51 protein-coding genes (2 of these 51 running past the window's edge) are annotated in these 57,453 nt (G+C 56.5%); 22 read left to right on the forward strand and 29 right to left on the reverse strand.

Annotated elements, in window-relative coordinates:
* On the forward strand, positions 1–892 hold the 3' portion of the coding sequence (locus J0X19_RS13865) for an alpha/beta fold hydrolase (RefSeq protein ID WP_206984967.1). The gene continues 83 nt to the left of window position 1, outside the view; 892 of the gene's 975 nt are visible here — the last part of the coding sequence; its start codon lies beyond the left edge, outside the window; the stop codon is at positions 890–892.
* Positions 893–976: 84 nt separating this feature from the next.
* Here J0X19_RS13865 and J0X19_RS13870 read toward each other — a convergent pair whose 3' ends face one another.
* From J0X19_RS13870 to J0X19_RS13925, 12 genes are all read right to left on the reverse strand, one after another.
* Positions 977–2,380, reverse strand: coding sequence for an APC family permease (locus J0X19_RS13870; protein ID WP_206984968.1), 1,404 nt, complete (start codon positions 2,378–2,380; stop codon positions 977–979).
* 258 nt (positions 2,381–2,638) lie between these two features.
* Positions 2,639–3,415: an MBL fold metallo-hydrolase gene (locus J0X19_RS13875; protein ID WP_206984969.1), complete on the reverse strand. Its 777-nt coding sequence runs from the start codon at positions 3,413–3,415 to the stop codon at positions 2,639–2,641.
* A 335-nt stretch (positions 3,416–3,750) separates the two neighbouring features.
* Positions 3,751–4,650: a hypothetical protein gene (locus J0X19_RS13880; protein WP_206984970.1), complete on the reverse strand. Its 900-nt coding sequence runs from the start codon at positions 4,648–4,650 to the stop codon at positions 3,751–3,753.
* 62 nt (positions 4,651–4,712) lie between these two features.
* Positions 4,713–8,204: a methylmalonyl-CoA mutase family protein gene (locus J0X19_RS13885; protein WP_206984971.1), complete on the reverse strand. Its 3,492-nt coding sequence runs from the start codon at positions 8,202–8,204 to the stop codon at positions 4,713–4,715.
* Between the two features lie 76 nt (positions 8,205–8,280).
* On the reverse strand, positions 8,281–8,637 hold the full coding sequence (locus J0X19_RS13890; RefSeq protein WP_394369117.1) for an SMI1/KNR4 family protein: 357 nt from the start codon (positions 8,635–8,637) through the stop codon (positions 8,281–8,283).
* Positions 8,622–8,894, reverse strand: coding sequence for a hypothetical protein (locus J0X19_RS13895; RefSeq protein WP_206984973.1), 273 nt, complete (start codon positions 8,892–8,894; stop codon positions 8,622–8,624). The genes J0X19_RS13890 and J0X19_RS13895 overlap by 16 nt, the downstream gene beginning before the upstream one ends.
* A 76-nt stretch (positions 8,895–8,970) precedes the next feature.
* Positions 8,971–9,489 (reverse strand): hypothetical protein, encoded by a 519-nt coding sequence (locus J0X19_RS13900; RefSeq protein ID WP_206984974.1) that lies wholly within the window; start codon positions 9,487–9,489, stop codon positions 8,971–8,973.
* A 45-nt stretch (positions 9,490–9,534) separates the two neighbouring features.
* Positions 9,535–10,137, reverse strand: coding sequence for a Uma2 family endonuclease (locus J0X19_RS13905; protein WP_242582613.1), 603 nt, complete (start codon positions 10,135–10,137; stop codon positions 9,535–9,537).
* A 101-nt stretch (positions 10,138–10,238) separates the two neighbouring features.
* On the reverse strand, positions 10,239–10,643 hold the full coding sequence (locus J0X19_RS13910) for a hypothetical protein (RefSeq protein ID WP_317194777.1): 405 nt from the start codon (positions 10,641–10,643) through the stop codon (positions 10,239–10,241).
* A gap of 78 nt (positions 10,644–10,721) precedes the next feature.
* A complete protein-coding gene (locus J0X19_RS13915) occupies positions 10,722–12,572 on the reverse strand; it encodes a glycoside hydrolase family 15 protein (RefSeq protein WP_206984975.1) in 1,851 nt (616 codons plus the stop codon).
* Between the two features lie 156 nt (positions 12,573–12,728).
* Entirely contained in the window at positions 12,729–13,961 is a 1,233-nt protein-coding gene (fdhA, locus tag J0X19_RS13920; RefSeq protein WP_206984976.1) for a formaldehyde dehydrogenase, glutathione-independent, read from the reverse strand.
* Positions 13,962–14,015: 54 nt separating this feature from the next.
* Positions 14,016–14,423, reverse strand: coding sequence for a GlcG/HbpS family heme-binding protein (locus tag J0X19_RS13925; protein WP_206984977.1), 408 nt, complete (start codon positions 14,421–14,423; stop codon positions 14,016–14,018).
* Between the two features lie 621 nt (positions 14,424–15,044).
* On the opposite strand from J0X19_RS13925, the gene J0X19_RS13930 reads away from it, so the two are divergent.
* The 8 genes from J0X19_RS13930 to J0X19_RS13965 all read left to right on the forward strand — a co-directional run bounded on the left by J0X19_RS13930 (position 15,045) and on the right by J0X19_RS13965 (position 26,959).
* Complete coding sequence (locus J0X19_RS13930; protein WP_206984978.1) at positions 15,045–19,298, forward strand: T9SS type A sorting domain-containing protein; 4,254 nt, start codon at positions 15,045–15,047, stop codon at positions 19,296–19,298.
* A gap of 515 nt (positions 19,299–19,813) precedes the next feature.
* A complete protein-coding gene (lepA, locus tag J0X19_RS13935) occupies positions 19,814–21,601 on the forward strand; it encodes a translation elongation factor 4 (RefSeq protein ID WP_206984979.1) in 1,788 nt (595 codons plus the stop codon).
* A gap of 113 nt (positions 21,602–21,714) precedes the next feature.
* Complete coding sequence (locus tag J0X19_RS13940) at positions 21,715–21,906, forward strand: hypothetical protein (RefSeq protein ID WP_206984980.1); 192 nt, start codon at positions 21,715–21,717, stop codon at positions 21,904–21,906.
* A gap of 11 nt (positions 21,907–21,917) precedes the next feature.
* Positions 21,918–22,829 carry a bifunctional 5,10-methylenetetrahydrofolate dehydrogenase/5,10-methenyltetrahydrofolate cyclohydrolase gene (locus J0X19_RS13945; protein ID WP_206984981.1) on the forward strand — a complete coding sequence of 304 codons (912 nt, stop codon included), beginning with the start codon at positions 21,918–21,920 and terminating at the stop codon, positions 22,827–22,829.
* Positions 22,830–23,041: 212 nt separating this feature from the next.
* Positions 23,042–23,623, forward strand: a complete 582-nt coding sequence (locus J0X19_RS13950) for a 7-carboxy-7-deazaguanine synthase QueE (RefSeq protein WP_206984982.1) — start codon at positions 23,042–23,044, stop codon at positions 23,621–23,623.
* Positions 23,624–23,634: 11 nt separating this feature from the next.
* Entirely contained in the window at positions 23,635–25,575 is a 1,941-nt protein-coding gene (locus J0X19_RS13955) for an OmpA family protein (RefSeq protein ID WP_206984983.1), read from the forward strand.
* Between the two features lie 267 nt (positions 25,576–25,842).
* Positions 25,843–26,202, forward strand: a complete 360-nt coding sequence (locus tag J0X19_RS13960; protein ID WP_206984984.1) for a hypothetical protein — start codon at positions 25,843–25,845, stop codon at positions 26,200–26,202.
* A 394-nt stretch (positions 26,203–26,596) separates the two neighbouring features.
* Positions 26,597–26,959 (forward strand): hypothetical protein, encoded by a 363-nt coding sequence (locus J0X19_RS13965; RefSeq protein WP_206984985.1) that lies wholly within the window; start codon positions 26,597–26,599, stop codon positions 26,957–26,959.
* A gap of 78 nt (positions 26,960–27,037) precedes the next feature.
* Here J0X19_RS13965 and J0X19_RS13970 read toward each other — a convergent pair whose 3' ends face one another.
* From J0X19_RS13970 to J0X19_RS13990, 5 genes are all read right to left on the reverse strand, one after another.
* Positions 27,038–28,327: a citrate synthase gene (locus J0X19_RS13970; RefSeq protein WP_206984986.1), complete on the reverse strand. Its 1,290-nt coding sequence runs from the start codon at positions 28,325–28,327 to the stop codon at positions 27,038–27,040.
* 275 nt (positions 28,328–28,602) lie between these two features.
* Complete coding sequence (mnmE, locus tag J0X19_RS13975) at positions 28,603–29,991, reverse strand: tRNA uridine-5-carboxymethylaminomethyl(34) synthesis GTPase MnmE (RefSeq protein WP_206984987.1); 1,389 nt, start codon at positions 29,989–29,991, stop codon at positions 28,603–28,605.
* A gap of 90 nt (positions 29,992–30,081) precedes the next feature.
* Positions 30,082–30,741 (reverse strand): metal-dependent transcriptional regulator, encoded by a 660-nt coding sequence (locus tag J0X19_RS13980; protein ID WP_206984988.1) that lies wholly within the window; start codon positions 30,739–30,741, stop codon positions 30,082–30,084.
* Positions 30,742–30,853: 112 nt separating this feature from the next.
* Positions 30,854–31,864 carry a 3-oxoacyl-ACP synthase III family protein gene (locus tag J0X19_RS13985; RefSeq protein ID WP_206984989.1) on the reverse strand — a complete coding sequence of 337 codons (1,011 nt, stop codon included), beginning with the start codon at positions 31,862–31,864 and terminating at the stop codon, positions 30,854–30,856.
* Between the two features lie 101 nt (positions 31,865–31,965).
* Positions 31,966–33,162 carry a glycosyltransferase family protein gene (locus tag J0X19_RS13990; RefSeq protein WP_206984990.1) on the reverse strand — a complete coding sequence of 399 codons (1,197 nt, stop codon included), beginning with the start codon at positions 33,160–33,162 and terminating at the stop codon, positions 31,966–31,968.
* A gap of 138 nt (positions 33,163–33,300) precedes the next feature.
* Between J0X19_RS13990 and J0X19_RS13995 the strand changes: the two genes are divergently transcribed.
* Both J0X19_RS13995 and J0X19_RS14000 read left to right on the forward strand, forming a co-directional pair.
* Positions 33,301–34,125 (forward strand): 2,3,4,5-tetrahydropyridine-2,6-dicarboxylate N-succinyltransferase, encoded by an 825-nt coding sequence (locus tag J0X19_RS13995; RefSeq protein WP_206984991.1) that lies wholly within the window; start codon positions 33,301–33,303, stop codon positions 34,123–34,125.
* Between the two features lie 109 nt (positions 34,126–34,234).
* On the forward strand, positions 34,235–35,035 hold the full coding sequence (locus tag J0X19_RS14000) for a hypothetical protein (protein WP_206984992.1): 801 nt from the start codon (positions 34,235–34,237) through the stop codon (positions 35,033–35,035).
* A gap of 115 nt (positions 35,036–35,150) precedes the next feature.
* Here the strand turns inward: J0X19_RS14000 and msrA are convergent, their stop codons facing one another.
* Positions 35,151–35,690 (reverse strand): peptide-methionine (S)-S-oxide reductase MsrA, encoded by a 540-nt coding sequence (gene msrA / locus J0X19_RS14005; RefSeq protein ID WP_206984993.1) that lies wholly within the window; start codon positions 35,688–35,690, stop codon positions 35,151–35,153.
* Between the two features lie 286 nt (positions 35,691–35,976).
* Positions 35,977–36,867, reverse strand: a complete 891-nt coding sequence (locus J0X19_RS14010) for a 3-hydroxyacyl-CoA dehydrogenase family protein (protein ID WP_206984994.1) — start codon at positions 36,865–36,867, stop codon at positions 35,977–35,979.
* 347 nt (positions 36,868–37,214) lie between these two features.
* Here J0X19_RS14010 and J0X19_RS14015 point away from each other — a divergent pair, with 347 nt between their 5' ends.
* Positions 37,215–37,385: a lmo0937 family membrane protein gene (locus tag J0X19_RS14015; RefSeq protein ID WP_206984995.1), complete on the forward strand. Its 171-nt coding sequence runs from the start codon at positions 37,215–37,217 to the stop codon at positions 37,383–37,385.
* A 93-nt stretch (positions 37,386–37,478) separates the two neighbouring features.
* On the opposite strand, the gene J0X19_RS14020 is transcribed toward J0X19_RS14015, so the two are convergent.
* Both J0X19_RS14020 and J0X19_RS14025 read right to left on the reverse strand, forming a co-directional pair.
* Positions 37,479–38,297 (reverse strand): hypothetical protein, encoded by an 819-nt coding sequence (locus J0X19_RS14020; RefSeq protein WP_206984996.1) that lies wholly within the window; start codon positions 38,295–38,297, stop codon positions 37,479–37,481.
* Between the two features lie 17 nt (positions 38,298–38,314).
* Positions 38,315–39,937 (reverse strand): ABC-F family ATP-binding cassette domain-containing protein, encoded by a 1,623-nt coding sequence (locus tag J0X19_RS14025; RefSeq protein ID WP_206984997.1) that lies wholly within the window; start codon positions 39,935–39,937, stop codon positions 38,315–38,317.
* Between the two features lie 301 nt (positions 39,938–40,238).
* Between J0X19_RS14025 and J0X19_RS14030 the strand changes: the two genes are divergently transcribed.
* Positions 40,239–40,709, forward strand: coding sequence for a hypothetical protein (locus J0X19_RS14030; protein WP_206984998.1), 471 nt, complete (start codon positions 40,239–40,241; stop codon positions 40,707–40,709).
* A gap of 228 nt (positions 40,710–40,937) precedes the next feature.
* Entirely contained in the window at positions 40,938–41,342 is a 405-nt protein-coding gene (locus tag J0X19_RS14035) for a hypothetical protein (RefSeq protein WP_206984999.1), read from the forward strand.
* 141 nt (positions 41,343–41,483) lie between these two features.
* Here J0X19_RS14035 and J0X19_RS14040 read toward each other — a convergent pair whose 3' ends face one another.
* Positions 41,484–41,792 carry a hypothetical protein gene (locus tag J0X19_RS14040; protein ID WP_206985000.1) on the reverse strand — a complete coding sequence of 103 codons (309 nt, stop codon included), beginning with the start codon at positions 41,790–41,792 and terminating at the stop codon, positions 41,484–41,486.
* A 358-nt stretch (positions 41,793–42,150) separates the two neighbouring features.
* On the opposite strand from J0X19_RS14040, the gene J0X19_RS14045 reads away from it, so the two are divergent.
* Positions 42,151–42,810, forward strand: coding sequence for a murein L,D-transpeptidase catalytic domain family protein (locus J0X19_RS14045; protein WP_206985001.1), 660 nt, complete (start codon positions 42,151–42,153; stop codon positions 42,808–42,810).
* A gap of 99 nt (positions 42,811–42,909) precedes the next feature.
* Here the strand turns inward: J0X19_RS14045 and J0X19_RS14050 are convergent, their stop codons facing one another.
* Positions 42,910–43,104, reverse strand: a complete 195-nt coding sequence (locus J0X19_RS14050; protein ID WP_022823058.1) for a hypothetical protein — start codon at positions 43,102–43,104, stop codon at positions 42,910–42,912.
* Between the two features lie 177 nt (positions 43,105–43,281).
* Here J0X19_RS14050 and J0X19_RS14055 point away from each other — a divergent pair, with 177 nt between their 5' ends.
* Entirely contained in the window at positions 43,282–44,091 is an 810-nt protein-coding gene (locus J0X19_RS14055; RefSeq protein ID WP_206985002.1) for a M48 family metallopeptidase, read from the forward strand.
* 42 nt (positions 44,092–44,133) lie between these two features.
* Positions 44,134–45,051 carry a diacylglycerol/lipid kinase family protein gene (locus tag J0X19_RS14060; protein WP_206985003.1) on the forward strand — a complete coding sequence of 306 codons (918 nt, stop codon included), beginning with the start codon at positions 44,134–44,136 and terminating at the stop codon, positions 45,049–45,051.
* A gap of 8 nt (positions 45,052–45,059) precedes the next feature.
* Here the strand turns inward: J0X19_RS14060 and J0X19_RS14065 are convergent, their stop codons facing one another.
* From J0X19_RS14065 to J0X19_RS14090, 6 genes are all read right to left on the reverse strand, one after another.
* Positions 45,060–46,304: a metallophosphoesterase gene (locus J0X19_RS14065; RefSeq protein ID WP_206985004.1), complete on the reverse strand. Its 1,245-nt coding sequence runs from the start codon at positions 46,302–46,304 to the stop codon at positions 45,060–45,062.
* A gap of 68 nt (positions 46,305–46,372) precedes the next feature.
* Positions 46,373–47,005 carry an LON peptidase substrate-binding domain-containing protein gene (locus J0X19_RS14070; RefSeq protein ID WP_206985005.1) on the reverse strand — a complete coding sequence of 211 codons (633 nt, stop codon included), beginning with the start codon at positions 47,003–47,005 and terminating at the stop codon, positions 46,373–46,375.
* A 175-nt stretch (positions 47,006–47,180) separates the two neighbouring features.
* Positions 47,181–48,317: an NAD(P)/FAD-dependent oxidoreductase gene (locus J0X19_RS14075; RefSeq protein ID WP_206985006.1), complete on the reverse strand. Its 1,137-nt coding sequence runs from the start codon at positions 48,315–48,317 to the stop codon at positions 47,181–47,183.
* A gap of 93 nt (positions 48,318–48,410) precedes the next feature.
* Positions 48,411–50,213, reverse strand: coding sequence for a TauD/TfdA family dioxygenase (locus tag J0X19_RS14080; protein ID WP_206985007.1), 1,803 nt, complete (start codon positions 50,211–50,213; stop codon positions 48,411–48,413).
* Between the two features lie 99 nt (positions 50,214–50,312).
* On the reverse strand, positions 50,313–51,926 hold the full coding sequence (locus J0X19_RS14085) for an L-tyrosine/L-tryptophan isonitrile synthase family protein (protein WP_257573355.1): 1,614 nt from the start codon (positions 51,924–51,926) through the stop codon (positions 50,313–50,315).
* A gap of 93 nt (positions 51,927–52,019) precedes the next feature.
* Positions 52,020–53,036: a LacI family DNA-binding transcriptional regulator gene (locus J0X19_RS14090; RefSeq protein WP_206985009.1), complete on the reverse strand. Its 1,017-nt coding sequence runs from the start codon at positions 53,034–53,036 to the stop codon at positions 52,020–52,022.
* Positions 53,037–53,335: 299 nt separating this feature from the next.
* On the opposite strand from J0X19_RS14090, the gene J0X19_RS14095 reads away from it, so the two are divergent.
* The 5 genes from J0X19_RS14095 to J0X19_RS14115 form a co-directional block, all read left to right on the forward strand.
* Positions 53,336–54,238: an aldo/keto reductase gene (locus J0X19_RS14095; RefSeq protein ID WP_206985010.1), complete on the forward strand. Its 903-nt coding sequence runs from the start codon at positions 53,336–53,338 to the stop codon at positions 54,236–54,238.
* 47 nt (positions 54,239–54,285) lie between these two features.
* Entirely contained in the window at positions 54,286–55,113 is an 828-nt protein-coding gene (locus tag J0X19_RS14100) for an amidohydrolase family protein (RefSeq protein ID WP_206985011.1), read from the forward strand.
* Positions 55,114–55,268: 155 nt separating this feature from the next.
* Positions 55,269–56,279: a zinc-binding alcohol dehydrogenase family protein gene (locus J0X19_RS14105; protein ID WP_206985012.1), complete on the forward strand. Its 1,011-nt coding sequence runs from the start codon at positions 55,269–55,271 to the stop codon at positions 56,277–56,279.
* 146 nt (positions 56,280–56,425) lie between these two features.
* Positions 56,426–57,169, forward strand: coding sequence for a monofunctional biosynthetic peptidoglycan transglycosylase (gene mtgA / locus J0X19_RS14110; protein WP_317194779.1), 744 nt, complete (start codon positions 56,426–56,428; stop codon positions 57,167–57,169).
* Positions 57,170–57,313: 144 nt separating this feature from the next.
* Positions 57,314–57,453, forward strand: partial view of a YybH family protein gene (locus J0X19_RS14115; protein ID WP_206985013.1) — the 5' portion only. 313 nt of this gene lie beyond the right edge of the window; the window shows 140 of its 453 coding nt (coding positions 1–140); it begins with the start codon at positions 57,314–57,316; its stop codon lies off the right edge, out of view.

A 57,453-nucleotide genomic window follows, 5' to 3' on the forward strand; every position in this document is an offset into this window, starting at 1 on the left:
CTCGGATCAGGAACTGGTCAAGAAGCTGCCCGGCTTTACCAACCATTACGTTTCCGTCAATGGCATCCGGCTGCACTACGTGGAGGGCGGCAGCGGCCAACCCCTGATTTGCCTGCCGGGCTGGCCCCAAACCTGGTACTCCTTCCACCCGGTAGCCACCCAGCTGGCCCAGCGCTACCGCGTCATCCTCCTCGACATCCGGGGCATGGGCAGCACCGAGAAGCCCGCAACCGGCTACGACAAAAAGACCATGGCCCAGGACGTGTACGCCCTGACGCAGCTACTCAACCTGCCCAAGGTAACGCTGATGGGCCACGACATCGGGGGCATGGTGGCCATGAGCTTCGCCTTCAACTACCCCGAGGCCACTGCCAAGCTTATTTTGCTGGACGGCAGCCACCCCAGTGAAGGTATGCGCCACATGGCCATGCTGCCCGCGCCGGGCACCTTCGAGGCCAAGATGGATGGCAACAACCCCTATATGTGGTGGATGGCGTTCAACCAGATTAAAGAACTACCCGAGCAGCTGCTGGCCGGCCGTTTCCGCTACCTGCTCGACTGGCTTTTCAAGTACGTGATGATTGACGAGCGTCACATGACGGAATTTGACCGGGAAGTGTACGCCGCCGCTTACAATCAGCCGGAAAGCATTCGGGCAGCCACGGCCTGGTACCAGGCTTTCAACCAGGATATGGCGGACGCCAGCACTTACCCCCGCCTGACCATGCCCGTGCTCGGCATTGCCAGCTACGTGGCCTACAACCACATGAACATGGGCCTGCCCTACGTGGCCGAAAACGTGCAAGTCGTCGGCCTGCTCGACAGTGGCCACTATATGTTTGAAGAGAAGCCGGACTTGGTGCTGGAGGCCGTTTTCAACTTTATGCAATAGCCCACACACATCTGCTGGTTCTATTGGCCTACCTGGTGCGAGTTGCGTTACGCCACACCCGCGCCAGGTAGGCCTACTGGTTGGCTATGAGTGGGCTTGTTGCCGACGGAAGTACAGGAAAAACGGGAGTCCGGTCAGAATCAAGGCCAAGCCCAAAAGGGACTGAATGGGTTGCGTAACCACGGTATGGCCGGTGAACGTGAAGGCAAACAGCAGCAGCACGAGTTGCACGAACGGGTAACCGGGTACCGGGCCGGGGATGCGGCCTTGGCGCTTCATCTTCACGACGGCCACGGCCAGCAAGCCGTAGAACAGGAAGGTGGCGAAAATAACCAGGTCAGTCAGTTGCTCGAAGCTGCCAGAGACAATCAGCAAGCTACTCCAGGCCAGCGTGTAGAACAGCGCCCGATGTGGCGTGCGGTAGCGCGGGTGTACCACCGCGGCCGATTTGAAGAAGAACCCTTCCTGGGCCATGCGGAAATGTACGCGGGTGTGTGAGAGCAGCACCGAGTTGAGCGTGCCGAATACGCTCACTGAAATCAACACTGTAACGCCCGTTTTGCCCCACTTGCCCAGCAAAGCCTCCGCCACCACGGCCGCCCCAATTTCGTTTGGGCCCACGGCCGCCAGCTCGGCCAGGGGTAACGTGCGTAGGTACACGTAGTTGACCAGCACGTACAGCACAACAGCCACACCCACCCCGCCGATAATAGCCCGGGGGACGTTGCGGCGCGGATTCTTGATTTCGCCCGTAACAAAGGAGAGGTCCACCCAACCATCGTAGGCCCAGAACACGCTGAGCAGCGCGCCAAAAAAAGCACTGCCCAACGACACGTCCCGCACCGGTACCACCGCCGCCGGGCCACCCGATTCCGGCGAAGCCAGAAACAAGCCCGCAACAACCAGCAAGAGAATACCTCCGATTTTGGCTGCCGTAAACACATTGCTGAGGTGGCCGCTGCCACTTACCCCGCGGTAATTCACCCAAGTAAGAACCGCCGCCGTGCCAATGGCCAGCAGCTTGATACCGGAGTCGGCGAAAGGGTACACCAGCTGGCCGATGGAGAAGTGCGCCCAAGCCTCGGCCGGGTTGGGCAGCGGTAGCAGGGCATTCATCGATTGGGCGAAGATGAACGCCAGCGCCGCTACCGAAGCCGAGCCGATGATGGCAAAATCCGTCCACCCGAACAGGAACGAGGCAAAATGGCCAAACGACAGCCGCAGGTACTCATACACGCCGCCTGATTCTTCGGTGAGCGAGGCCATGCCCGACAGGTTCAGGGCGCCGCAGATGGTTATCAGGCCCGCCACCACCCAGGCGGCCAGTATCCACTCCGCACTCAAGCCACTTTGCGCCAGCGGCACAATTTTCTTGAACACGCCGGAGCCAATCACAATGCCCGCCACCAGCATCGTCCCGCTCATCACCCCAAAGGCCCGAACCAGCGTGATGGGAGCAGCAACGGGTGATTTTTCTGGAATCTTCATTCCTCAAGGTAGCGGGTTTTGGTGCTGGGGTAGGGCATGGCTGATTGAATGATAATGGCGACTCAACCAAAAACAGCCGCGCCGCCCGGATAGCTCCAGGCGGCGCGGGTTCTGCTTGCCGCCTGGCAGCAGGGAAAGGAGCCCCCACCTGATAGATGGCCACGAGTTACGGCAGCGCCTAAACGCACGCCAAGTTGGGGGCCAGAACGTCCTGTGGAGCCCGGTGCCTGGCAGGACGTTCTACGTTATGGGGGCGACTTACTGAGCCGCCGGATACCAGTTGCGCAGCCGCACGTCAATTTTCTTGTTGGCCGTGTTCATGGTTTTCTTGAAGCCGTCCACGTCGCTCAGGCCGTTCTGGCCCCGGTAGTGATACGGATACACAATGCCGGGCTTAAAGGCCAACACGCCCTGCGCGGCCTGCTGCACGTCCATGGTGTAGGGCAGGTTCATGCACACGAAAGCCACGTCGATGCCCTTGAGGGCGCGCATCTCGGCAATGTCTTCGGTGTCGCCGGACACATACACCTTTTTGCCGCCCAGGTTCAGCACGTAGCCATTGCCCCGGCCTTTGGTGTGCGGCGCGTCGGGCGCTTCGGGCAGGTTGTACATTGGAATAGCGGCTACACTCATGCCCAGTGTATCGAGCCGCTGCCCATTGCGCAGGATGCGGACCTGGGCTTTGTACTCGGCGGGCAGCTTATCGGCCACGGCCTGGGGCACTACCATCAGGGCCTTGCCCACGGAAAGCCCCGCCAGCGTCTTCGGGTCCAGGTGGTCGCCGTGAATGTCGGTGATAAGGATAACATCGGGGGCAGCCAGGCCAGCGTAGGCGGCGGCCCCGCCGTAGGGGTCCACGTAAATAGTCTTGCCGTTCCAGGTAAAGACCACGCTGCCGTGGGTGATGGGCTGCACCGTGAGCGGGCCTTTCTTGGTGGCAATCTGGTCGGCCGCCGCCCGCGGCGCGGGGGCGGTTTGGGCAGGCGCCTGCGTGGCAACCGACGCCAGGGCCGCGAGGATAAGGGTGGATTTCATCGGTTTTCTGCTTGTTGGGTAAAAGGTACGAAGGGGGTGTTACGCAACTCGGCTTTCGACGTCTAGGCGGGCCGCAAGCGCATCAAGAAGTTTCAGATTGCTAACTAACCCACGGCGGGGGCGAAAGTTCGGCTAGCCACGCTTGCAAAGGGTAGCCGCCGTGTTGCTGGCGTGTAACACATGGGTGAAGCATGAAAAACGCCGCCCGGATTTCTCCAAGCGGCGCGGTGCCGGCTTGCCGCTGGTGCGGCGGAGGAGGCGCCGGCTTCTGTGGTTAGTTATGGGCTATAGCTCTACATAACTTCGCGCCCGCCGAAGGCGTTTTGTGAAAATAGTTACGAAAATATCCATTCTTCAGTATTTCCGCCTATCATGAATAACCATCCATTTTTGTGGGTAAAAGAAATTCCGTGTTTATCAATAGTACATTCAAAGCTTGCTGGCTTTATTTTTAACGCTATTTTTTTCCTTGATTTATCTATACTATAAGCAGTATCAGGTGTTGATACTTCTAGTTTAATCTTATGATCTGTCTTTTCTATTGTATCTGTTACAAATAATTCAAGATACTCACCCTTAAATTCATGCGCTATGCCGTTGTAATCGTAAGCATATCCATTATTTGAGAAATCACGAAGTATTTGTGTGGGGAGTTCCGAGAAAATTTCCCCCTTTATATCATCTCCCTCTTGGATTGAGAAAATTAACGAGCTTGGCTCTATCGTTTTTGTTTGAAAAATGTTGTCTCTAGGAATATTATATGCTATTTTAGTAATGTTCGATACTTTGCTATGCTTGTGAAGATTTTCGATAAGAGTGAGCTTGTTACTAGCAACTAAAGTAGAATCGATTATTTCTTGCATATAGGAATGTGCAGCTTCTGAATAGACTCTTAACCAGTCTAATATTTCAAGTGCAGTTTGCATTGAAACTAATGGAGAGACTAGTTGTTTCGGTTGGTTTATTTGCTCTTCCCATTTGACAAGCATTACTAACATGCCTACCGCTGTAGTTTCTCTTTTGGAAAAGACAAACCAGTTAATAGCTCCTACGACTTTTTGTATTTCTTGATAGGTAGGAACGTGGTTCTGCTTGTCCCACAACCGCAAAGTATCGTTAAGGAATACAGAATTATGAATGCTTTCAATTAGTTTTAAAGCTTTTCGTTCCCCAAATTCTCTAGCATATTCATCGAAAATCTTCTTAGTAAAGAGTCGAATATTACTCAAAGCCATAAAACACGGGAGAGTTTTTGTGCTGGATATTTCTTATCCAGCACAAAAAAAATAATTTAAAACTACATATTCCGGCGATACTGCCCGCCGACTTCAAACAGCGCATTTGTAATCTGGCCGAGCGAGCAGAACTTCACGGTTTCGATGAGTTCCTCGAAGAGGTTGCCGTTGGCAATGGCTACTTGTTGCAGCTGCTTTAGGCGCTGCTCGGCGGTGCCTTCGTTGCGGGCGTGCAGGTTCTGGAGCATCGTAATCTGATACTGCTTTTCCTCCTCCGTGGCGCGGATTACCTCGGCCGGGATGACCGTGGGCGACCCTTTCGAGGAAAGGAAGGTGTTCACGCCGATGATGGGGTATTCGCCGGTGTGCTTCAGCATCTCGTAGTGCATGCTTTCCTCCTGAATCTTGCCGCGCTGGTACATGGTTTCCATGGCCCCGAGCACGCCGCCGCGCTCCGTAATGCGGTTGAACTCCATCAGCACGGCTTCTTCCACCAGGTCGGTTAGCTCTTCGATGATGAAAGAGCCTTGCAGCGGGTTTTCGTTTTTGGCCAAACCCAGCTCCCGGTTGATGATGAGCTGGATGGCCATAGCCCGGCGCACCGATTCCTCGGTGGGCGTGGTGATGGCCTCATCGTAGGCGTTGGTGTGCAGCGAGTTGCAGTTGTCGTAGATGGCGTAGAGGGCCTGCAACGTAGTGCGGATGTCGTTGAAGTCGATTTCCTGCGCGTGCAGGCTCCGGCCGCTGGTCTGGATGTGGTACTTCAACATCTGCGAGCGGGCGTTGGCACCGTACTTCAGCTTCATGGCCTTGGCCCAGATGCGGCGCGCCACGCGGCCAATTACGGCGTACTCCGGGTCGATGCCGTTGGAGAAGAAGAACGACAGGTTGGGCGCGAAGTCGTTCACGTCCATGCCGCGGCTCACGTAGTACTCCACGAAGGTGAAGCCGTTGCTGAGGGTGAGGGCCAGCTGCGTGAGCGGGTTGGCGCCGGCCTCGGCAATGTGGTAGCCGGAAATCGACACCGAATAGAAGTTGCGGACCTTCTCCTTGATGAAGTATTCCTGCACGTCGCCCATCAGGCGCAACGCAAACTCGGTGCTGAAAATACAGGTGTTCTGAGCCTGGTCTTCCTTTAGAATGTCGGCCTGCACGGTGCCGCGCACCTGGCTGAGCGTGCGCGCCTTGATGGTGGCGTACACGTCGGCGGGCAACACCTGGTCACCCGTCACGCCGAGCAGCAGCAGGCCGAGGCCATCGTTGCCGGCCGGTAGCTCGCCCTGGTAGCTTGGGCGCGTGCTGCCTTTTTCCTTATAAATAACCTCGATTTTCTGGTTGACTTCCGCTTCCAGCCCGTTTTCCTTGATATACAGCTCGCACTGCTGATCAATGGCGGCATTCATGAAAAACGCGGCCAGCGTGGCGGCGGGGCCATTTATCGTCATCGACACCGAGGTGCTCGGGTTGGCGAGGTTGAAGCCGGAGTACAGCTTCTTGGCGTCGTCGAGGCAGGCAATGCTCACCCCGGCGTTACCGATTTTGCCGTAGATATCGGGCCGGTGGTCGGGGTCCTCGCCGTAGAGCGTCACCGAGTCGAAGGCGGTGCTCAGGCGCTTGGCCGGCAAGCCCGCCGATACGTAGTGGAAGCGGCGGTTGGTGCGCTCGGGGCCACCTTCGCCGGCAAACATACGGGTTGGGTCTTCGCCTTCGCGCTTAAACGGGAACACGCCGGCGGTGTACGGGAATTCGCCGGGCACGTTTTCTTGCAGCTGCCAGCGCAGTAAGTCGCCCCACGCGGTATAGCGGGGGAGGCTTACCTTCGGAATCTGCTGGCCCGAGAGGCTGGTGGTGTGCGTCTGGATGCGGATTTCCTTGTCGCGCACCTTGAACACAAACTCCGGCGCTTTGTAGGCGGCTACCTTTTGCGGCCAGGTCTCCAGAAGTTTCCAGTTCTGTCTGTCCAGCCGAAGCTTGACCTCTTCGAAGGTGCTCTCCAGGCCGGCCACGAGTGCTGCGGGTCCGACTCCGTGGCCGCCGTCCCCAGCGCCAGTTCCTCCACTGGTGGCGTTTGCTCCGAGGCTTTCAACGGCTCCGATGGCTTCCCGGAGTCCAAAGAGCTGCTGGGCCACTGCCGATTGTTTATCAACCCACTGGTCATATTGATGGATGGTTTCGGTTATTTCGGAAAGGTACCGCGTGCGGTGCGGCGGAATGATGTAAATCTTCTCGGAGTCCGTGGTGCTGGTTTCCAGCTGCGAGGCGAACGGCACGCCGGTTTTCTGTTCTACGGTAGCCAGCAGCGCCCGGTACAGCCGGTTCATGCCGGGGTCGTTGAACTGCGAGGCGATGGTGCCAAACACCGGCATATCGTCCAGCGGCTTGTCCCAGAGGCCGTGGTTGCGCTGGTACTGCTTGCGCACGTCGCGCAGCGCGTCCAGGGCCCCGCGCTTGTCGAACTTGTTGAGGGCAATAACGTCGGCAAAATCGAGCATGTCGATTTTTTCCAGCTGGGTGGCCGCGCCGTACTCGGGCGTCATCACGTAGAGGCTGGCGTCGGAATGCTCGATGATTTCGGTGTCGGACTGGCCGATGCCGGACGTTTCCAGGATAATCAGGTCGAAGTCGGCGGCGCGCACCACGTCCACAGCATCCTGCACGTACTTGCTCAAGGCCAGATTGCTCTGGCGAGTGGCCAAGCTGCGCATGTACACCCGCGGCGAGTTGATGGCGTTCATCCGGATACGGTCGCCGAGCAGGGCCCCGCCGGTTTTGCGCTTGCTCGGGTCAACCGATATAATGGCAATGGTCTTCTCGGGGAAATCCAGCAGGAAGCGCCGCACCAACTCATCTACCAACGACGATTTGCCCGCGCCGCCCGTGCCCGTAATGCCCAGGATAGGAGCGGTGTGAGTTGCCGGTTGTGAGTTGCCAGTTGCCTGCTCGTTCTGGCTGCCGTTAGAAACTGACAACTCAGAACTGACAACTGGCAACTGAACCCGAATCCGCTCGAACTCCTGCGGGAAGTTCTCGGCGGCCGAAATCAGGCGGCCGATGCTGCGGGCGTCTTTCTCTTTTACGTGGCCGGCTTCGCCGTTCAGGTTCTGGCCGGTTGGGAAGTCAGCGCGTTCCAGCAAGTCGTTGATCATGCCCTGCAAGCCCATGGCGCGGCCATCGTCGGGGGAGTAGATGCGGGTGATGCCGTGCTGCTGCAGCTCCTCGATTTCGGAAGGCAGAATCACGCCGCCGCCCCCGCCGAAAATCTTGACGTGCCCCGCGCCGCGCTCCTGCAACAGGTCGTACATGTACTTGAAGTACTCGTTGTGGCCGCCCTGGTAGGAAGTAATGGCAATGGCCTGCGCATCTTCCTGGATGGCACAATCCACGATTTCCTGCACCGAGCGATTGTGGCCCAGGTGAATAACTTCGGCGCCGCTGCTCTGGATAATGCGGCGCATGATGTTGATGGCGGCGTCGTGCCCATCAAAGAGGGCCGCCGCCGTCACGATACGAACGTGGTTCTGGGGCTTATACGGAGCTACGGGAGCTGCTTGCATAGCAGGTGGGAATTGGGTGGAAATTGGGGTAGCAAAGGTACGAAAAAAGCCCCGGCGGGGTGGCGCGGGGCCTTTCTCACCAAGGGTCTTGTAAATAGACTAATAAGTCTTCGAGGGTACTTCCTATATAAGTGGCATTATCTGGAATATCACCAATGAACGGAATCGTGTATATGTTGCCTGTTTCTGTTTCGATGGCGCAGGCCTCACCAATTCCATAAGTTCCTATCAGGAAGAAACCAGGATAGTTTTCATCGGCATCATAGTCTTGGTTTATTCCTGCAACTTCAGGCAGTGGCCATAAGTGTAAATATTTGCCTTCTTCGAAATCGAAGATTTTCTCATGAGTTTGACTCATGAGAACTATATACCATGTAGGTAATTGAAAATTCAAGTCTTCCACGTTATATATAGAAGCTATTCGTTCAACCATTTAGATTCGTCAATAAATTCCTTTCCATCAGTGGTAATGAAATCATGCCATAGAATTTCAATTGCCTCAAAAGGAATATCTACTGCGGCAAAAGTTGCAAAGTCGATTTTCTTCAGAGCATCATGACGAAATATTTCAATTAATAAAACACGCCCCGACGCAGTAATTTCAACTAGCTCCCAGCCTAGACCGTTCCGTGTTGACACGTCGCTGGCATGATGGATTTCAAAGTGCCTGTTAGCTACCAGAAATGGCATTGCGAGCAAGGTAAAATCGGTATTTCTCCAGTTGGTATAGAACCTTGGATATCAATCATGAAGAAGCCGAAAGCCACTACGATTTCCGAGCCTGAATGTGTGCCGGAATGTAGGTGTGGAGCGGAACGCCTAACTGTTCGGCCAAGTCTTTTGCAAATGCTATTGCCTCCTGCATCTCAGATAAAGGCAATGTTTTAATGATCATTCCAGTGCTGGAGTGAGCAATGGATAGCATAACGATAACTTCCTCAGTGCGCTGGGAAGCATCATTCCATACACCCCAGCTACGGCGCGACGAAGGCGTGGTATTAGGTTGGATAGAGGAAAAATACTTCAGTGTAATACCCACGACAGGGGCGAGTGGCTTCCATTGGCCTACGGAAAAGCCCAGTGCAGTATAATAGGTGCGCTGCATCCCCTGCGCTAAGTCTATTTCGAGGCCAGACTGCACGAGCCACGCTGCACCAATGCACGCAAACGCAATACCAGCGGATAGCAACGGCCCGCAGCCCAATAAAAATAAGATAACAAAAGTGGCAATCGGTAACGTGAAGGTTAAGCTCGCTACGGGAGCTTCTGTAACGCGAATTAACAATTGGTAAGTAGGATGATGGTAGTGAAAAAAAGACTGCGGCTGGCATTACCGCAACTCCGCCAGCCGCAGCCGGAACCCCGGCAGTACCGCTTCGCCGGATAGCTCGTTTTCGAAGCCCTGCACCACTTCGGGTTCGGGCTGGCCGGGGCGGTAGAGGTAGGCAGTTTCGGTTTCGGGGACGATGAGCCAGGCCAGTTGGGCGCCGTTGCGCAGCCAGTCGAGCATTTTGGCTTGTAGGGTTTTCGTGGAGTCGGAAGCGGATTTCAACTCCACCACAAACTCTGGGCAAACCGGCGCAAACTTGTCCTGCTGCTCGGTGGTCAGGGCATTCCACTTGGGCGCCGACACCCAAGAGGCGTCGGGCGACAATACGGATGTATCGGGGAGGGTGAAGCCAGTGTTGGAGTCGAAAGCTTCGCCAAGTTCTCGATTCTGCTCCCACCACTTACCTAATTGAAAATTGAGACGAAAATTACGTTTGCCGGAACGGCTACCGGTGGGGGACATAATCAGGATTTCGTGTTGCGCACTGCGTTCAATTCGTAGCTCAGGATGTTGTTGGCAAAACTCGAAAAACTCGTCGTCCGACATACCTGCCAGTAAGGGGCCGCGGAGCGTAATGACATCTTCGGTGATAGTGGGGCGCATAAGTAAAGGGCATTAGCTGCTTGAAGATACGCATAAACGAAACAGCCGGACCGCTTGAAAGCAGCCCGGCTGTAGAAGTAGAATCTGAAGGCGTTGGCAGTCTACTTAGCCGCCTTTTCTTCCAGTTCCTGCAAGAGTTGGTTGGCGGCCTTTTCGATGTCGGAGTAGCCTTGCTGGGCGGCGCGCTCCTTGGCGGCTAGCAGGCCGTCGCGGTGTACGGTTTCAAAGTCGCCGTAGGGGAAGTGGTAGCGGCCTTTGGTGTCTTCGCCCTTGCTCATATCAAGGCCCAGGTGCCACTGGCCGTACTCGGCTATTTCGTGCTGGTTGAGAAACTGGTTTTCGGCGTTGGGTTTGGGGTTGTGCTGGCCCCAATGGCCTTCGTCGTTCTTCAGTTTTCCTTCCTCGATGAGGCGTTTAGCGAATTGTACGGCGGCAGGATTCAGTTCAATGCTCATGACGTGGGAGGCGTTAGGGGTGAACAGATAAATGCCGGCCAAAGCGGCCACGCGGCGCTAGCAGCTTACGCGGTTCCTGGCTTTCCGTTAAGGCTGAGCTAGTGAAGCCACGTGCCGGCTAAGCGGTAGCTACACAAACTGGTGGCCACCGTTTTGCCCCGCCTGCCGGGAGTCCAGGTCGCGGTTGAGCTGGAAGGCGGCGCTAATGAGGGCCAGGTGGGTGAAGGCCTGCGGATAGTTGCCGACTTGCTGGCCTTGCGGCCCGATTTGCTCGGAGTACAACCCCAGCGGACTGGCAAAGCCCAGCAGCTTCTCGAACAGCAGGCGGGCTTTGTCCAGGTCGCCGGCGCGCGAAAGGTTTTCGATGTACCAGAACGAGCACATCGTGAAAGTGCCTTCCTCGCCGCTGAGGCCGTCGGAAGCCCCACCGTCGGCGTGGTAGCGGAACATCAGCGAATCGAGCAGGAGCTCCTTCTCAATGGCCTGCATGGTGGCTTGCCAGCGGGGTTCGGCAGGCGTAAACATCCGAACCAGGGGCAGCAGGAGCACGTTGGCGTCGAGCACCTGGCTGCCTTTGTACTGCACGAAAGCCTGCTTTTCCTCGCTCCAGTACTGGTTGTAGACTTCCTCGTAAATCTCGTCGCGGACGCGTAGCCATTCCACCAGCGGTGCCGGAAACGACCGGTCGCGGGCAATCCGGATGCCCCGGTCGAGCGCCACCCAGCACATCATCTTGCCCGAAATGAAGTCCCGCTCTTCGTCGCGCACCTCCCAAATGCCGTGGTCGGGCCGTTGCCAGTTCTGGGCCACAAACTCCACCAGGCGGCATACGTGCTGCCAGAAGTCGTAGGTAATGGCCCCGCCGTACTTGTTGTAGAGGTAAATAGTATCGAGCAGTTCCCCGTAGATGTCCAGCTGAAACTGCTTGGCGGCACCATTGCCAATGCGCACCGGCTGCGAGTCGCGGTAGCCGCTGAGGTGGTGTAGCTCTATTTCGGGCAGGTCGGCGCCACCGTCTACGGCGTACATCAGCTGCAAGTCCTCGGCCTTCTCCAGGTGTTCGAGCCGCTCCATAATCCAGCGCAGAAAATCCTTGGACTCCCGCGTGAAACCCAGCCGCAGGAAAGCGTACATAGTGAAAGCGGCATCCCGAATCCAAGTGAAACGGTAGTCCCAGTTGCGGTTGCTACCTATGGCCTCGGGCAGGCCGAACGTGGCAGCGGCCACCGTAGAGCCGTGTTGCAGCGAGGTCAGCAGCTTGAGCGTAATGGCCGAGCGCAGTACGGTTTCGCGCCAGCGGCCGGTGTAGGTGCTGCTTTCCACCCACTCACGCCAGAAGCTAAGCGTATCCTGAAAGGCGGCTTCGGTGTAGTGCGCCAGGTCGCGGGCAATGAAAGTGGGGTCATCTACGGGCGTAGCCTCAATCACGAAGCTGACGGTTTCGCCCGCTTTCAGCGTCCAGCTGCCCTCGGCATCACCTTGCTGGTTAGGCTCGAAGGGCTTATTGCCGAGCAGCCGAAATTGAAAGCCGGCTTGGTCGAGGCCCCGGAACAGCAGGCTGTCATCGGCCTGTTGGGCTACCTCGTGCTCGGCCCGGCCATAGTCGAAGCGCGGGGCGCACTGCATCTCAAACGTCATGCTGCCCTTGATGATGCGCACCGTGCGTACCACCGCGCAGTTCTGCTCGTGGCGCTTGACGGGCATAAAGTCGGTTAGCTCGGCAATGCCTTCCTCGGTGAAAAAACGGGTGAGCAGCACGCCCGTATCCGGCAAGTACAGCTGCTTGCTGCGTACCTCACGGCCCGCGGGCCGCAAGTACCAGTGGCCGCCTTTTTCGGCGTCGAGCAGCGAGGCGAAGATGGTAGGGGAGTCGAAGCGGGTGAAGGAGAGGTAATCGATAGAACCGGTTTTGGCCACCAGCGCTACGGTGTGCAGATTGCCAATCAGGCCATAATCTTCTAGTGGGAGGTAGTCGGGCATGTAGTCAACAACAGGTGGAATGCAAGGAATACTTGCTAACGAATAACTGCCGCCACTTGACGAGGATACCCATAATTTTCCACTGAAAAACAAACAGTCGGACCACCCCAAGGGTAACCCGACTGTTTAGGAAAGAGCAACTACAAACAGAAGCTGCTAGTGCGTAGCTACTTCCTTGGCTTTGGTTTTGGGCTTCACATCGGGAATCAGGTTGTGCGGGTTGATGACGAATTTCTTGGCCACGCCGCTGTCAAACTCGGCATAGCCTTTGGGTGCGTCGTCGAGGCTGATGACTTCCACGTTTACGGCTTTGGCAATCTGCACTTTGTCGTACAGAATGGCTTGCATAAGCTGGCGGTTGTAGCTCATAACCGGCGTTTGGCCAGTGTGAAAGGAGTGGCTTTTGGCCCAGCCCAGGCCAAATCGAATCGAGAGGCTACCTTTCTGCGCGGCTTGGTCTTTGGCACCTGGGTCCTCGGTTACATACAGGCCCGGAATGCCAATAGAGCCTCCGGCGCGGGTGATTTCCATGAGCGAGTTGAGCACGGCCGCTGGTACTTCTTTCTTGGAATCGGTGCCGTGGCCGCTGGCCTCGAAGCCCACGCAATCCACAGCGCAGTCTATTTCCGGTACGCCCAGAATCTGGGTGATTTGCTCGGTCAGGGAAGCGTCCAGTGTCAAGTCCACGGTTTCGCAGCCGAACGAGCGGGCGTGAGCCAAGCGGGCCTTGTTCATGTCGCCGACTATTACCACGGCCGCGCCCAGCAGTTGCGCCGAGGCCGCGGCGGCCAGCCCTACCGGCCCGGCCCCGGCAATGTACACGGTAGTACCTGGTCCTACGCCCGCCTTCACCGCCCCGTGGAAACCCGTCGGGAAAATGTCGCTTAGCATGGTCAGGTCCCGGATTTTCTCCATGGCTTGGTCCTTGTTCGGGAACCGCAGCAGGTTGAAATCAGCGTAAGGCACCATGACGTATTCGGCCTGCCCGCCAATCCAGCCGCCCATGTCCACGTAGCCGTAGGCCCCGCCGGCGCGGCCCTCGTTCACATTCAGGCAGATGCCGGTTTTCATTTCTTTGCAGGTGCGGCAGCGGCCACACGCCACATTGAACGGCACTGATACCAAGTCGCCCTTTTTCAGAAACTCTACGTCGGTGCCGGCCTCAATCACCTCGCCGGTTATTTCGTGGCCCAGAATCAGGCCGGCCGGTGCAGTGGTGCGGCCTCGTACCATGTGCTGGTCGGAGCCGCAAATGTTGGTGGATACTACTTTCAGAATCACACCGTGCGTGATTTTCTTGCCTTTCGGGTTTTTCAACTCGGGAAAAGCTATGTCCTGTACCTCAACCTTGCCGGGTTCTAGGTATACTACGCCTCTGTTATCAGCCATTGGAATGGGGCTAGATGCTGGGATAAGAAAAGTTGGGTTGGCCGGGTAGAACCCTTATTGCCCTGCCAGGGCCTGTACGCCCGCTTCGGCCACTGCGTGGTCGTTCTCCACCGTGTCGCCGGATACGCCAATAGCGCCAAAAACCTGGCCTTCACTGTTTTTGAGCGGGATGCCACCCGGAAACGTAATGAGGCCACCGTTGGAATGCTCAATGCCGAAAAGGGAGCCGCCGGGCTGCGAGAGGCCCCCAATAGCGCCCGTGGGCATATCGAAGAAGCGGGCCGTTTTGGCCTTCTTAATGGAAATGTCGAGTGAGCCAAGCCAGGCATCATCCATTCGGATGAAGGCCACCAGATTCGCGCCGGCGTCAACCACGGCAATATTCATTTTCACGCCCATTTCCAGGGCTTTTTCGTGCGCGGCCGCCACGGCCTGTTGTGCTTGCTTGAGGGTGATGCCCATAGTAATTGGAAAGGTTGGTGGAAGAAACTTGTGCTACCAACAACGGAATTCCAGGTGCGGAGGGCAAGTGCCAAACCAGAATTGCGACGATTCATACCCAGGATTGCGACAATAGTGTGGCTCAACTCCGGATTTGCTAGCAAGGTTAGCCGGCCCCAGCACGGTTGAAAGGCGCTTTTCAGTTAGTAACAGGAGTAGACTCCTTTACAGCCTTTCGCCTACGCTTAAATGATAAGTAACCATTACTGGCCAGCGTGGCACACAACCAAGATAGAGTTGCTCTACGCTCGTATTTATGATAAATTAATATAACTATATCGTTTTTAATCATAAATAATATAATAAATTATTAGCTGATTTATTCAAAAAGTATATATTGCTATTGTTTTCTATTTAGTGTGGTAAAGTGCTGAATAGTAGATAGTAAAAGTCATTGTAAGGATTGCAAAGTGTTAAGGCATAAGTGGTATAATTATAAAAGTAGAATCTATCTGTCTGTGCTGGATTTATATCTTAATTAATACTGCTGTCTGGTAACACAATAGCAGTTTTTCGTTGGGCCAGTAATGTGCTGTAGATGAGCTGCTTTTCTCCCATTTGTACATCAACATTTAGTAGCATATGAGACTACCTTTTACTCGAACAATCAGCCAAGCTAGTCTACGCAACGTGCTGGTAAGGTCGGCGGGAATGCTGGCCGTATATGGCGGTTTGCTGGGCACCAGGTCGGCCCAGGCCCAGGATTATTTTATCAAAGATGATTTCCGAACGAACAGTCTGACTACGTTTCGGATTGGGGGGAATGCCTCGCTAACGAATACCAGTTCTACCGGCGACACCGGCTACCTCCGGCTAACGTCCAACGTTAGCAACCAGCGGGGGTTTGCTATTTCCAAACAAGCCTTCAACCCCGCCAACGGCTTCAGTATCTCGTTCGAGTACTTTTCCTACGGCGGCACTACCACCGATAGCCAGCTGGCCAAGGCTGATGGTATCAACCTGTTTCTCATCGACGGGAGTATTGTAGCCGATGCGACCAGCTTCGTACCTGGTGGCTACGGCGGGTCGTTGGGCTATGCCCAGCTTGTGGCGGGCTCAACCAATATTGCGGGTGCTACCGGCGGGTTCGTCGGCATCGGGCTCGATGAGTTTGGTGGCTATTCCGTAGCAAATGAAGGAAAAAGCGGCGGCACAGCCGGGCGGGTAATTTCCGGGGTGGCTATTCGAGGAGCCGGCAATGCCACTACTAATGCCAGCGCCTACCCTTATATAATTGGGGCCCGCACCGCTACCTACACGGTAAGCGGCACCACCCGGACGCTGACCTCGGGCTATGGTATCGACGTGGCTACTGCCCGCGCCCAAAGCACTTCGCCCGACTACCGGCGGGTGTTCGTGGACGTGTTTCCGGTTAGCAAAGGCTCTACCACCTACAAGGTTACGGTGCGCATTCAGAACGGACCTACTACTGTGTCCACCGTCATTGATAACTACACTTTCACCTCGGCTACGCAGGTGATGCCGTCGAGCCTGCGGATTGGGTTTGCGGCTTCTACGGGCGGCAGTACCAACTTTCACGAGGTGCGCGACCTACAGATTGTGCGACCACCCGTGGCCAACAACGACCTGGTAGGAACTGCCTACAATGCGCCGGTCAGCTTCAGCCCCCTCACCAACGACGAAGCCTCGGGAAGCTCGCTTGACGTGGCAACCCTGGACCTCGACCCCGGTACCGTAGCCGTTGATAACACTCTGACGGTTCCGCAGGGTACGTTCTCCATTGGTAGCAACGGCGTGGTTACGTTCACTCCGTCGGGCTCTTTTTCCGGAACGTTCACGGTACCCTACACCGTGCAAAGCATCCTGAAATCTATTTCCAACCAGGGTACTATCACCGTAGTAGTTTCCGGCGCCGACGTGGCCACGGTCCTCAATGGCCCGGCAGTAGCCAACATCGGCTCGACGCTGACCTATACTACCACCACCTCTAACGTGGGCGTGGAAACTGGCTCCAACATCGTACCGAAGCTGACGCTGAACGGCGATATTACGGTGGCTGCGTCGCCGAACTACACGTTCAGCTCCACCGGGACGGGCGCGGCCAAGGTTACTACCGTTACCTTCCCCACCATTGCCTCCCTGTCGCCAAGCAGTGCCCCGGTTGACAACTCCGTGAACTTCGTTCTGAACTCGGGCAACGTGACGGGCAGTGCGTTCTTCACCACCACCGTACCGGACCCCGACGCCGGCAACAACACCGCTACCCTCACCACTACGGGCTACAACCCCACAGCTACCGCCACTGGCTGTGGCGGGCCCGGCACCGATGGACCAGGTCCGGTAGGGGTGGCTGTTACCGACGGCACCATCATCAATACGTATTTTCAAGGGCAGAGCTCCGTGGCCGCCGGCGCGAAAACCATCACGCTGACCGGGCCGGGTACCGGGTACAGCAAGCCCCTCATGCCCGGTGACCTGGTGCTGATTATGCAGATGCAGGGAGCCGACATTACCACGCCCAACACCACTGCTTACGGTACGGTCAGCAACGTAACCGCCGGCACGTATGAGTACGCAGTAGTGGCTCCGAATACCAACGTGACCTACGCCAGCGGCGGCACCCTGGTGCTGACCAAAGCGCTGGTAAATGGCTACGTAGGGGCAGCAGCCACCGCTACGGCCGGTCCGCGGCGGTTTCAGGTTATTCGGGTTCCGCAGTACTCCACCTTCGATGCCACGCAGGTGGTAACCACCGGCGCGGCCTGGAATGGCACAACGGGCGGAGTACTGGTACTCGATGTGGTGGGTGCCACCACCTTTGGAGCTACTAACACCACGCGCTTCACCATGACCGGCAAAGGCTTCCGCGGCGGCGGCGGGGTCCGGTACACCGGTAATGTCTCCTATAGCAGCACAGACTACCGGAACGTAGCAGCGGCTAAGGAGGGGGTTGGTGCCCACGGAGCCAAGGGCGAAGGCATTGCGGGTACTCCGCGCTACGTATTTCAGGATGCAACTACCTCGCTTGATTTAGGTACGGACGCGTATCCGGGAGGCAGTGTTGGCCGGGGCGCACCCGGTAATGCCGGCGGCGGCGGCACCGATGCCACGGTCCTCACCAACGCCGGAAACACGGGCGGCGGTGGCGGCTCCAACGCAATAAATGCTGATAACGGGGGCAAAGGCGGTAGCTACAACACAACGGCAACCGGTGGCGGCGGGGCTGTTGCGCCAGGTCTGTCGTCAGCTACCCGGCTGTTTATGGGCGGCGGCGGCGGCGCGGGCAGCACGGGGATTGTTGGTACTGAAGGCAGCGGCAGCGGGGGCAACGGCGGCGGTATTGTTATCCTACGCACCGGCACGGTATCCGGCACGGGTACTATTAGTGCCAATGGCGGCAATGCAGTAAGTGCCGCCGCTCCCGCTACCAGTAACGCGGCCGGTGGCGGCGGCGGCGGCGGCGCGGTGCTCATCGCCAGCACGGGCTCCATGGCCAGCCTGACCCTCACCGTTAATGGTGGCGCGGGTGGTAGCACGGCTTCGAATAGCACCCTTATTTCCTATGGTGCGGGTGGTGGTGGCAGCGGGGGAGTAAGCTACAACAATGCAACCTCTGCGGCGCTGGACCCATCTGCTACTGCTGCTACTGGTGCCAATGGCACTGCCAAAGCTGGTACTGCTGGTGCCGCTGCCAATGGTGCGGCGGCCGGTAATGCTGGTCCCGTGTCTACCCGGGATGCGGCCCAAAACGGTGGTATTTCGTCTATTGGCTGCCGCCCCATTCTGGCTGCTACGCTGCGAGCCAATACCCCGCAGGTGGTACGCAGCAGCGCTATGCAGGCCACCTACACGCTGACCGTGGCAAACAGCGGCGGGGCTGCCTCCGGCCTTAAGGCGCTGGTGGCGCTGGCCAACGCCACCAACCCCGGTGGTGGGGCTGGCTCGCTCTTCAAATACAACAGCACGGTATCGGCTACCCTCACCCTCACCGATAATACGGTGGTAAACCTGAGCACTACACCCGGCGCCCTGAACTATTATAAGGGCCCCGGTGCCGAAGACACCAACCCCAGCTTCAGCGACATTGACCTGCCCGCCGGCGCTATCCTGACCATCAAGTTCCTGGTGGATCTGAATGCTGCGGTTGAAGGCAACGTAGCTTACCAGTCGGACGCGCAGATTACCTACCTCGACCCCACGCGCACGGTGGCGGCTACCACTGTTTCGCCGGGTGGCACTTACACGGGTACCGGGTCGGTGCCCGGCAGCAACTACCTTGGGGCCACCTCCACGGCCGAAGACGTGTCGGTGGCGCGGCCCCTGCCGGTTGAGCTGAAGCACTTCAGTGCCCTGGCTATCCGGCAGGATGCCAGCCTGACCTGGACCACCGCCTCGGAGCGCAACAGCGACCGGTTCTACGTGGAGCGTTCCTTGGATGGCGCCCATTTCGAAGTGGTTGGCTCACGCAAAGCGCAGGGATACAGCTCCACCGACTATACTTATCAGTACCTGGACGCCAACGCGGCTCTGCAAGCCGTTGCCTCAGTGGTGTACTACCGCCTGCATCAGGTAGATGCTGATGGAACCAGCTCCTACAGCCCCGTGCGGATGGTGCGGTTCCAGAAGAGCCTGCAAGCGGCCATCAGCCTGTACCCCAACCCCGCCCAGGCCCGGCTGACGCTCAACCTGCGCGCCGTACCGGCCGGCGAATACCAGGTCAGCATCCTCGACATGGCCGGCCGGGTCATCAGCCGGTTCCCGCTGGCTGGTCAGCAAGACCACGAGCTGCCGGTCCGCAGCCTGTTGCCGGGTTCCTACATCGTGCAGGTAAAAGGCGGGGGCACAACCACTACGCTGCGTCTGCTGCGCGAATAATGATGTAGCCCCCAGCAAAGAAAGGCCCGGCCCACGCCGGGCCTTTCTTGTTCAGGCAGATACGCGCGGCGGACCGGGGTGGCTACCGTTGCAGTCAACTGCGCCAGCCGGGAGGCGTTGGCGGCGTTTGGCGGCTGGCCGACACGCTTTGCCGTGGGGCCCGAGTGCCGTCGGGTGGGGACTGAGCCGGCCAATAGCAGGTGTGCGGCCCGATATTCTATTTTTGCGCCCGCAAACTCGTACCTTTGGCTCGTTGCGCTTTTCCGCGCCGGCAGGCTGGGCGTTGCTTTTACTCTCAACTGGCCGCGTGGCGGAGCTTCTCAGCGCTGCCCAACGCTGGCACCTTCAGGCCTGTGTGCTCCGGCGCCAAGCTTCGGGCAGGCAGCGGAGAGAGGCCGGCAAACGGCAAAAGCGTTACGGCAGACAGAAAAGTCCACTAAAAAAGAACAGGAACGGCCCGGGTAGCTACAGCGAAAACGCTCTGAATTGCCCTCGAATCGTATTATAAGACACTAGTGAAGAACATCCGCAATTTCTGCATCATTGCTCACATCGACCACGGCAAAAGCACTTTGGCCGACCGTCTGTTGGAGTTCACCAGCACCGTTGCCAAGCGCGACATGCAGGCCCAGCTGCTCGACAACATGGACCTGGAGCGGGAGCGGGGCATCACCATCAAGAGCCACGCCATTCAGATGCAGTTTCCTTACAAAGGGGAGATATACACGCTGAACCTGATTGATACGCCCGGCCACGTCGATTTCAGCTACGAGGTGTCGCGCAGTATTGCGGCTTGCGAAGGTGCCTTGTTGATTGTAGACGCGTCGCAGGGTATTGAAGCCCAGACGATTTCCAATTTGTATCTGGCTATTGGGGCCGATTTGGAAATTATTCCGGTGCTCAACAAAATTGACTTACCCCATGCCATGCCCGAGGAAGTGTCCGACGAAATCGTGGACCTCATCGGCTGCGACATAGAGGATATCATCCATGCTTCCGGCAAAACCGGCATCGGCATTGAGAACATCCTGAACGCCATTGTGGAGCGGATACCGGCCCCTAAAGGCGACCCGCAGGCCCCACTGCAAGCCCTGATTTTCGACTCCGTATTCAACTCCTACCGGGGGATTGAGGTGCTGTTCCGCATCAAAAACGGCACCATGCGCAAGGGCGACAAGCTCCGGTTTATGGCTACCGGCAAAGAATACGGCGCCGATGAAATCGGTATCCTGGGCCTGAACCAGGAGCCCCGCCCCGAAATTTCGGCTGGTAACGTGGGCTACCTCATTTCGGGCATTAAAGAGGCGCGCGAAGTGAAAGTGGGGGATACCATTACGCACGTAGCAAACCCCACCGCTGAAGCTATTCAGGGTTTTGCCGACGTGAAGCCGATGGTGTTTGCTGGTATCTACCCCGTGGATACCACTGAGTACGAGGAGTTGCGCTCCTGTATGGAAAAGCTTCAGCTCAACGATGCCTCGCTGGTGTGGGAGCCCGAAACCTCCGTGGCGCTGGGCTTCGGCTTCCGGTGCGGCTTCCTGGGTATGCTGCACATGGAAATCGTGCAGGAGCGCCTGGAGCGGGAATTCAACATGACGGTAATTACCACCGTACCCTCGGTACAGTTCCACGCTACCGGCACCAAAGACCAGGCCCTGACCATCAACGCGCCGTCGGAAATGCCGGAGCCGAACATGATCAAGCTGATTGAGGAGCCTTACATCAAAGCGCAGATCATCACGGCTGCCGACTATGTAGGGCCCATCATCACGCTGTGCATGGAGAAGCGCGGCATCATCAAAGGCCAAAGCTACCTGACTTCCGAGCGGGTGGAAATGAGCTTCGAGCTGCCGCTGTCGGAAATCGTGTTCGACTTCTTCGACAAGCTTAAAACCATCAGCCGCGGCTACGCCTCTCTGGACTATGAGCTGATCGGCTTCCGCGAGTCGGATATGGTGAAGCTGGACATTCAGCTTAACGGTGAAAAGGTGGACGCCTTATCGGCCATTGTGCACCGTTCCAAGAGCTACGAATGGGGCCGCCGCCTCTGCGAAAAGCTCCGGGAGCTGCTGCCCCGCCAAATGTTCGAAATTGCCATTCAGGCCAGTATCGGGCAGAAGATTATTGCCCGTGAAACCGTGAAGGCCCTGCGCAAAAACGTAATTGCCAAGTGCTACGGCGGCGACATTAGCCGGAAGCGCAAGCTGCTTGAAAAGCAGAAAGAAGGCAAAAAGCGGATGCGCCAGGTCGGTTCCGTAGAGATACCTCAAGAAGCCTTCCTGGCTGTACTCAAGATTGATTAATACCTGAAACGCGGCTTCTATAGAGCCGCGTTTTTTGTGCCCGATAGATTTCTCTTTTCTTTTTCACCTCATACACTTCTTGACACGGTGTGCTATGATATTCCATCCCTCCAATGTCTGCCAGCCTCACCCAGAATTGTACGAGCGAAGCTCAACTAGAGAAGATTATCAAAGGCCAGGAGCGCAAGTTCCGGTGGCGGGATGATTGGCCCGCCATGGAAAAAGCCCTGATGGAAGCCGGTACCGCCGCCATCCGTCTGCATGAAGAAAAGAAAAACGAAACTCCGGTGAATCTTCCCGAATAACCCTACTGCCCATGACCACGGCCCCCGACGCCACCACGTACCGCCTCATCGACGGCAAGCAAACTGCCGAAACCATCAAAGCGGAAATAGCCGCTGAAGTAGCCGCCATGAAAGCCGCCGGCGCCAAGGTGCCGCACCTGGCAGCCATCCTCGTCGGGCACGACGGCGGCTCTGAAACCTACGTGCGCAACAAGGTATTGGCTTGTGAGCGGGTTGGGTTTGAAAGCACCCTGCTCCGCTACGAAGACGACATTACCGAAGCCGAGCTGCTGGCCAAAGTGGAAGAGTTGAACCAGGATGCCAGCATTGACGGATTCATTGTGCAGTTGCCGCTGCCTCGTCATATTTCCTCAGAGAAGGTGCTGGAAGCAGTCCGCCCCGAGAAAGACGTAGACGGTTTCCACCCGATGAACCTCGGACGAATGGTGGCCGGCTTGCCCGCGCTGTTGCCTGCTACCCCTTCGGGTATCGTGGAGCTGTTGCGCCGTTACGAGCTGCCTACCGACGGTAAACACTGCGTAGTAATTGGGCGCAGCAACATTGTGGGTACGCCGGTTAGTATTCTGCTGGCTAAGAACTTAGAGCCTGGTAACTGCACAGTTACTTTATGCCATTCCCGCACGCAGGACCTTGCCAGCATCACCCGCACCGCCGACATTCTGGTAGCCGCCCTGGGCCGGCCGGAGTTCGTGACGGCCGATATGGTGAAGCCAGGCGCCGTAGTAATTGACGTTGGTACCACCCGCGTGGAGGATGCCAACCGCAAAACGGGCTGGGCCCTGAAAGGCGACGTGAAATTCAATGAAGTGGCGCCTCTGGCCTCTTACATCACGCCGGTACCCGGTGGCGTTGGGCCCATGACTATTGCCATGTTGCTACTCAACACCTTAAAAGCGTGCAAAGGCGAGGTTTATTCGCGCTAGAATCCAATATATAGCGCCCCGAGCTTTTGAAATTCAGGGCGTTGTACTACTTTTAGAGTCAGGTTGCTGGAACGAAAACCGAATGTGCACACGTTCGGAATAACGGCCAACTACCTGGCTCTACTTGTTTGAATATCGTTTTGCTGCACGAACTTCCTCTTGTATTGGGCCCCTCAACTGCCTCGGCGGCCCCACTACTTGCACTGCCCGTTATGGAGCAGTTTTATACCATCCAGGGTGAAGGCTATAATACCGGCCGTGCGGCCTATTTCGTCCGCCTTGGCGGTTGTGATGTGGGCTGCGTGTGGTGCGACGTGAAAGAGTCGTGGGATATGGATGCCCATCCGCGCTTAGCCCTTGATGCCATTGTTGCCGCTGCTACAGCGCACACCGGCCGCAATGTGGTAGTTACGGGCGGGGAGCCACTGATGCACAACCTGGGCCCATTAACGCAGGCACTGCACGAAGCCGGCTGCCAGAACTGGATTGAAACCAGCGGAGCGTATCCGCTCAGTGGCGAGTGGGACTGGATTTGCGTATCGCCCAAGAAATTTAAAGCGCCGCTGCCTTCCGTGTTGGCCGCCGCCCACGAGCTGAAGATTGTGGTGTTCAATAAGTCGGACTTCAAGTGGGCCGAAGAACATGCCGCGCTGGTAGGGCCTGAGTGCCGGCTTTATTTGCAGCCCGAGTGGAGCAAGTCGGCGCAAATGATGCCGCTTATTGTTGATTATGTAAAGGCAAATCCGCGTTGGCAGGTATCCCTCCAAACGCACAAATTTCTTGATATCCCTTAGGCTTCTGCTTTATGCGCCGATTGTTATCAGTGCCGTTGCTGCTGGCCTGCACCTTGCTGCCGCTGGGAGCTACGGCGCAAGCTTCGCTAAACACCACCAATACCAAAGCCCGTAGTCTCTGGGACAAGGCGCAGTCTCAGGCCAAGGAGCGCGACTTCAATAAGGCCATCGAAACGCTGACGGTGCTCAACCAGAAGTTTCCTTCGTTGGGAGAGCCGCACATTATGCGTGGGTCGTTGCTGAAAGCTATGGGCGAGAACCGCTCGGCCTTCGAGGCGTACCGCGACGGATTGGCCAAGCTGCCCATGGACCCCAACCGGGCCACCGACTATTTCACACTGGGTGAGCTGGCCATGAGCTTTGGGGAGTACCAAACCGCCGCCGATAGCTACAAACGCCTGCTAAAAGCGGGCCCCAAGGGCCAGCGCAACGCCGCTCGGGCCCAGCGTCAGCTACTGAACTGCGAATTTGCCCTGAAGGCTATGGCTGCTCCCGTAGGGGTGCAGCCCCAGCGGCTGGGGGCTCCGCTCAACACGTTCCGGTTTCAATATTTCCCGGCTCTTACCGCCGACAACCGTTTCCTGCTGTTTACGGGCCGGCCGACTGCGGAGAGTGGCGAAGACCTCTTTATTTCCAAGGCCAATAAAGACGGCTCTATTGGCGACCCGGCTTCCATCTCGCCGTTCATCAATACGCCTTACAACGAAGGAGCCGGCACTATTTCCGGCGACGGAAAAACCCTGGTATTTGCTTCCTGCGACCGGCCTAATTCGGTAGGTAACTGCGACTTGTATATCTCGCGCCGTACTGGCAACAACTGGAGCAAGCCGCTGAATTTGGGGCGCACAGTCAACTCGCCCGAATGGGACTCGCAGCCTACACTTTCGGCGGACGGGCGCACGCTGTATTTCACCTCAACCCGCCGGGGCGGGCAGGGCCAGGAGGATATCTACGTAACCACGCTTGGCGCAGATGGTAACTGGAGCCCGGCCCGTAACGTGGGGCAGCCTGTGAATACCCCCGGCAAGGATATGGCGCCCTTCATTCATGCCAGCGGAACCACCCTCTACTACGTCACGGATGGGCTGGTAGGCATGGGCGGCTTGGACGTGTTTCGGTGTGAGCAACAAGCGGCTGGCCGTTGGAGCGAGCCCCAAAACCTAGGATATCCGCTTAATACACACGAAAATGAGGCCTCGCTCTTCATCTCTTCTGATAACCGCCGCGGCTTTTGTTCGCGCTCCAGAGCTGCCGAGCCTGGGGTCCGGACTGAGCGAGAGCGACCAGTGGAATTGTTCACGTTTGAAGTACCCCAGCCCGTTCGGTCACGTGAAACCAGCACGTATACGCAAGGGCGGGTATTTGATGCGGCTACGAAAAAGCCCATCAAGGCCGACGTGCAGCTTTACGACCTGAATACCGACGAGCTAACACAGTTCGTAACCTCGGATGCCGAAAATGGCGATTATACAGTGGTATTGAACGAAGGCCGGCAGTACGCCATGTACGCCGCTGCCGATAAGTACCTGATGAAGAGCCTTAGCTTCGACTACTCAGACAAACACGCCTTCGATCCGCTTACACTCGATATTTATCTGGAACCGGTGCGCTCGGGCCGGAGTATCGTGCTCAACAACCTGTTCTTCGATACCAACCAATACGAGTTGAAGCCGAAGTCACGGACGGAGCTAAACCGGCTGGTTGGGTTCATGAAGCAGTACCCGGATGTGCAAGTGGAAGTTAGCGGCCACACCGATGACGTGGGTTCCGATGAGGATAACTTGGCCTTATCGCAGAACCGGGCGAAGGCTGTGTACACGTACCTGATTAGCCAAGGAGTGAAAGCCGAGCGCCTACGCTTTAAGGGATATGGCGAAAGCAAGGCGTTGGTTGCAAACGACTCAGAGCTACACCGCCAACAAAACCGGCGAATAGAATTACGAATTCTTTAGCACTACTTGCCTTCAGATAGCCTCGCAATAGCAATTGCGGGGCTTTTTTTATTTGTAGTATTCCTTTTCTATTGAACTATTAAAGGTTTGGTAATGAGTTAGTCATTCCGCCGCAGTGAAACCTTTGAATTAGAATAGTTATAAATTTTCATTTTATTTTTAAATATTCCTGTATATTTGGACATTCCAAAGCGGGTAGGACAATGCTTGTCGAAAGCTGTCAGGAACACTCAAATCATACTCCAACCATCACTCAAATTTTGTTCAATGAAAAAACCTCTTCTATTAGCTGGCTTAGTGTTTATGCTAGGCGCTACCGCGTATGCCGCGACCGATAAAGACGCCTCCATAAAGAATAGGGCAACTGCCTTGGCTCGTATTCAGGTAGAGAAGGCCCACTTAGACGAAGGGCAATACGTGCAAGTAAAAAACCTTAATATCCGTATGCTCACCGAAATGGAAGACATCAAGGCCCGTTTCGCGGCGGAACCTGCCATTCTCGATGAGCGCCTCGCAGTAGCTCAGGCGCGTTACGAATTGGAGCTAACAGCCCTGATGCGCCCAGCGCAATTGGCCTTATTTAACCAAGCCCGCAACAATATGACCGCCCTGACTGCTCCGCGCTAGGAGAGCAGCCTGTAATAGTGCTTTACATACGCTGGTAAGTCATCCGTCATACCAAATCCACTGTCATAGGATACACAAACAACATGGCTGGTAGTTGCAGATGCTAGCTGTGTTGTTGGTATTCAAGATGGCCTTGGCTAGCGGCTTCAGTGGGTGCCTTAAAATTGGTACTTAGCGGTTAGGGGGCGCCCAACAAACGCATAGAGGTGTGAATTATATTGAATGAACTACAATGAATATGCTAATAGGGTAACGTTTGCGTAAATAAATTCATAAATATATTTGTCTTTATTTGATAAAATAGTATATTCAGTACAAGGTATTCACTGAGGGGTATAATAGCACTCACTGAAGCTCAGCCGTTCCGTTCTCTTCAACCTCAAATTCCCGTTTTATGAAAAACTTCTTCGCCTGTTTATCTCTGCTTGTAGTGGTTAATGCTGTTCAGCCAGTTGTGGCTGGTCCCGGTGACCAAGGAAAAGCTGAAGCGCGTGCCACCCAGCTTACCAAGCAGCTAGCCCAGAAAACTCAACTCAGCGAAGGCCAGTACGTGAGAGTGCGCCAGCTCAACCTGCGCATGATTACGGAAATGCAGGAGTTGCAAGCCAGCCTAGCCGCCGACCCAGCAACTCTTGATAAGAAGCTGGCCGAGCTACAGTCGCATTACGAGTGGGACCTGACGGCTATTATTGGGCCGCGTCAGATGGTTGCCTACAACCAGTCTAGAATCAACCAAATGGCGTTCAGTGGCCGGTAGGCGGTCTGCAGCTACAACGCACAAAAAAGCCGCTCCTTCGCAAAGGAGCGGCTTTTTTGTGCGTTGTAGTTACTTATTCTAGCGGTTCTCCATGCCTACGTAGTCACGCTCCAGTTCGCCAGTGTAAATCTGCCGTGGGCGGCCGATAGGCTCTTTGTTTTCGCGCAATTCTTTCCATTGGGCAATCCAGCCGGGAAGGCGGCCCAGCGCAAACATCACAGTGAACATTTCGGTAGGGATGCCCAGTGCTTTGTAGATGATACCCGAGTAGAAGTCTACGTTTGGGTACAGCTTGCGGTCAATGAAGTACTGGTCGGTGAGGGCTGCCTGCTCCAGCTCCTGCGCTATTTTCAGCAGCGGGCTGTCTTGCTTGCCGAGGGCTTGTAGCACCTCGTCGGCCGCTTTTTTGATGATTTTGGCGCGCGGGTCAAAGTTTTTGTACACCCGGTGGCCGAAGCCCATAAGGCGGAACGAGTCGTTCTTGTCTTTGGCTTTCGCAATGAACTTGCTGGTGTCGCCGCCGTCGGCCTCAATGGCTTCAAGCATTTCAATCACCTCTTGGTTGGCACCACCGTGCAGGGGACCCCACAGCGCGTTGATGCCTGCCGATACCGAGCCATAGAGGCTGGCATTGGCTGAACCTACAAGGCGTACAGTGCTAGTCGAGCAGTTTTGCTCATGGTCGGCGTGGAGGATGAGCAGCTTGTTTAAGGCGCTTACTACCACCGGGTTCTGCTGATATTGCTCCGTGGGGTAGCTGAACATCATGTACAGGAAGTTGGACGTGTAGTCCAACTCGTTGCGCGGATACACGTAGGGGTGGCCCACCGAGTTCTTATAACTCCAAGCCGCAATAGTAGGCAGCTTGGCAATAAGGCGCACGATATTCAGGTTCAGTTCTTCCTTGCTCAACTCAGGGGCGATGCTCTTAGGGTAAAAAGCGGTGAGCGAGCACACAATAGACGACAGAATGCCCATTGGATGGGCCGACGACGGGAAGCCGTCGAGAATTTTGCGAATGTCTTCGTGCACCAAAGAGTGCTGGGTTACCTCGTAGCTAAAGGCATCGAACTCGGCTTGGGTAGGTAGCGAACCGTAAATCAAGAGGTAAGCTACTTCCAGGAAAGTCGATTTTTCGGCCAGTTGCTCAATGGGGTAGCCCCGGTAGCGCAGAATGCCTTCTTCGCCATCGAGAAACGTAATGGCACTCTTGGTAGCGCCCGTGTTCTTATAGCCGGGGTCGTAGGTAACGTAGCCGGTCTGGTCGCGCAACTTCCCGATGTCGAATGCTTTTTCGTGTTCGGTGCCTTCAATGACGGGGAGAGTAATCGATTTCCCGTCGAGGATAATCTCAGCAGATTCTGCCATAAGAGAGAGGGGTAGAAGGGTGGTTCAGGGGCGAAAGCGAAAGAATAGCCGACATGATGATAAGCCGACTGATTCTATACTACCATATACCCCAGTGTGTTGTTTAGGTGAGAATGTATTGCAAAGAAACACAGTGACATAAATTTTGCATCACTGCCAACGGTATTTCATGGTGAGAAGCGAAAATTCGCGCCCTCGCCTAAGAAGGCGCTATGATAAGCCCTAGCGAGTGAAATGCCAATGAACGGACACATATTCTTGGGATTTCATCGGTCTTACTTGCCAATGCAGAACTGAGTGAAGATGCTGGTAAGTAGATCATCAGAAGATATTTCGCCGGTTATTTCGCCCAGTGCAGCCAGCGCCTGGCGCAGGTCGGCAGCCAGCAACTCAGTGCCGGTGCCACTGCTGATACCGGCTAATACGGCATCCAGCGCCAGCGCGGCCGACTCTAGACTGCGGGCGTGCCGGAGGTTGGTAACGATGGTGCTGCTACCGGCCCGGTCGAGGCCTTCGCCGCGTACCCGGCTGAGCAGGACCTGGCGCAACTCGTCGAGGCCATCCCCGCGGCTGGCAGCAATCAGCACCGTATTGGGTCTTGCCCGGAAGGCGGCTATTTCTTCCTCGGAAGCTACATCTAGCTTGTTGCCAATAGCCAGTACGGGGGTAGAACTCGGCAGCTGTAGATCATCAATCTGTGCTTGAAGGGCAGCAGGGGTAGTATCCGTCAAATCAAACAGATATAGGATGATGGCAGCCTGCTGTACCCGCTTCAAAGTTCGCTCAACACCAATGGATTCCACTAGGTCGGTGGTGTCGCGCAGGCCGGCGGTGTCAACGAAGCGGAAGCGGATGCCGTCGAGGCTCACTTCGTCCTCAATCAGGTCGCGGGTGGTGCCCGCCACTTCCGACACGATGGCGCGCTCCTCATTGAGCAGGGCGTTGAGCAGCGTGCTTTTGCCTGCGTTGGGCCGGCCGGCAATAACGGTGGTTACACCGTTCTTGATGACGTTGCCCAACTCGAAGGAACGTAGGAGCCGTTGCACCAGCCCGCGTACTTCCGTCAGTAAAACCAGCAAGCCTGACCGGTCGGCAAACTCCACATCTTCTTCGCCGAAATCCAGTTCCAATTCCAGCAGCGCCGCAAACTGCACCAGCCGGGCGCGTAGGTCTTTCAACTCGCGCGAGAAGCCGCCACGCATTTGCTGCATGGCTACCTGGTGCGAGAGTTGCGAATCGGCAGCAATTAGGTCGGCTACGGCTTCGGCCTGAGCTAAATCGAAAGCGCCGTTGAGGAAAGCACGCTTGGTGAACTCGCCAGCCTCGGCTAAGCGGGCTCCATGGCGCGTGAAAAGCAGCAGCAGTTGCTGCACAATGTAGTCGGAGCCGTGGCAGCTGATTTCCACCACGTCCTCGCGGGTGTAGGAGTTGGGGGCCCGGAACAGGGACACCACTACTTCGTCGATGATGCGGCTTTCGTCGCGGATGGTACCGTAGTGCAGCGTGTGGCTGGGTTGTTCCGCTAGAGTTTTACCACTGAATACAGCGTCGGTCAGGCTGATGGCGGCGGCGCCAGAAAGGCGGACCAGCGCAATAGCGCCCGCACCAGGCGGCGTAGACAAGGCGACAATGGTATCGGAAAGCGCGGGGGGTAAAGCGGCCACAGGTGCAGATATGGGAAGAAGGGCAAAGGTACACAAGCCAAGCAGCGCCGAATTAACAACAGATTAAACTGCTGAAGGCACTACAACCCACTAATCGGCCACAAATAAATTGCGGCCAACCTCTGGGGAAAGCATGATAATTTTATCGGTGTTTACTCTGACTTCTAAAGAGTTGTCGAAGGTGATTTTATCTAGTACTTCAATAGCGGAGCCTAGCTTCAAGCCTACCTTATCCAGGTATTGCAGGAACGAGGGAGAGGTGTTCTTAACGGCCATCAGGCGGCCTTGTTCGCCCGGCACCAGGTCTGAAACCAGGCGGCTTTTAGGGCGGGGCATGGCACCATCTTCCGTCGGGATAGGGTCGCCGTGCGGGTCAAGGCGCGGGAATCCCAGGAACTCATCAAGGCGGCGCACTAGTAGCAGCGAGTCGATATGCTCCATCTGCTCGGCCACGTCGTGCACTTCGTCCCAGTTGAAGCCCAGCTTCTGCACCAGAAATACTTCCCACAGCCGGTGCTTCCGAATGGTCAGCAAGGCCAGTTGCCGGCCTTCCTGGGTGAGCGACACGCCGCGGTACCGCTGGTAGTGCAGGAGGCCTTTTTCACCGAGCCGCCGCAGCATATCCGTCACCGAGGCCGGGCGCGTCTGCAATACCTCGGCAATGCCGTTGGTGCTGACGTCGGTGCCCGGCGTGGCTTCGCTTAGCTTATAGATGGCCTTTAAGTAGTTTTCCTCGGTGAAGCTGGGCATTCGTTTTCAATTAAGAATTAAAAATTAAAAACTAAGAATTGAGGGGCGGGAATCAGGCGCTGCCTGCGTGGCACAGGCCTGCCTTCTCGTCTTTTAATTTTTAATTCACTCATCACCATTTAATCAGCGCGGAGGCCCAGGTGAAGCCGGAGCCGAAAGCGGCGAGGCATACCAAGTCGCCGCGCTTGATGCGGCCTTCCTGCACGGCTTCGCTGAGGGCCAGGGGCACGCTGGCGGCGGTGGTGTTGCCGTAGCGCTGAATGTTGCTGTAGATTTTGTCGTCGGTGAGGCCCATCTTCTGCTGCACGTACTGGGTGATGCGCAGGTTGGCCTGGTGCGGAATCAGCATGTCCACGTCCTGAGGCTGGTAGCCGTTTTGGTCGAGGGCCTCTTTGATAACCTGCGGAAAGCGCACTACAGCGTGCTTGAACACGTTTTGGCCATTCATGTAGGGGTACATGTCCAGTTCATTATCTACCACGTACTGCACCCGGTTTTCGCGGTTGGAGCCCGGCTCTTTCACAATCAGCTCTTCGGCATGCTCACCTTGCGAGTGCAGGTGGGTGCTCAGGATGCCGTGGCCTTCGCGGGTGCTGGGGCGCAGCACTACCGCGCCGGCACCATCACCGAAAATAACCGACACGTTCCGGCCCCGGGTGGATTTGTCGAGGCCCGAAGAGTGGATTTCCGAGCCAACCACCAGCACCGTGTCGTACATGCCGGTCTTCACGAACTGGTCGGCCATGCTCAGGGCGTACACGAAGCCCGAGCACTGGTTGCGCACATCGAAAGCCGGAATGGGCGCCTGAATGCCTAGCTCACGCTGGAGCAGTACGCCGGAGCCCGGAAAGAAATAGTCGGGGGAGAGCGTGGCAAATACAATCATCTGCACGTCGTCGGGGGTGAGGCCGGCCATTTCCAGGGCCTTGCGAGCGGCGGCGGCGCCCATGTTGGCGGTGGTGTCTTTGCCTTCCTCGAACCAGCGCCGCTCCTTGATGCCAGTCCGCTCCTGAATCCACTCGTCGGTGGTTTCCATGAACTGAGTGAGGTCGGCGTTGGTAACCACGCGGCTCGGGACGTAATGGCCGACGCCAGCAATTTCGGAGTGACGGAGAGAGGACATGAGGTGGGGAGGCGAGAGAAAGTACGAGAAATGAGGAAAAGGTGCCGAAGGTACTAAAAACCCACAGTGCTGCTTGCTAAACGGGCCGCGAAGGTCGGTAGTTACCGGATAGAATCGACCAGTGCCCGTAATTTTACACCTTCTGAAACCCAGAAAGCCGCCGCCGGAATTCCCTGCGGGTAGAAAAGACGAGCATTAGGTGTACGGGCAGCGGTAATTTCCAGAAGTGCCTGCGCCGCTTCGGCCATTTGGCCCAGGTCTACCACTACGCCCGCCTGATAGCGCCGCACCACCTCCTCCCACCGCGGATTGGCGGGGATGAGCATGGGTAGGCCGTGGGCCAGATACTCGAACAGCTTGGTGGGGCGGCACCGCTCGGTGCTGGCGTGGGGCCGGTAAAGCAGCAGGCCAATATGGCTCTGCTGCATTTCGGCCACGATGGCGCGGTGCGGTATGGGGCCGGCGGCCACTACCAGCCGTAGCCAGGCGGGGTTGGCTTGCTGCCGTTGTTGGAGTTCAAGTAACAGGTCGGGCTGCTGACAGAAGCCGATAACTGTAAGCAAGGCGCCGCCGGGCCGGATTCGGTGTAGCTCCTCGGCTAGGGCCAGCGCTTCTGTAATGCCGTTGAGCCGCGAAATAGTGCCCGAGTAGAGCAGCCGGAGCGGCTCGGTGGGGGCGGGCAGCGGCCGGGGCAGGGGTGCGGCTTCCGCAGAAAATGGCTGGTACTTGTTTTCCAGGAGCAGGACTTGCTCTGGGGGGAGAGCCTCAAGAAAGGGTAGCTCGTCGGCGTAGCTTGCTTCGGCGAGCAAGACGGCCGCTGCCCGGTGGGCGGCGCTGGTTTCCACCCACCGCAGCCCGGCCGCCAGCCACCGGCGCGTAAGGCCGCCGTACACTTGCTGGGTGCTTACGTTCAGGGCATAATTCTCGCGGATGTCGTACAGGAACCGCCGGTTGTCATTCAGCCACTGCCAAAGCAGGGTTAGCGGCAACAACTCGGGGGCGTGCACTACTACCAGTTCGGGTTGTAGGTGCCGCAACAGCTGCCAGTAGCGCCACTGAGCCGCCAGCCGGCCCCAACTTAGGCGGCTGCCTTCCAGCAAACAATGCATGTGCACATTCACTGGCCTATCAGGTGGCGGTGCTGCGGCCCGGCCCGCTACGTGCACCGTAGTACCGGGCCGAGCCGCTAGGGTGCCACCAAATTTACCGTACATCCGGGTGTCATCTAGGGGCTTAAGTACCGAGGCTAGCAGCACCGTGCGAATTGGCGAACCGGAAGCAGAAGAAAGTGGCGGCATCTTGCCCGCGAAGATGGTAAGTTTGGGGTGAATTGCTGAATGGTTGAATTGCTGAATAGGTAAATAGTTGATTGATCAACGAGTCGTCAGGACGATTAACAATTCAACAATGCAACCATATAACCATTTAATAAAACCATGACCGACCTGCAACAAACCATTGAGGCCGCCTGGGCCGACCGGAGCCTACTCCAGCAAGCTGCCACTACTGAGGCCATCCACCACGTAATTGAAGAGCTCGACAAAGGCCGCCTGCGCGTGGCCCAGCCCGCCAACGACCGGGAAGGCGGCTGGATAGTAAATGACTGGGTGAAGAAGGCTGTCATCCTCTACTTTCCCATCCAGCAGATGGAAACGCTGGAACTGCCCCCCTTCGAGTACCGCGACAAAATGCGCCTGAAAACCGACTATGCCGGCCAGGGTGTGCGGGTGGTGCCCCCGGCCACGGCTCGTTACGGCGCTTACCTGGCTTCGGGCGTGATTCTGATGCCGAGCTACGTGAACATTGGTGCCTGGGTAGGCGAGGGCACGATGGTAGACACCTGGGCCACGGTGGGCTCATGCGCACAGATTGGCGCCGGTGTGCACCTAAGCGGTGGCGTTGGTATTGGCGGCGTATTGGAGCCGGTGCAGGCGGCGCCGGTTATCGTGGAAGACGGGGCCTTCGTGGGCTCGCGCAGCATTCTGGTAGAAGGTTGCTTCGTGGGGAAAGAAGCGGTAATTGGGGCGGGCGTGACCATCACGGGCAGCACCCGCATCATCGACGTGACGGGCACCGAGCCCAAGGAGTACCGTGGCCACGTTCCGGCCCGCTCGGTGGTAATTCCGGGCTCGTTGCCCAAGCAGTTTCCGGCCGGCGAGTATCACGTGCCTTGCGCCCTCATCATCGGCCAGCGCAAACCCAGCACCGACCTCAAAACCAGCCTCAACGACGCCTTGCGCGAGCACAACGTAGCCGTTTAACTATCTTAGTGCGTAGTGCTTGGTGCGTAGTGCTTAGGTTGTTACAGGCCTACTCACTGCGCTAACCAAGCACTATGCACTAAGCACTACGCACTAAGCACTAAAGAACATGAACTTCAAATCCAATCCAGCTTCGGCCGCTGAAGCCCGCGAAGAAATCCGCGCGTATGTGGCAGCGGAGCTGGACGCAAATCCCGCCGACATCCAAACCAAGGTTATCTATAATACCGAGCTGCCGTGGGTGGATGGGCGCAAGCAGCAATGCTACTTAGTAGAGTGGTCGGTGGCGAATGGCGCCGACGGCGTGGCGCTGGCCGGCCCCTACACCTACACGCTACCCGACATCAGCCAGGCTGAAGCCAAGCGCCTGGGCTCCCTGCACGAGTGGCGGCAGCAGCTACTTAATTTGTATGCCGGCTGCGAGCTGGCCGCGCAAGCCCGCATGAAGCAGGCGTTGGTAGACGTGTACGACCCCACCCGCACCAAGCAGCTGCTGGAGGCGCTGCAAAATCCGGCCGCGCCGCGCTTTGCCGTGCGCTGCTCACTGCGCGAGTTTATCCGCATCGGCACCGACGAGTACTACGTCTTCAACGGCGACTGGGTGCACAACCCCAACTTCTCGTACAGTCCTACCTTTGGCTTCAAGCCGCGCAAGGAAGACCCGACGCTGGAGCTGCCGGCTGAACAGGAAAACATCCAAATCAAGCCGCATAAGTTCCTGACGCCCGTGCCGCCCGTTGGGGCCGACGGCGCGTATCCGGGCGAGGCTACTGGCTTCATCATGGTGAAAAACGGGCAGGTGGTAGATGCTACCTGCTCGGCATGGGCCCGTAGTGTGGTCGATAAAGTAGCTATGTTCTACTTCCTCGGCAAAGAAATTGGCCCGTTTGCCATCACCTTGCAAGGGTAGCTCAGAAGACTTTATAAACACAAAAAGCCCGTTCCAGCTTTCTGGAACGGGCTTTTTGTGTTTATGTAACCGTAATGTGTAGGTCGAGTAGCTACTAAGCACTAAGCACTAAGCACTAAGCAGTAGCTTTTTTCAGCTTGTCGCCGAACAAGGCTCTTACTTTTTCCACTTTGGGCCGGGCTACAAACTGGCAGTAGGGCTCGTGGCCGTTCTGCTTGTAGTAGTTCTGGTGATAGTCCTCGGCCGGGTAGAAGCTCTTCAACGGCTCAATTTCGGTTACGACCGGGTTATCGAAGGCGTGGGCCTCGTTGAGCTTTTGCTTGTACTCCTCGGCCAGCCGTTTCTGCTCGTCGTTGTGATAATACACGCCCGAGCGGTACTGCGTGCCGGTGTCGTTGCCTTGGCGGTTGAGGGTGGTGGGGTCGTGGGTTTTCCAGAACACTTCCAGCAACTCCTTGAAGCTGATAATCTGCGGATCGTAGGTGATTTGGATTACCTCGGCGTGGCCGGTCAGGCCGCTACACACTTCGCGGTACGTAGGGTTGGCAATGCGGCCATTGGAATAACCCGACACTACTTTTTGTACTCCTTGAAGGTCCTGAAATACGGCCTCGACGCACCAAAAGCAGCCGGCCCCGAAAGTTGCTAGTTCCATATGAGTGTAAGTATCTGATGGGTGAAATACGGCTCCGTAAAACCGTCGCAAACGGCAAGCCATCTGGTTCAGCTTCGGATGAGGAGCATATACGATAAAAAGAGATTTTCGAGCGAAAAAGTTTACTCAATCTTATATACTGCATGGAACATGATGAGGATCTGACAGGTACTGTTCGCGTAGCCCATTCCGTAAAGACAAAAGCCCCCCATGTTGCGTCAACATGAAGGGCTTGTAGACCAGCAGCAGATGATTTTCCAAGAAAATGCTGCCCGTACTTATGCAGTTACTTACGGAACCGCCCGGCAACTACCAGCTCCTTGGAGCCAGCGGTATACTGGTAGAATCCTTCCCCGGATTTCACACCCAGGCGGCCGGCCATTACCATATTTACCAACAGGGGGCAGGGGGCGTATTTGGGGTTGCCTAAGCCGTCGTGCAGTACCCGCAGGATAGCCAGGCATACATCCAAGCCAATGAAGTCGGCGAGCTGCAACGGGCCCATGGGGTGCGCCATGCCCAGCTTCATCACCGTATCAATTTCCTCGACGCCGGCCACGCCTTCAAACAAACTGATAATAGCCTCGTTGATCATCGGCATCAGAATGCGGTTGGCCACAAAACCGGGGTAGTCGTTTACCTCGGTGGGCGTTTTGCTGAGCTGCCGCGAAAGGTCCATTACCTGCTCAGTGACGGCGTCGGAAGTGGCGTACCCCCTAATCACCTCCACCAGCTTCATTACCGGCACCGGGTTCATGAAGTGCATCCCGATTACCTGCGCCGGACGCTTAGTAGCCGCCGCTATTTTGGTGATGGATATAGAAGAAGTATTCGAGGCCAGAATTGCTTCCTGCGGGGCGTGCTGGTCTAGGTCGCGGAAGATTTGCAGCTTCAGGTCCACGTTTTCGGTGGCGGCTTCCACCACCAGCTGTACGCCTTGCACGCCTTCGGCTATGCTGGTATAGGTTTGGATGCGGCCGAGGGTGTCGGTTTTGTCGGTTTCCGAGAGGGTGCCTTTGCTTACTTGGCGGTCCAGATTCCGGGCAATGGTACCGAGGGCCTTGTCGAGGGCCGGCTGGTTGATGTCGATGAGGGCAACGGAGAATCCGTGCTGGGCAAATACGTGGGCAATGCCATTGCCCATGGTACCCGAGCCAATAACGGCGACATGCGTCATAAGTAGTAGGAGGAAGAAAAGGGTGGGAAGGAGACCAAACGCCAACGCTAAAATTGGCACCGGCAAAGCTACTCTGAAAACGGCGCTCCTGTAACTAGCGTCTGCTACCCAAGCAAAAGCGAGAAATTGTTTAAGGAAACGCAAAAAAATATTTCTCAAGAAAAGTGCTCTTATGCCTTTTAGGGACGGTTTTTTAGGAAACACTGGGCTAAATGCCACGATTTTTTAGTGCGACTATATCCTTTTGCACCTCCCCGCGTACAAATCCGCAAATCAGCTTCCTACAACGTTTGTAGTTGTCATTGAAGCATTCCTTTCCACTCTCCCCACTTCAACCACCACTCACCATGGGAAATCTATTGTACATCATCGCCGTTGTTCTCATTCTCATTTGGGCTCTTGGCTTCTTCGGCGTACTGGGCACTGGCATGCAGGGTAACAACCTGATTCACATTCTGCTGGTAATTGCCATCATTGCCATTCTACTGCGCGTAATCCGGGGCGGCCGCGTAGTATAGCTACCGCAAGCTCCCCCGAAAAATTTAGTCTGAAAACACAAAAGAGCCTCCCCAGCAATGGGGAGGCTCTTTTGTGTAAGCAGGTAGTTGTTGTTACTTGCCTAGGTTTATCAATAAGTTGAAGCGTATTTCGGGCTGCCCATACGGTGACGTGCTAGAGCCATCCGCATTAAGCCCGTCGTTGAAGTTATACAGCACCACAATATCTGCTGCCACTCGGTCACTGAACTCGTTGCGGTAGCCTGCCCCGGCTAGCGGAGTGGTCAGGGTTCTTTTGATGTTGAAGGCTCCTTGGTTCAGAAACCGGTACTGTATGTCGCTGCGCGTTACCTCGTATTCAGCGTGCAGAAAGAACTGCTTGTACACGATATATTGCGCAAACGCCTTCAGCCCCAGATTGTTGGCAATTACGGTTGAAGGGTATCCATACACCTGCTGGTTGTAATCAGAATAGCTGATGTTGGTATAAGAGTAGCTGATACCAGGACCAACGGCTAGCTTATCTGTTACTCGGATACCCAACGCCGGCGCAATGCTCGCATTAAACTGCCCGTCGCCGTAGAAACTGGTATAGCCCAACCCGAAATTGGTGTACAGGAAGTACTTCCGCAATGGGGGTGGGGGTGCGGCCACACCCGGCCGGTTTGGTAGCTCCAACCCCGATGGACTACTGGTAGAAGGCCGGGCGGGTACAGGCTCATCAACTGGCGGCGGGGCCGGAACGGGTACCTGCTGGCGCGGAGCCGGAGTGGGAGCCGGCGTAACCGGGCGCGGCGCGGTGCCGGGAGGGGCCGTGTTCAACTGTGGCTTCACCGTAGTGCTATCCGTGCGCTGAGCGAAGGCCGTGGGGGCCACTAGCAACCCAGCGCCAGCCAGGAAAACCGTAAATAAGGAGCGTTGCAGAGCGTTCATACCGAGTGGTAACGCAGTTAGGAAACGAGTTGGTATTTGCGCTGACGAAGCGCCTTAATGGTGTCATCGGCCAAATACTCCTCGTACGTCATGCGTCGGTCGATGATGCCGTCCGGCGTAAGCTCGATGATACGGTTGGCCACCGTTTGAATGAATTGTAAGTCGTGGGAAGCAAACAGCAGCGTGCCGTTGAATTCGCCGAGGCTGTTGTTTAGAGCAGTGATGCTTTCCAGGTCCAAATGGTTGGTTGGGTCGTCCAAAACCAGCACGTTGCCTGATTCCATCATCATCTTCGAGAGCATGCAGCGCACTTTCTCACCCCCGCTAAGCACGTTGCTTTTCTTCTGCGACTCTTCCCCCGAAAACAGCATTCGGCCTAAGAAGCCCCGAATAAACGACTCGTCTTTCTCCGTGGAATACTGCCGCAGCCAATCCACCAGGTTCAGGTCGGTGTCAAAGAACTCGGAGTTTTCTTTGGGGAAGTAGCTCGGCGTGATGGTAGTACCCCACTTGAAGTCGCCGGTATCGGGTCGGATTTGCTCGAACAGAATGTCGAAGAGGAGAGAAGCAGCCCGGTCGTCGCGGCCGATGATGGCCACTTTGTCTTTCTTATCCAGCGAGAAGCTTACGTTCCGGAACACCACTTGGCCGTCCACCTGCTTGCTCAGGTTTTCCACCGTCAGCAACTGATTGCCGGCTTCGCGCTCGGGCTTGAACGCAATGTAGGGGTACTTGCGCGAGCTAGGCTTAATTTCTTCCAGCGTAAGCTTTTGCAGCAGCTTCTGGCGCGAAGTAGCCTGCTTGCTCTTGGAAGCGTTGGCCGAGAAGCGGCGCACAAACTCTTCCAGTTCTTTGCGCTTATCCTCAGTTTTCTTGTTCACTTCCTGGCGCTGGCGCAAAGCCAACTGGCTGCTCTCGTACCAGAACGAGTAGTTGCCGGGATACATCGTGATTTTCGAGAAGTCGAGGTCGGCCATGTAGTTACACACGGCATCGAGGAAGTGCCGGTCGTGGCTGACCACAATTACCGTGTTTTGGAACGAGTCGAGGAAGTTCTCCAGCCAGAGTACCGTTTCGGCGTCGAGGCCGTTGGTTGGTTCGTCGAGCAGCAGCACATCGGGGTTGCCGAACAGGGCCTGGGCCAGCAGCACCCGCACTTTATCGGAGCCACCCAGGTCACCCATCAGCGTGTAGTGCTTGTCTTCGCCAATACCAAGACCCGACAGCAGCTCAGCGGCTTCGTACTCGGCGTTCCAGCCTTCGAGGTCGGCAAACTCGCCTTCCAATTCGGCGGCCCGCTCACCGTCGGCATCCGAGAAGTCGGCTTTGGCATACAAGGCGTCTTTCTCTTCCATCACCTTCCAAAGGCGCTGGTGGCCTTTGATAACGGTTTGGAGCACCGGAAACTCATCGTAGGCAAACTGGTCCTGGCGCAGCACTGAGAGGCGCGAGTTGGGCGGCATGGTGACCGAACCGGTGTTGGGCTCGATTTCGCCGGACAGGATTTTCAGGAAAGTGGACTTGCCGGCACCGTTTGCCCCAATGAGGCCATACACGTTGCCGGGCATGAATTTGATGGTGACGTCTTCAAACAAAACCCGCTTGCCGTAGCGCAAGCTGACATTGGAGGTGCTAATCATATGAGAGAAACAGGCGAAAATTCAGAGGAAACATCTGATTGGATGCAAAAATAGGCAAAATGCGCCGGGCTATTTCGGAGAGTATATAGCTATTGCCACCCAAAGTAAAAGGGAGCCAGAGGATTATATAGTAAAGTGCCAACGAAAAAAATGCCTTTTACCCCAACATCCCTGAATTAAATACAGTATCAAGGGTAAGAAACTAGGCAGAGCTGCCCGCTGCTTCGTATAACACGCAGCGTACCCTGCCGGGTTCCTCTCGTTTAAATAGTCCTCTCCCAACCAAACTCTTCGAATTGCTATGTCTGACACGCGCATCACTCCCGAAACCAATGGGGTCCGCTTTGGCCTAATGACCGCCGGCGCTCTGATTCTATATACCCTGATTGCCGTATTCGCGGGCTTCTTCGACAATTTGGCTGCTGGCAGTCTGAACCTTATTATTCTAGCCATCGGTATTTCAATGGCTATTGCCAACTTCAAACGCGTAAAAGAAGACCGGATGCCTTACCTGGCCGGCTTTGGTACGGGTATAGTTACAGCTATTGTGGCAAGCCTTGGGCTGGGTTTCTTTTTCATAGCCGTAAGTGCCATTAAGCCTGATACGCTGAACTTGAGCCATGCCCGTGACCTATTCGGCTACGACCTGTCGGCCCTGATGGCTTTTCTGGCTATTATCCTGATGGGCAGCTTAGGTGGTACCATCATTTCGTTGGTAGCCATGCAGTACTTCAAAAGCCCCGACCACAAGCCTATTGAAGGCATTGAATAAGCAGTAATACCACTTATGAAAAGCTCGATTCCATTGCGAATCGAGCTTTTTTTATGATAAAAAAGCTCCTCAGTAGCCCTTAGAATAGGCTTATGAATATTCTGAAGAAAAAATTGTTCTTTTTATTGTTAGTGTAACTTTGTTGATATATATTTGTGTCAGGTAGTCGAAAGGCATCATTTCAAATTCTCATTGTTCTACTTTTCCTTCGACGCTTCACCATTCGCCATGAAAGCCTTATTTGTAACCTTGTTGCTAGTAGTAGGAATGCAAGGTGCCGCTCTTGCTCAGAAGCAGGACCGTCATGCCGAGCTTCCGGGCGTCAGTACGGTGTCTCAGGCACGGCTTAGCGCAATTACCCGCCAGATGTGCAACGAAATGCATTTGAACGAGGCGCAATACATCCGGCTACGGGCTGTCAACAAAACCAAATTGGCACGGCTGGAAGAAATTTCCTGGCAGTACAAAGACAATGTGGTAGAGCAGCAAGAGCACATTGGCGAGCTAGAAGCACAGTACGAAGCGGAATGCAGCCGTATTCTGTCGCCTTCGCAGCTAAGCCTGCTGCACGAGGAGTTGCAGCCTGATGCAGTTCCTCTAACTACCAATCCGCTGGAAGGTGGCATCGGATAAGGTTGCTAGCGAGCAGACACGTATTTATTGAAAATAAAACAGAGGGCTTCCATACGGAAGCCCTCTGTTTTAGCGTTACAGCTTGTTGCAACAGGCGTGCAATCGTTGTCTGGTATAAGCTTAATCCAATAAGTTCCTTCCTTACTTCGCTAATGGGCGCTCCGTTAAGATTTCGGTAACGGTGCCGATAGCGCCAAAATGAATGGCGAGCTTGTTGGCGGCAGAACGCGGATGTCCTGCTTCGCACTGCGGGCCCGACTCCAGGTAATAATAGTACGTTTTTTCAGTTTGCTCAGCTAGCTCTTCCTCATCCGGGCGGCCCAGCAACCTCTCCACAGTAGCTGTGGTCTTGCCATAAAGCTGCCCCTTCTGGTTTATAATGGCTTTTGCCTGCTCGCTGCGTTTATTTTGGCAACCGTACGTATCCTGCACCCAAATAGCAGTATTCAAACCTGATAAGGAAGCTCCAGACTGGTTGCAAGACGTTAGTAACAGCAAGCAAACGCTAAGAGTGGAGAGAGAACGAAACAACATAGAGCTGGAGCGTAGGAACTGGAAATGTGAGAGCGGAAGTTGTGAAAACTTGAGGAAGTTACTTTAAAGTACTATTATTGTAGTTCAGGACTTTTGTAGAGTAACAGTTGCCACTTCATTTCGCTTTTGTTTGACTGCTCAGCCGATGACCAAGGTACCGACTGCTTTTACTTCGCTACTGCTTGCCGCATGTTTGCTTTGCTCAGCGCCTGTTTCCAGCTCACGAGCGTTGCCGCCCACTAAGCCAACCCCGGAAACACGCACAACCGTATACATGGCTGCTTTCGAGCAGCACGTGGCAAGCAGCTACATAAAGACGAAGCTCGTGAATTACGGCGTACCAGCCAATGTTTACCGGGAAGCCCTCATGGGGTATTATGCGCTCAGCCAGCGTGGCCAAGTGGCTCCCAGTCAGCACACGCTCACTATCATCGACTTCGAGCGCCCGAGCCGGCAAAAGCGGCTGTGGGTAATCGACCTGAAAAAACAGGCCGTACTCTTCCATACGCTGGTCGCCCACGGCAAAAACACCGGCGCCGACTTGGCACACGCGTTTTCCAACCAAGAAGGCTCCGAGAAGAGCAGCCTGGGCTTCTACGTTACCGGCCAGACCTACCAAGGCAAACACGGCCTCTCACTGAAGCTGCACGGCCAGGACCCCGGCTACAATACCAACGCAGCCAGCCGTTCAGTAGTCGTGCACGGTGCCGACTATGTGAGTGAAGAATTTGTGCGGCAGCATGGTCGGTTGGGCCGCAGCCAAGGCTGCCCAGCACTGCCTGTTCACCAAAGCTCGGCCATTATTCGTGCTATCAAAGGCGGCAGCGTAATATTCGCGCACGGCCCGAGCGTGGTACGTTATCATTCCAACTGGCTGCAACTAAATACCGCCCTTTTGGCATTCGCTCAGCAGCAGGGCTTGGCCGGTAGCTGATACCAGCGCGAAGGCACTAGCCCGGAAACACGTCGCCCCGGCACGTGAGTTGTCTTACTCTTCACGAGTAGTTAACTCACGTGCCGGGGCGACGTATAATTAAGCCCGGTCGCTGGTAGTCTTGACTAAGTTGATGCCGGCGAAAAAGAAAATCAGGCCCACGCCAAACGGAACCAGGGAGTTGATTTTGCTTAGATTGACGCCGGCTACGTGCAAGAAACCTAGCGCCCCGTAAATAATGCCGATGATACCCAGGATGGTAAGCAAAGAGCCGAAAGTGCGTTTCTGGTTCATAATGGTGCTGAAGTAAGAGTATGTGAGAAAACAGGAAAAGGGAGAATGTGCCTGATACGGTAGTCGCCCGCATTTGGGTATATAGCAGCTGGGCAACTCTTCTATCAGAGGTGCGTTACAAGCCCAACAGCCCACTTAGAGGCTGAAATTCGTCCTGCTTTTTTCTGCCATTGTACCATGAGAGGAAATCTTCGTTTTGTCGTTGCCATTCTGATGGCCGCCTTCGCCTTCGTGACTTATTACTGCAAACGCTCGGTAAACGAAGTGACCGGTGAAGTGCAACACGTAAACATGACGGCCGACCAGGAAATAGCCCTGGGCCTACAAGCCGCTCCCCAAATGGCACAGCAATACGGTGGTCTGCATCCCGACAAGCAAGCTGCCGCCCGCGTAGAGGAAATTGGTCAGCAGATTGTACGCAGCACAAAAGCCAGCCAAAGCCCTTATAAATTTCAGTTTCACTTGCTAGCCGATGAAAACACCATCAACGCTTTTGCGCTGCCGGGTGGCCAGGTATTTATTACGGCTGGTCTGCTGAAGAATCTTTCCAGTGAAGGCCAGGTGGCCGGGGTACTGGCCCACGAAATCGGGCACGTAGTAGGGCGTCACTCCGCCGAGCAGATTGCCAAGTCGCAGCTGACGCAGGGCCTGACCGGCGCGGCTGCCATTGGCATGTACGACCCCGACCGGCCCGGCACGATGGCGGCATCAGCCGCAGCTGCTATGGTTGGCAAGCTGCTAACGTTGCGCTTCGGGCGCGAGGACGAGTTAGAGGCCGACCGTTTGGCCGTAGATTATACGCCCCAAGCCGGCTACGACCCTCGCTCCATGATTAAGGTAATGCAGATTCTGGAGCAGAAAGGTGGCAGCGGGGGCCAGCCCGAGTTCCTGAGCACGCACCCGAACCCCGGCAACCGCATAGGCGAGTTGGAGCAAGAAATCAATGCCGAATTTCCGCAGGGAGTACCTGGCAACCTAAAGCAGTAAGTTGAGTGTAGAGAGTCTACGGCTTTTTCAGCCCGTTTCTTCATGACCAACCAGACCCCGCCGCTACTCAACCTACTGTTCGTGCTGAATCCGGTTTCTGGCGACATCGACAAGGCCACCCTCGAACAGACCATAACCGATTATTGTACCGAGCGAGGCCGAACAGCTAACTTTCACCATACCACCGGCGACGACGACCTAGAAAACTTGCGCGCCAAACTGGCCGCGCGTACCTATGATGCGGTTTTTGCAGCCGGTGGTGATGGTACCGTTAGTCTGGTAGCCGAAGCGCTGCTGGGGCAGACTACGCCGCTTGGTATTCTGCCGCTTGGCTCCGGCAACGGGCTGTCGAAGGACTTAGGTGTTCCGCAGGATACACAGGAAGCCTTGCAGCTCATCTGGCGAAACGAGGAGCGAGTTATCGACACGCTCCAAGTAGGGGGGCAGTTCTCGGCGCATTTGGCCGATTTGGGCTTTAATGCCTTGGTAGTGGAGCGCTTTGATAAAGGGGATACGCGCGGGCCGGGGGCGTACATCCGCATTGCCACGCAGGAATATCTAAGCTACGAGCCGGCCACCTACCGCATAGAAACCGATTTGGAAACGTGGCAAGGCCAAGCCTTCATGGTGACCATTGCCAATGCTAATACATTTGGTAGCAACGTAGTTATCAACCCCAACAGCGACCTGGACGATGGGCAGTTTGAAATCTGCTTGATTGAGCCTTTCCCTGCCGCGGCCGCCCCCGGTATTTTGTATCGGCTCTACAACAGCGAGTTCGACGAATCCAACTATACGCGGCGGCTGTGCTGCCGTACCGCATCCATATCGGTGCCGGATGCGCAGGAGGTACTGGTGCAGATTGATGGTGAACCCCAAACCCTGCCTAGCCCAGTGAAAATAACGATTAACCCGCAAAGCCTACGGGTGCTGGTGCCACTACCGGCCAAAGCGAAATAGTTGGCTTTTCAGGCTGGAAGTAGTGGTTTCTTTACTATCGAAGGCGCTACTAAAGGCGGCGCTATAACGGGGCCGGGTACGAGGCGTTGGCGGAAAACCTCGGAGTTTTCCTGATGGCTGGCTGGCTCCAGAGTACGGAGCCACACCTCGCCGTTATCGTAGAAATCGACACTGAAAAACCCTTTGTGCTCGTGCACGAAAGTAGCCGTGCCGCCTTTCTGCACGAAGGCTGTTTTGCTGCCTGCGCCGCTCACCAGGTAGTGCCCGCCGTGCCGCTCGAAATATTGCAGGTTGTGGTCGTGGCCGGCGGCATAAATAACGTTGGGAAACTGGTGCAGTACCCGCAGCAAGCGGCGCCGCATTTTACGGTAGCGCGGGTGCGCCATGTCCTCGGCAGCGCCCACTACTTTGCGGTAGAGGGGTAGCAGTGAGCCAATAAGTGGCAGCGGTACGTACGCCCGTTTGTGTACCGTAGTGAGCGGAAAAACGTGTTGCTTGGCCGTGAACTTACCACCGTGCATGGCATTGGAATAAAGCGGGTGGTGCCCGGCCACTAGCACCCGTTGATGCCGATTGGCCTCCAGGATTTGGTGCAGCTGCCGGAAGGGCTCCTTGGGGTCGGCGGCGGGGCGGGCACCTTGCTGTACCCACCATTGGGTGTTTAGCACCACTAGTAGCACACCGTCGGCTAGCGGCAGGGTAACCGGGCCAGGCACCCCACCTTGAGGAAGGTAAAGCGCGGTTGGCAGGTGCTCAGCAACGTATGCCTCTTGTCGTAGCAGATATTCGTAACCATCGGGGCGGCCTTTGTTCCAGTCGTGGTTGCCACTCAAAAGCACCACGCGGCCCGGAAAATTGCCTACCGCATCAAGCAAAGCAGTGAGCCGCTTTTCGGCAGCGGAGCGGGCGGGGCTATCGGGCGCGGGCAGCCCAACGGGGTACACATTGTCGCCGAGAATAACGACGGTACCTGCGGGGCCTGTGCTCTGCTGCCAGCTAGCCAGCAGTTGCAGAATCGGGTCGGTGCCATCGGTGGCCACTGCGCCAGGGTCGCCGAGCAGGGCTACACGGTGCAGCAGGGTAGCGGTGGGAGCAGGAAAGTGCTGGTGCCAATCGTTGCGGGAAGGGGCCACGTAGGGCCGCCGCCGGTACTGCCGCTCCTGCCAAAAGCGCATCAGCAGCCAGAGCGCCAGCACCGCGCCAGCCGCTAGAAACAGATACGGCAACAGGGAAAGAGTAGCAGTCAGCGACATAGGAAACGAAAAGGGGTTTCCATCTATACGTGCAAACCAACTGCTTCCGTTCGTTTACCCTGCTATTATCAGAAATTTGGTGGGGTAAGATTCTTGAAGTGCCCGTTTAGCCGCACTCGCTCTTTCAGCCGCTCGGTTTCCATGAGCACCGGCAGAATGTGGTCTAGGTGTTCCAGCACAATCTCCTGCCGTTCCACCTCAGTGCCGGCTTCCAGCAGCTGGTATTCCTGCTCGGTGCTCAAACCCAAATGATGCGCCACGTCATAAATCCGATAATCGGGTGGAAGCTCCTGCATCAGCTTGCGTAGACCCAATACATCGTACAGATGCTGTAGATGGCTGGCAATGCGGCTCTGTAGCACTGCATCCGGACGAACATCATCGAGTATATCTTCCACTAAACCACCCGCATAGAGCTTGCCGGGCGCCTGCCGGTAGAATTCCGTCACTCGAAACAACCCAATGGCGCGGGTCCGGATGTCCATCTCGCCGCTGGCGTAGTTCTTTTCCACGTCAAGCAACTGCATTTCCGTACCCAGCATGCTCACCGACTCGTTGAGAAACGGCGGAATTCCGAACGTAATACCTTCGCTGATACAGTCGCGCACCAGCTGGCGGTAGCGAGGCTCGAAGATGTGCAGGTTGAGCTTCTCACCGGGGAAGACCACAAGGTTAAGCGGAAACAGGGCAAGCTGACGCATACGAGCTAGTAAGGAAATTGTGTTCTAGGTATCAAAACGCCTGTTCTGGCACCACTTGCAAATAAGCAAAGTAGAACTGATTAGTTTCGGAAGGTCTTAATTTCTTGGCAAGATGTGGAAGCTAAGTCCATAGCAACCCAGTCCGACCGGTGCAGTGCGCCTTGCACTTCAAGGTTCAGTAGCTTTTGCCGTGAGTTAGCTTGAGTACTTGGTTGGTGAGCCCAGGTATCCGTTTCAAAAACCGGATGGCAAGGGTTGTTAAGGCGGGTCGCCCAAAAAACTGATGGATTAGCCGCCCTGCGGTAATGCGCAGCAGCAGCAAGCGCCGCCAGGCTTGGGTGTATTGCTGCTCTAATTCAGGGCGTGAAATACGGCCATCCAGGTAGTCAAGCAGCAGGCCATACAACAGGAAACTGGCGTTCATCCCCATGCTCATGCCATTACCGGCCAACGGAGCAATGGTTCCCGCTGCATCACCGAGCAGCAGCACGTGGGTTTCCACAGTGGACCGTTCACGAAACGTAATCTGGGAAATGACAATGGGCGGCTTGCCAGCTCGTTGCGCCTCCTGGAGGTAGGGGCGCAGCAACGGGTTCTGCATGAGGACTTGGCGCTCCATCTCGGCTACGCTATTCCCGTGGGCCCGTAGATTGCGCACATCACTGATGTAGCTGCAATTAGTGAGCCCGCCCGGCACCGGCGAAAGCCCACAATAGCCATCTTTGAAATTATGCATTTCCACCAAGTCGCGGGGAAAATCGGGGACTTGCAGATGATATTTGACGGCTACAAACTGGCGACCCTGACGGCTGGATTCCAGAAAACTACGCTTGAGCTTGCTGTCGAGGTTGGCATGCTTGCCCCAGGCCCCGCAGGCAGTGCGCGCCCGGTAAGTAGCCCCGCCTGCCACTGTAATGGTCAGTTGCTCGTTGGCAAATACCACGTCCGTTACTTTGGTGCCTTCCTGAATGGTGGCGCCATGCTGAACCGCCAGGCGGGCCAGCAGCTGGTCTAGCTCGTACCGGGTGATGCCTAAGCCGCCAATATCCAAGGGGTGATGCAGGGCCTCGCCGGTGGGCGAGGACACGGTAAAGCGCGTCATTTTCGGCAGGTTCATTTCAGCCAGCGGCACCCCAATGCGGCACAGGAAATCATAGTTCTCCATTGAAATGTACTCGCCACAAACGCGGTGAAACGGGTACGTTTCCTTCTCGAACAGCACCACTGTTCGCCCTGCCTGCGCCAATTGCAGCGCCAGCGTCAGGCCCGACACGCCCCCACCAATTATGGCGCAGTCGTAGAGTTCAGTCAAAGTTTTCGGGGCCGTACGGGGCAGGCTAGAGGGAAGAACCGACATACTGCGGAATAATAGCTAAATGGATAGGTGCAGGAGGAAAGGGCGTACCTACACCGCACTCCGCCTGGTCTTTCTCCCTGTTGTTTGGCTGGGCTGATTGCTGCTCCGTAGGATGCGCGTGGCGAAAAGTACGCTGGCCGCCACCAGGCTCGTGTAGGCGGTGGCTTTTAGCCACTGGGGCACCAGCATGCCGTTTTCCTTGAGCACGGCGGCAGCGGCGGTTTCGTCTTTTGCGGCAATTTTCTGGTTGATTGTTTTGTAGCCTTGGGCTATGTACGCCACGGCGCCGGCCAGTGGCAACAAACCCAGATAGGCTACTTTCGGTAGTTTTTCAACCTTGAATAAGTAGGTGAAGCTGCCTAGGGCCAGCAGCCCCGCGCCGCCGGTTATAGCCTGCGCTACGCGCATGCTGTGGTGCAAGCCCAGCGCCACAATGGCGGTGTGCAGACCGGCCGCACGGTCTTCGGGGTAGTCCTCCGCATTATTGAGCATGAGCACACCCACTTGGAGCAGGCCGTAGGCGGCAGCCAAGGTCAGTACGGCTGGTTGGGGGAAGTGCGTGACCAAACTGCTGGTGTAGGCCATCGGGCCAAAGAAAATAACAGCCCATTGCGCGGCTAACTGCCATACCCCGCGCGATTTGAAGTGCAAGGGCCGCCACGAATACTGGAAACCCAGCGCCCAGCCAATAACGGTGAGCGGTACAAACTGCCACCGCCCGGTGCGTTGCGTCAGCCAGACGCTAACCAGCACGGTACTCGCCACCGAAGCGCGCATTTGCCACCGCACGCCCCCTTCGCCTAGCTCAAACACGGCATTGGATAAGTGGCTTTTGTACACCGCATCCACGCGCCGGTCGGCGTAGGCATTCACCAGGTCCCCGAAGTTGAAGAGCAGATAGATGCCCGCCAGCCCTACGTACAGCTCCGGCTTTTTCAGAAACCGAAAATCCTCGGCACTGAGCAGAACAGGAATCAGGAAAATAGGAATCTCCGCTATCAGAAACTCAGTGCGGCGTAGCGTTTTACTGTTTTTCAGGAACTGCGCCAAGCCGCGGTGCGCTGGCCGCGCCAGCAGGTTGATGCGCTGAATATGACGCTCATTGGGGTTCAGAAACGCGTCGCGGCCGTGGAGTAGGACGTGGTTATCCGCCAGTACAATGTCGTTGTCGGCCCAGGTGTGGATGTAGAACACCTCGGGGGCGTAAAGGGCGGCTTGCAATTCGCCTATCAGATCGGCTTGCTCGGTGGGCGTGGCATCCAGCACTTCCACGCTCACGGGATTCAAGTCGTGTACTGGCTCGGCGAAACGCAGGGTGGCCTCGCCCGTAACGGGGTGGGCTTGCACTAAGCGCTGGGTGAGGGTGCCACCATAGTGCACTATTTTTTCGGTGCGGTAGCGTAGGGTAGCCTGTTGCCAGCGGCTGCGTTGCGCAGCGGTGGCACGGGCCAGCACTCGGCTGGTATCAGCGAAGGTGGTGCCGCCACGGTCCTCGGGGCGGGGGGCTTTCACGCACTGAAAGAAGATGAGGTACGGAATGCGGCCAATAAAAGCGCCGTCCCAATGCAGTGGTACAGCACTAGGCGTATAAAGATAGTTCTTGGCATCAGGCTTCACCTTCAGCTCGTTGATGGCGCCGAACGGCCATTGAAGCGGCTCGCCTAGCTGCTGGGCATAAAGCGCAAACTGTGTCTTATCAAATAAGTTGAACCCCCGAAAAATAAGAATCCGGTGTGCCTGCACCCATTCCATGATTTGGTCGGCTGCAATGTTGGCTATGGTTTGGCCAGCAGTAGTGGCTCGCACGAGCAAGCCGAAGGGTACTTGGGGTTCGAGGGAATAGGCAGGCATAGGATAATAGGAAAGCGGTAGGGGCGCTTGGCTGTAGAGCACCGTAGTAAAGGTGCAAAGCAGCAGCGGGCCAACCAGTTGATAATTCGGACGGGTTGGTTAAGAATTCGGGCTGGCTACAAAGTGATTGGGACGCCCGTTCTTTTCTACGAGTTCTGCGCCCAGCTCTTCGGCCTGATAGCGTTTCATCAGCACGTAGTCGTTGTTGCGCAGTACTACCACGCCGTGCCAGGGCGTCAGCCAGTCGTCTACGGCGCGCGTAATGCGTAGCCCGATCTTGTCGGAATACGGATGCTGCGGGTGGATGCTGAGGCGTACCGCGTGCGGAAATTCCTGGGCCAATAGCCGCGTCCAGGCATTGCTGCGACGGATAACTTCGTACGCCACTTCCTTGCTTTCCTCTTTCACCCGGTTTTTGCTTTTCTCGGGTGCCAGCACTAAGCCATCTTCCGACACGAAGCGGTGAATACCGTTGAACATCGCGCGGTGGTGTTCGGTGTCGCGCACCCTGGCTCTAAGGTCGTCTAGCGGCTCGCCGTATTGGGCCACTATCCAGGCGCGAGCCTCATCGAAGGAGGTGGTAGTTAGCAGGTCTTCCAGGTTGAGCACTTCCAGGTCGGGGGTGCCTAGCTGCTGCAGTTGCTGTTTCAGCACGTCGTTGTAGGCCGATACGTCTGCGTCGCTCACCTGCACCAAATCGGCGAATACGCGTCCATCGGCGCAAATAGTGAGGCGGGCGCCCGGCGCGTACACCTGCCGAATGTCGGTGCAAAGGCTTTGCAGAAACGTCAGCGCAATTTCTTCCCCAAGGTCAGGCAGCTTACCTAGCACTTTGCGCGGGTTCGGCGACTTGGCTGGGAAGGCCGGCAAAATCAAGTGAATCGGCAGGTTCTGGCTGATGTAGTACTGTAGCTTGGGCAGCTGCAAGGCAATACTCTGCTCGTCGGGCACAGCGGACTGGTCGGGGCCACTAAGCAATACTTTGCGGTGGAGTAGCAGCAGCTTTGCGATGCGCCGAGCGACATTGAAATCCACGGCCGGGGCTACGCCCATAAATTGCTCTAACGCTGGCGCTACCTGCCCAAGCAGCAAGGGGCCGAGCATAGTGGAGAGTTGCGGAGTGGCCAGGGCCAGCCCGGCGCTCAGTAGTTCTAGCAGTTGATTGGTGGCCTGTCCATCGGTTGAGCGGTCGAGCAGGCGTAATCCTAACACGCCCCAATGGGTGGCGTAGAGTGCCTGCGTCAGCTGCGCGGTGAGGGCTTCGGCCGGCGCATCCGTAGCACCCCGGACCACCATTTCAAACAAGGCTAGCCCGCGCAGCCGGACACTTTCCGTTTCAGGGCTGAGCACGCCGATAGGCGCTTCGGCATCGAGCAGCGTAGCTAGCTGCGAGCGTAATAAGCGGTAGTGCGGCACCAGCAAAGCTAATTTCCACTGCACCAGCGCCTGAAAACGCTGGGCTATAGACCCAGCCGGCAAGTCAGGTACACTGGCTTCTAAGTCGTTGTGGATGCGCTGGTAGAGGCCAAGGATAAAGTCGTTTTTGGAACCGAAATGCTGGTAGGTATCAGCTAAGGACTGCTTGGCCGCGGTGGCAATGTCGGCAACCGAAACGGCGCTGTACCCCTGCGCTTCAAAAAGACGCAAACCGGTATCAAGCAAGTGCCAACGAGTGGAGGCAACGGGAAACTGGGAGGCAGACTGGGCGGCCATCAAAACAAGCGAAGAAGAAATACACGGCCGTCACGTGCGGCAGACGAAAGGTAGTACAGTGGCAGCCAGACAGTATAAAAAACTAGTACGGGCTTACCGAACCGATGACTCCCGAATGACCAGCTGAGTGGTGAGTACGGCTTGGCGGGGCGCAGGCGCCGCTTGGGCATTTACCTGTTCTAGAAACAGTAACCCTGCTTCCCGGCCCATTTCATACGTGGGGTGCATTACCGAGGTCAGCGTAGGCTCTACTACCGTGGCATGAAACTCGTCGGTGAAGCCCACCAGCCCTACGTCGTTGGGGATGCGCAGGCCCTGCCGCTTGATTTCCTTCATGGCGGCAAAGGCCGTGGTATCGTTCACCCCGAAAATAGCATCGGGGCGGACTGGGAGGGCCAGCAGTTGCCGGGTGGCTTCGGTGGCACTTGGTATGCTCAGGTCGCAGTGCACCAGCAGACTTTCATCGAAGGCGAGGTCGCACTCGGCCAGGCCCTGTTGGTAGCCCTGGATTCGTTCCTGCGTGATGTTGAGCTGGGCCGGCCCCGCAATGTGGGCAATCCGGCGGTAGCCGCTCTCGAAAAAGTGGCGCGTAATGCGGCGGGCCGCTTCCAGGTTGTCAACCACCACCGTCGAAACTTCTTCGGGGCGGCAAATCCGGTCGAAGAACACCAGCGGTACTTGCTCTTCTATCAGGTTGCTGAAGTGAGCGTAATCCTGGGTTTCCTGCGCCAGGCACATGATAATGCCCGCCACGCGCAGCTTCAACAGGTTGTCGAGGCACTCTTTTTCCTTCTCGGCACTCTCATAGCTGCACCGAATCACGATGTAGTAGCCGTGCTCGTTGGCTACGCTCTCGATGCCGCTGATGATGGAAGAGAAGAAATACGTGACCAGGTCGGGCACGATGACGCCAATGGTATTCGACTGGTGCTTGAGCAGCCCAATGGCCAGCGGATTGGGGCTGTAATCAAGCTCCTGCGCCAGTTCCTGCACTTTCTGGGTTAGCTCGGCGCTGATATCGGGGTGGTTGCGCAACGCCCGCGAAACCGTGGAAATAGACACATTTAACGTCTGGGCCAGGGTTTTCAGAGAGACGTGCCGTTTGCTCATGCTACCACTTGTATAAGAAGGTGAAACTGAATTGAAGCTTCTGCCACAGAAAGCAGGTGCCGCCATCAGAAGGGCCCCAATTTCCACTTCTGCGGCAAGAGAAAAACAATGTTACCGTAATTTTCTTTCACAAACCTTTGCGCAAAGCTTTGCGGAATTATCTTAAAGACAACCGATTGTGTGGGCTTGCGCGGCTTCTACTTTTGCCTGCACTGGCCAGCTTAGCTGAAGAGCAAGCGGCGGCTGGTGTCATCTTCACCACGGCACGTATGGAGCGCAGAAAATTAGGGAAAACAGGCATGGAAGTTTCCTGCCTGAGTTTGGGAGCTTCGTCGCTGGGCGGGGTCTTTCACGATATCAATGAGCAGCAGGGCATTGAAACGGTCTGCACCGCCGTCGAAAACGGCATCAATTTCATTGATGTATCGCCCTACTATGGCTTTCTGAAGGCCGAAACTGTGCTGGGCAAGGCGCTGCAACAGCTACCGCGCGACCAGTATTACCTATCCACCAAAGTGGGCCGCTACGGGCAGAACGGGGTGAAAAGCTGGGACTACAGCGGGGCGCGCGCCGTGCAAAGCGTGGAGGAAAGCCTGGCCCGCCTGCACCTCGACTACATCGACCTGATCAACGTGCACGACATTGAGTTCAGTGACTTAGACCAGGTTATCAACGAGACGCTGCCCGCGTTGCAGTCGATGAAGGCGGCCGGCGTGGTGGGGCATGTGGGCATTACCGGGCTGCCGCTGGAGCAGCTGCGCTACATAATTGAGCGGGTGCCGCCCAGCACCGTGGAAACCGTGCTATCCTTCTGCCACTACTGCCTCAACGATACGGCGTTGGAAGACTATGTGCCGTTTTTCGAGGCCCAGGGGGTAGGTGTTATCAATGCCTCGCCGCTGGCCATGGGCATGCTCTCGGAGCGCGGCGCGCCCGACTGGCATCCGGCTTCCGAGCAGGTGCAGGAGCACGCCCGGCAGGCGGCAGCCTTTTGCAAAAGCCAGAGCTACCCCATCGAGAAGCTCGCCATTCAATTCTCGGTCAGTAACCCGCAAATTGCCACTACGCTGGTCAGCACCGCCACGCCCGATAACATACTGCGCAATATCCGGTGGGCCACCGAGCCCCTCGACCCGATGCTGCTAAAGCAAGTGCAGCAGATTTTGCAGCCGGTGCTGAACGAAACCTGGGAAAACTCGTGAGGTAGCGGTGCGTTACCTTGCCTCACCAACCGCAAATTCCTACCACCATGAAAATTGACGCTCATCAGCATTTCTGGCAGTACCACCCCGTGCGCGACGCCTGGATCAACCAGGAAATGGCCGTCATTCAGCGCGACTTTTTACCCACCGATTTGCAGCCGCTGTTAACCCGCAACGGCCTGGATGGCTGCGTGGTAGTGCAGTCCGACCAGTCGGAAGCGGAAAACGAGTTTCAGTTGGCCAATGCCGCGCAGCACAGCTTTATTAAAGGCGTGGTCGGCTGGGTAGATTTGCAGGCCGAAAACGTAACCGAGCGGCTGAGCTACTATAGGCAGTTCGAGAAGCTGAAGGGCTTCCGGCACGTGTTGCAGGGTGAGGCCAACCGGGCCCTCATGCTGACGCCCGACTTCCGGCGGGGCATTGCGGCGCTGGAGCCGCTGAACTTCACCTACGACCTACTGATTTTCCCCGACCAGCTGGCGTATTCGCAGGAACTGGTAGCGGCTTTTCCTAACCAGCGGTTCGTGCTCGACCACATTGCCAAGCCCGACATCAAAGCGCAGCAGATTGAGCAATGGGCCGCCGACCTTGAAGCCCTGGCCGCTCACGAAAACGTATGGTGCAAGGTGTCGGGCATGGTGACGGAAGCCCGCTGGCAGGCCTGGCAGTCCTGCGACTTCCGGCCTTACCTGGATACCGTGTTCGAAGCTTTCGGGACCAGCCGGGTGATGTTTGGCTCCGACTGGCCGGTGTGCGAGGTGGCCGGCGGCTACGATGCCGTGGTGCAGCTGGCGCAGGAGTATCTGGCCGGTTTTTCAACGCACGAACAAGCCCTGTTCTGGGGCGATACGGCTGCCGCTTTTTATTCGCTTTAGGCTGATGTTGGTTGTTGAGGGGCTGCATGGTAGCAAGCATTTGAATTGCGACTTATTACAAGAACGTCATGCTTTATCTGGCGTCCGCTTGCCGAAGCATGACACCCTTTTCGTTCAACCAGCAACAATCAGCCAACAACAATCAACCATTAGCAATGAACACTCTCGTTTGTATTGAACCCGGCCAATTCGCGTATGAAACCCGCCCCATGCCGGTGGCCGAAGAAGGCCAGGCCTTGCTGCGGATTCGGCGCATTGGCATCTGCGGCACCGATTTGCACGCTTACGAAGGCACCCAGCCGTTTTTCGCGTATCCGCGGGTGCTGGGGCACGAGCTGGCCGGCGAGCTGGCCTCGGACGTACCGGGTTTCGAGCTGGGCGAAGCCGTAACGTTTATCCCGTATTTCAACTGCGGCGTGTGCATTGCCTGCCGCTCAGGTTTGCCTAACTGCTGCACGCAAATGAACGTGTGCGGCGTACACTCCGACGGGGGCATGGGCGAATATCTGTCGGTGCCGGCGTACTCATTGGTGCACGGGCAGGGGCTGAGCTTTGATGAGCTGGCGTTGGTGGAGCCGCTGGCCATTGGGGCGCACGGCGTGCGGCGGGCCGGCGTGAAGCCCGGCGAGTACGTGCTGGTAGTAGGAGCGGGGCCTATTGGGCTGGGCATCATGGAGTTTGCCCGCATTGCCGGGGCCCACGTTATTGCCCTCGACATCAACGAGCAGCGCCTGGCCTTCTGCAAAAACCGGCTGCAAGTGGCGCACACCATCAACGCCCAGGCCCCCGACGTGCTCGACCAGCTCCGCCGCATCACCAACGGCGACATGCCCACGGTGGTAATCGATGCCACGGGTAGCTTAAAGGCCATCAACAACGGGTTTAACTATCTGGCCCACGGTGGGCGCTACGTGCTGGTGGGTTTGCAGAAAGGCGAGTTAAGCTTCTCACACCCCGAGTTTCACAAGCGCGAAGCCACGCTCATGAGCAGCCGCAACGCCACCCGCGAGGATTTCGAGCACGTTATTGCGTCCATGAAGGCCGGGCTGGTGCAGCCGACCACCTACATCACCCACCGGGTGCCGTTTGGGGAGGTGCAGCAGGAATTTGCCAGCTGGCTCAACCCCGCTACCGGCGTCATCAAGGCCATGGTCGAGCTGACGTAGGAAGTCGTTGGGGCACGGCTGAGCGGGTTGGCAGGGCACTAGCAGCTGCCAGGGAAATTTCTCGTTGGAAGCCCTGAAACTCCTACTTTTGCCGCTCCCGTGGCTGTTTCGGCCGGGGGCGGCAATAAGGATATTTCGGTTTGGCAGTGGATTACAAAAAAGTGTGGCGGCAGACCCGGCAGGTGCTGTTGCAAGTGGTGGCGGCGCTGTTTCTGACGTCGGTGGTGTGGGTGCTGCTGTACCGCTGGGTGTCGCCGCCGGCTACCTGGCTGATGCTGGACCGCCGCGCGTATGCGCCCGTGGGCAAGGGCTACTACGGTATTCAGGAGGAAGACCGCCGCATCAACTACTACTTCAAAACCCTGGATGAAGTGTCGCCGGAGGTGCCACTGGCGCTGATTGCCGCCGAAGACCAGCGCTTTTTGCTGCATCACGGCTTCGATGGCAATGCCTTATGGAGCGCGGCCAAGTATAACCTCAGCGGCGGCAAGAAGCTGCGCGGCGGCAGCACTATCTCGCAGCAAGTCGCCAAAAACGTGTTTCTGTGGCAGGGCCGCAGTTACGTCCGCAAAGCCGCCGAGGCGTATTTCACGGTGCTCATCGAGCTGCTCTGGGATAAGCAGCGCATCATGGAAATGTATTTGAGCGTGGCCGAAATGGGCGACTGTACCTTCGGCGTAGAAGCCGCTTCCCAGCGCTACTTCCATAAGTCGGCCGATAAAATAACCGCCAAAGAAGCCGCTTTGCTGGCCGGCGTACTGCCCAATCCGTTGCGTTTCCGAGCCAGCAACCCCGGCCCACAAGCCCGCGCCAAGCAGCAGCGGGTATTGCGCAACATGCGCCGCCTGGGCGGCAAGAAGTATGTGGCAGAGTTGGTAGGGGAGGAGTAATTGCAGTTGCATAAGCGTAAAAAGATCATAGCCGATGGGTGCTGTTACTCCGACGCAGGAGCAATCTGATTTCTTTCGTTTAATGATTACACTCAGATTCCTCCTGCGTCGGAAGGACAGGCGCCGTATTGTATCTTGAGCGGCATGAAGCTACTTCTCGCATTGCCCTCGTTGGCGCTACTTGCCGCCTGCACTTCCGCGCCGGCCACTACTGCCGCTGAAACGCCGGCCGAAACGCGCCGCGCCATCATCCAACTGCTGACCACCCAAACCGCCGCCTGGAA

The sequence above is a fragment of the Hymenobacter telluris genome (genome assembly GCF_017313265.1).
GTDB classification, from domain to species: Bacteria; Bacteroidota; Bacteroidia; order Cytophagales; family Hymenobacteraceae; genus Hymenobacter; species Hymenobacter telluris.

What these genes read in the sequence shown, in the direction of transcription:
- J0X19_RS13870 (WP_206984968.1), bottom strand. Translation starts at nt 2,380, where the DNA reads ATGAAGATTCCAGAAAAATCACCCGTTGCTGCTCCCATCACGCTGGTT.
- J0X19_RS13875 (WP_206984969.1), bottom strand. Translation starts at nt 3,415, where the DNA reads ATGAAATCCACCCTTATCCTCGCGGCCCTGGCGTCGGTTGCCACGCAG.
- J0X19_RS13880 (WP_206984970.1), bottom strand. Translation starts at nt 4,650, where the DNA reads ATGGCTTTGAGTAATATTCGACTCTTTACTAAGAAGATTTTCGATGAA.
- J0X19_RS13885 (WP_206984971.1), bottom strand. Translation starts at nt 8,204, where the DNA reads ATGCAAGCAGCTCCCGTAGCTCCGTATAAGCCCCAGAACCACGTTCGT.
- J0X19_RS13890 (WP_394369117.1), bottom strand. Translation starts at nt 8,637, where the DNA reads ATGGTTGAACGAATAGCTTCTATATATAACGTGGAAGACTTGAATTTT.
- J0X19_RS13895 (WP_206984973.1), bottom strand. Translation starts at nt 8,894, where the DNA reads ATGCCATTTCTGGTAGCTAACAGGCACTTTGAAATCCATCATGCCAGC.
- J0X19_RS13905 (WP_242582613.1), bottom strand. Translation starts at nt 10,137, where the DNA reads ATGCGCCCCACTATCACCGAAGATGTCATTACGCTCCGCGGCCCCTTA.
- J0X19_RS13915 (WP_206984975.1), bottom strand. Translation starts at nt 12,572, where the DNA reads ATGCCCGACTACCTCCCACTAGAAGATTATGGCCTGATTGGCAATCTG.
- fdhA (WP_206984976.1), bottom strand. Translation starts at nt 13,961, where the DNA reads ATGGCTGATAACAGAGGCGTAGTATACCTAGAACCCGGCAAGGTTGAG.
- J0X19_RS13925 (WP_206984977.1), bottom strand. Translation starts at nt 14,423, where the DNA reads ATGGGCATCACCCTCAAGCAAGCACAACAGGCCGTGGCGGCCGCGCAC.
- J0X19_RS13930 (WP_206984978.1), top strand. Translation starts at nt 15,045, where the DNA reads ATGAGACTACCTTTTACTCGAACAATCAGCCAAGCTAGTCTACGCAAC.
- J0X19_RS13940 (WP_206984980.1), top strand. Translation starts at nt 21,715, where the DNA reads ATGTCTGCCAGCCTCACCCAGAATTGTACGAGCGAAGCTCAACTAGAG.
- J0X19_RS13945 (WP_206984981.1), top strand. Translation starts at nt 21,918, where the DNA reads ATGACCACGGCCCCCGACGCCACCACGTACCGCCTCATCGACGGCAAG.
- J0X19_RS13950 (WP_206984982.1), top strand. Translation starts at nt 23,042, where the DNA reads ATGGAGCAGTTTTATACCATCCAGGGTGAAGGCTATAATACCGGCCGT.
- J0X19_RS13955 (WP_206984983.1), top strand. Translation starts at nt 23,635, where the DNA reads ATGCGCCGATTGTTATCAGTGCCGTTGCTGCTGGCCTGCACCTTGCTG.
- J0X19_RS13960 (WP_206984984.1), top strand. Translation starts at nt 25,843, where the DNA reads ATGAAAAAACCTCTTCTATTAGCTGGCTTAGTGTTTATGCTAGGCGCT.
- J0X19_RS13965 (WP_206984985.1), top strand. Translation starts at nt 26,597, where the DNA reads ATGAAAAACTTCTTCGCCTGTTTATCTCTGCTTGTAGTGGTTAATGCT.
- J0X19_RS13970 (WP_206984986.1), bottom strand. Translation starts at nt 28,327, where the DNA reads ATGGCAGAATCTGCTGAGATTATCCTCGACGGGAAATCGATTACTCTC.
- J0X19_RS13980 (WP_206984988.1), bottom strand. Translation starts at nt 30,741, where the DNA reads ATGCCCAGCTTCACCGAGGAAAACTACTTAAAGGCCATCTATAAGCTA.
- J0X19_RS13985 (WP_206984989.1), bottom strand. Translation starts at nt 31,864, where the DNA reads ATGTCCTCTCTCCGTCACTCCGAAATTGCTGGCGTCGGCCATTACGTC.
- J0X19_RS13990 (WP_206984990.1), bottom strand. Translation starts at nt 33,162, where the DNA reads ATGCCGCCACTTTCTTCTGCTTCCGGTTCGCCAATTCGCACGGTGCTG.
- J0X19_RS13995 (WP_206984991.1), top strand. Translation starts at nt 33,301, where the DNA reads ATGACCGACCTGCAACAAACCATTGAGGCCGCCTGGGCCGACCGGAGC.
- J0X19_RS14000 (WP_206984992.1), top strand. Translation starts at nt 34,235, where the DNA reads ATGAACTTCAAATCCAATCCAGCTTCGGCCGCTGAAGCCCGCGAAGAA.
- msrA (WP_206984993.1), bottom strand. Translation starts at nt 35,690, where the DNA reads ATGGAACTAGCAACTTTCGGGGCCGGCTGCTTTTGGTGCGTCGAGGCC.
- J0X19_RS14010 (WP_206984994.1), bottom strand. Translation starts at nt 36,867, where the DNA reads ATGACGCATGTCGCCGTTATTGGCTCGGGTACCATGGGCAATGGCATT.
- J0X19_RS14015 (WP_206984995.1), top strand. Translation starts at nt 37,215, where the DNA reads ATGGGAAATCTATTGTACATCATCGCCGTTGTTCTCATTCTCATTTGG.
- J0X19_RS14020 (WP_206984996.1), bottom strand. Translation starts at nt 38,297, where the DNA reads ATGAACGCTCTGCAACGCTCCTTATTTACGGTTTTCCTGGCTGGCGCT.
- J0X19_RS14025 (WP_206984997.1), bottom strand. Translation starts at nt 39,937, where the DNA reads ATGATTAGCACCTCCAATGTCAGCTTGCGCTACGGCAAGCGGGTTTTG.
- J0X19_RS14030 (WP_206984998.1), top strand. Translation starts at nt 40,239, where the DNA reads ATGTCTGACACGCGCATCACTCCCGAAACCAATGGGGTCCGCTTTGGC.
- J0X19_RS14035 (WP_206984999.1), top strand. Translation starts at nt 40,938, where the DNA reads ATGAAAGCCTTATTTGTAACCTTGTTGCTAGTAGTAGGAATGCAAGGT.
- J0X19_RS14045 (WP_206985001.1), top strand. Translation starts at nt 42,151, where the DNA reads ATGGCTGCTTTCGAGCAGCACGTGGCAAGCAGCTACATAAAGACGAAG.
- J0X19_RS14050 (WP_022823058.1), bottom strand. Translation starts at nt 43,104, where the DNA reads ATGAACCAGAAACGCACTTTCGGCTCTTTGCTTACCATCCTGGGTATC.
- J0X19_RS14055 (WP_206985002.1), top strand. Translation starts at nt 43,282, where the DNA reads ATGAGAGGAAATCTTCGTTTTGTCGTTGCCATTCTGATGGCCGCCTTC.
- J0X19_RS14060 (WP_206985003.1), top strand. Translation starts at nt 44,134, where the DNA reads ATGACCAACCAGACCCCGCCGCTACTCAACCTACTGTTCGTGCTGAAT.
- J0X19_RS14065 (WP_206985004.1), bottom strand. Translation starts at nt 46,304, where the DNA reads ATGTCGCTGACTGCTACTCTTTCCCTGTTGCCGTATCTGTTTCTAGCG.
- J0X19_RS14070 (WP_206985005.1), bottom strand. Translation starts at nt 47,005, where the DNA reads ATGCGTCAGCTTGCCCTGTTTCCGCTTAACCTTGTGGTCTTCCCCGGT.
- J0X19_RS14080 (WP_206985007.1), bottom strand. Translation starts at nt 50,213, where the DNA reads ATGCCTGCCTATTCCCTCGAACCCCAAGTACCCTTCGGCTTGCTCGTG.
- J0X19_RS14085 (WP_257573355.1), bottom strand. Translation starts at nt 51,926, where the DNA reads ATGGCCGCCCAGTCTGCCTCCCAGTTTCCCGTTGCCTCCACTCGTTGG.
- J0X19_RS14090 (WP_206985009.1), bottom strand. Translation starts at nt 53,036, where the DNA reads ATGAGCAAACGGCACGTCTCTCTGAAAACCCTGGCCCAGACGTTAAAT.
- J0X19_RS14095 (WP_206985010.1), top strand. Translation starts at nt 53,336, where the DNA reads ATGGAAGTTTCCTGCCTGAGTTTGGGAGCTTCGTCGCTGGGCGGGGTC.
- J0X19_RS14100 (WP_206985011.1), top strand. Translation starts at nt 54,286, where the DNA reads ATGAAAATTGACGCTCATCAGCATTTCTGGCAGTACCACCCCGTGCGC.
- J0X19_RS14105 (WP_206985012.1), top strand. Translation starts at nt 55,269, where the DNA reads ATGAACACTCTCGTTTGTATTGAACCCGGCCAATTCGCGTATGAAACC.